Genomic DNA, 54997 nt, shown 5'->3' with positions numbered 1-54997 from the left:
CAGTGCTGCTGCGCGGGCACGCGCCGGGAGACGGCGTGGCGCACGCCGGTGCCGGTGAAGGCGAGGGCCGCTGCCGCGACCAGCGCGAGCAGGGCCAGGCCGATCGCGTACGAGCCGTAGGCGCCGTACAGCGAGCCCATCACCAGCGGCGGGACGAAGCCGCCCAGACCGCCCGCGGCGCCGACGATGCCGGTGACCGAGCCGACCTTGCTCGCCGGGGCCAGCAGCGCAACCAGGGCGAACACCGCGCCGCTGCCCGCGCCGAGCGCGCCGGCCATGGCGAGGCAGGCGAGCGTGCCCAGCGGCACCAGGGACGGGGTGAACGACTGCACGACGGCCCCGGCCATCACCACGGCCAGTGACCAGCCCAGCACCCGCACCGGGCCCATACGGTCCGACAGCCAGCCGCCCACCGGCCGCATGGCCACCGTGAGCAGCACGAACCCGGCCATCCGGTTCGCCGCGTCCGCCTGTGCGAGGCCGTAGCCGGTCCTCAGGTAGGTCGGCAGGTACACGGAGAAGGCCACGTAGCCGCCGAAGGCGACGGCGTACAGGGCGGACGCCTGCCAGGTGATGCCGAGCCGCAGGGTGGCAGTCAGGCGGCGGGCCAGCGGCTCGGCCGGCACGGTACGGCCGGGGGCGTCCCGCAGCATCAGCGCGGCCACCACCGGCACCGCGACCAGCAGCGACTGCTCGAAGGAGGTCAGGTCGAGGCTGTCCTTGAAGCGGGGTCCGAGCGGGCTGAGCAGCGCCCATGCCCAGAAGTTCACGGCGAAGCCCACCGTGGCCAGGGCCAGCATCAACCAGGCTCTGCCGGGCGGCGACGAGCCCGGCCCTGACGTGTCCCTGTTGTTCCTCGCCGACTCGAGCATGCCGTCCGTCCCTTCCTCAGGCGGTAGCACGGCACCGGACAGCAGTGACCAGCCGTCCCACCCGACGCACCCGTGTCCAAGTTGCCCGTGCGTCTCAGTCGAAACAGCAGCTACGGACCGGGTGGCCTCGCCCGGGAAACGCGGTGGAAGGGCAGACTCAGGACCGCGGCGACAACGTCTTCGCCTGCGCTTCGTATCCGGCGAGGCAGAGCCTGAGACTGCACTGGTCCTCGGCTTCGACGAACACCTGCTGTCCCCAGTAGGTGGTGAGGCGGTGCACGACGTCGACCAGCCGACGGCGGTCTTCCGGCGTATACGCCGGGAAACGCGCCCAGCCCTGGTCGGCGACCTTGTTGCCGAGTTCGCTGAACAACACAGCCCGGAAGCGCTGCTCTTCCTCGTCGGTCAGCGGTGTGGTGGCGCCCTCCGCGGGCAGCACCCGGACGTTGTAAAGGTCTCGTATCACTGCGCGGCTCGCCATCCACTCAAGGTCTGGGCGGCAGAGCCTACCGGCCGGTTCTCTCAGCCCTCCGCGTGGGCCGGCCACAGGTCGGGGCCGAAGACCTCGTACCGGATCCTGCGCGCGGGGACACCTGCCTGCAGCAACTGGGCGCGCACGGCACGCATGAAGGGCAGCGCGCCGCACAGGTAGACGTCGGCGTCCGCGGGCAGGTCCTGGTCGCCCAGGTCCATCAGTCCGGTACGGGCGCCCGGTTCGTCGGCTGCGTCCTGCTCGTACCAGAACTGGGCCTGGGCATCCGGCCGTTCACCGATGATCCGGCGGGTGTCCGCACGCAGGGCGTGGTCGGCCGGGGAGCGGTCGGCGTGCAGCACGCGGACCGGGCGCTCCGACCCGGTCGCCGCGAGGTGCTCCAGCATGCCGACCATCGGGGTGCAGCCGATGCCCGCCGAGACCAGCAGCAGCGGGGTGTCGGCGTTGTCGAGCACCACGTCGCCGAACGGTGCGGACAGGGTCAGCTCGGCACCGGTGCGGACGGTGCGGTGCAAGTGGTTGGACACCTCGCCCTCCGGCGCGGCGGCCACGCTCGCGACGCGCTTGACGGTGATGCGACGCAGCTGTTCGCCGGGCGCGTTCGACAGGCTGTACTGGCGGACCTGGTGCACGCCGTCGGGCATCCGCACCCGGACGCTGACGTACTGCCCGGCACGGGCGGGCGGCACCGGGCCGCCGTCGGCCGGACGCAGCAGGAAGGACACGGCGTCGGGGGTCTCCTCGCGGCGCTCCACCACGGTCCACTGCCGCCAGGGATGACGCGGGTCGACGTGCGCCTCCTGGTAGAGCCGGGCCTCCTGGGCGATCAGGGCGCCGGCCATCAGCCAGTACACCTCGTCCCAGGCAGCGGCGACCTCAGGGGTGACCGCGTCACCGAGCACGTCGCCGATGGCGCGGAACAGGTACTTGTGGACGACCGTGTACTGGTCCTCGGTCACGCCCAGCGCGGCGTGCTTGTGCGCGATCCGGGACAGCAGCGCGTCCGGCCGGGTCTCGGGATCGGCGAGCAGCGCCGCGGCGAACACCGCTATGGACCCGGCCAACGCCCTGCGCTGTTCGCCGCTGGCCTGGTTGCCGCGGTTGAACAGGCCGTCCAGCAGCTCGGGGTGCTCACTGAACATCTGGTCGTAGAAGCGTGCCGTGATGTCGTCCAGGGCCCCGCCGACGGCGGGCAGGGTGGCACGGATGACAGCGGCCGACTCGGGCGTAAGCATGGGTCTCCTACCGGAGTACGGGTGTTCGGGGAAGGGCCGCTCGCAATCGCAGCCATGTCACGTCTATCAGGTCGGATCTGCCTCATTGGCCGTGATTGCGGCCCCAGCGGTCGATCGGGGCCTAACGTCCCTGGACGTCGGTCCGTTCGGCCCCACAGGCCGGGCATGGCTCGGGTCCGGACGGCCCTACCGATCCGCCCGCCCCCGGCATCGTTGCCGTCCAGCCGACGTGGGCCGGAGGTGTAGTCGACCCCTGGTTTCAGCGCCACTGCGGGACGACGGCCACCGGGCAGTCGGCGGCGTGGAGGAGCGCGTGGTTCACCTGGCCGAACTGCAGGCCGATGTGTCCACGTCGCCAAGCGCCGATCACCAGCAGATCGGCGTGGGCGGCCCGTTGCAGAAGGGCCTCCTTGGCCGGGCCCTCGACCAGGATGCGCCGTACCTCGACGTCTGCGTACTCGCGTTCGGGTTCGCGCATCGCCTCGTCGAGCAGCCGGGCGGCCTGGTCCTCATGATGCCGGGCGAGCGTGCCGGCCAGCAGCGGGGGATCAGTGTCCTCGTGGGCCGGGCACCGCCACGTACGGACGGCATCGAGAACGCTCCGGCGGCTCTGCGCCTCGCGGAAGGCGAACCGGATGGGGGTCGTCCCGTGCTCGATGTTGCCGATACCGAGCACTACCCGGCCGCACTTGCCGGCGAGGCTTGCGTCACTGCCGCGCACGACGACCACCGGGCAGTACGCCTGGGCTGCCACCGCGAGGCTGACCGAGCCGAGCAGTAGCTCGGTGACCGTTCCACGCCCGCGGTGCCCCATGACGAGGACCGCGGCGTTGTGGGCCTCCCGCAGCAGCGCCCTTTCGGGGTCCTCGGGCAGGACATCGGTGGAGACCCCTACGCTCGGGTCGCGGGCGTGGGCCCGCTCCGCGGCAGCCTTCACGATGTGCTCCGACATCCCGATGATCAGCGCCCCTCTCACGGACACTGAGGGCTTTTCTCACCCCACGGTGACACCGCGCCTCGGTCGGTGAGCAGGGCCCGTCCGGCCCGACCCGGGCCGTTCGGCCCAGGGATCCCGAAATCTTCCCAAAGCCGCGCTTCGGCTCCGCAGCAGGCGACTGCGGAGCCCGCTGCACCACAACCGCCCCCAGCAGGCGTGCGGACAAGGTCATCGAGGAGGCCACACACGCGGTTCCGCGCCCGGCACAGGAGGCCCGGTGCGCGGCGATCGCGTCCCAGCGGTCGGACCCTTCGACCCACTCGCTCGGACGAACAAGGACCTTCGGCCCAAGCGGATGCCACTTGCCCAGGCCACGCTGAACCTGCGGAGCTTCCTGGCACCGCATCCACGCCCGTCCGGTGCCCCGCCCCCTCCGGCGAACCCCGAGGGAGTACGGAGCCACAGGACACCGAGGAGGAAGCGCCCTCAAGGGGTACCCCGGTCCTGGACAATCCGCCCGGTCGGACGTCCCGGACTCCGGCATCAAGGACGCCGGCGACGCGCTCGTCCACGTACGCCACGGTCGACGGCACACTGCACGAGGTCGTCGCCGACCGGGCGGCTGACGAGAGGACGTGAAGGACATGACCAAGCAGACATCGCCGAACCTGGTGAGCCCCGCTGAGGGACTCCGGCCGGGCGACCTCGGACGACGCCTCGCCCGGCGACGCGCCGAAGCCGGCCTGACGCTGTACGAAACGGCCGCGCGGGCGGGCGTACCGCCGAGCTACCTGCAGTATCTGGAGGAGTGCCCCACCGCACTGCCGGGTACGGGCGTCCTCCGCAAGCTGGCGGGCAGCTTGGGAACCTCTCTGAACGAGCTCACCGGTGGCCGCGCCGACCTGCCGGCCGGCCTCGGGCAGGCCGCCCGCGCCCCCGTGTTCGTGGAGCTGAGCGCCCAGGAGTGCCGGGCGCTGCTGTCGACTCACGGCGTGGGGAGGGTCGCGGTGCCGGACATCTCGGGGCCGGCTGTCGTCCCCGTCAACTACAGCGTCGTCGACGGTGCGATCGTCTTCAGGACCGCCCCCGGCACGACGCCCTGGCGGGCTGTGGACACCCAGGTCGCCTTCGAGGTCGACCACGTCGACGACGCACTCAGCCAGGGCTGGAGTGTGCTGGTACGCGGCCACGCCCGGGCCGTGACGGATCCTGACGCGGTGAGCCGACTGGAGAGCCAGACGTACAGCGCCCCCTGGGTCGGCGGCCGGCGGGATGTGTGGGTGAGCATCGAGCCCCTGAGCATGACCGGGCGTCGGATCATGTCCAGCCTGTAGCTCCGCAGCGGCCGGTCATACGTCTTCTTCCCTTCGCCCCCGCTCCATGCGGCAGACTCGGCACCATGCAGACCGCCGACTTCGTCCGCACACTCGACCGGGAGGGCCGCGCCCTGGCCCTGGCTGCCACGGAGGCCGGCACCGAGGCCAAGGTGCCGACCTGCCCGGACTGGCAGGTGAAGGACCTGCTGCGGCACACGGGCATGGTGCACCGCTGGGCGACGGCGTACGTCGCCGATGCCCGCACCTCGTACCACCACCCCGGCGAGGAGCTCCCTGACCTCGACGGCGCCGACCTGGTGACCTGGTTCCGCGATGGGCACCGTCGACTCGTCGACACCCTCACCGCCGCGCAACCCGACGTCGCTTGCTGGCACTTCCTGCCCGCCCCCTCGCCGCTCGCGTTCTGGGCCAGGCGGCAGGCGCACGAGACGACCGTGCACCGGGTCGACGCGGAGGCGGCGCGCGGCGGTCCGGGCGAGGAGATCGCCGTCGACTTTGCGGTGGACGGCATCGACGAGCTGCTGCGCGGATTCCACGCCCGCGCCAAGAGCAGGGTCCGCACCGATGTGCCCCGGGTGCTGCGGGTGCGGGCGACGGACGCGGACGACGCGGTGTGGACCGTACAACTGTCGCCCGAACCACCCGTGACGGAGCGGAGCGACGCGGGTGCCGCCGACTGTGAACTGTCCGGACCGGCCGCGCGGCTCTACCTGGCGCTGTGGAACCGGTTGCCGTTCCCCGGCGTCACCGGTGACGCCTTGCTGGCCGACCTGTGGCGGGAGAAGTCGGCCATCGTCTTGAGGTGATCGCCCGCTCCGGAGCGTCAGCCGGCCGAGCCGCCCGCCAGCATCCGGGTCAGCACCGCCCGCTGCACCGGCAGCACCTCACCGTGCAGGGCGCGGCCCTTGCCGGTGAGCGTCACTCGGACGCCGCGACGGTCCTCCGGGCACATGGTGCGTTCGACGAGCCCGTCCTTCTCCAGCCGCGCGATCAGCCGCGACAGCGCGCTCTGGGTGAGATGGACGCGCTCGGAGATCTCCTGGACGCGGTACGCGCAGACGCCGTCCGCCGCGGCGCCGCCGGCCAGGACGTCGAGCACCTCGAAATCACTGGCGCACAGGCCGTGTTGGTGCAGGGCACGGTCGATCTCGCACTGCGTGCGCGCATGCAGCGCGAGGATGCCCCGCCACTGCTCCACAAGCGCCGGCTCGGCGCTTTTCGTCGCCATGTCCGCACGGTAGCAGAGAAGTAAATTCATTGCGCAGACATTAAATGCGCTTGCAATCAATGTATGTGCATGTAGTGTGCCGAAGCATGACCTCTCCGCTCACCACTTCCGCGTCCGAGGGACGCTGGACCCCCCGGCTGTGGGGCACCCTGCTGGTGCTCTGCGCCGCGATGTTCCTCGACGCCCTGGACGTGTCGATGGTCGGCGTCGCCCTGCCGTCCATCGGCTCCGACCTCGGCCTGTCCACCTCGGCACTGCAATGGATCGTCAGCGGCTACATCCTGGGCTACGGCGGTCTGCTCCTGCTCGGCGGCCGCACCGCCGACCTGCTCGGCCGGCGCCAGGTGTTCCTGGTGGCCCTGGGCGTCTTCGCGCTCGCCTCGCTGCTCGGCGGACTCGTCGACTCCGGCCCGCTGCTGATCGCCAGCCGCTTCATCAAGGGCCTGAGCGCGGCCTTCACGGCACCCGCCGGCCTGTCGATCATCACGACGACGTTCCCGCAGGGCCCGCTGCGCAACCGGGCCCTGTCCATCTACACCACCTGCGCGGCCACCGGATTCTCGATGGGCCTGGTGCTGTCCGGCCTGCTCACCGAGGCCAGCTGGCGCCTGACCATGCTGCTGCCCGCGCCCATCGCCCTGATCGCCCTGATCGCGGGCCTGAAGCTGCTGCCGCGCAGCTCCCGCGAGCGCGACCACAACGGCTACGACATCCCGGGCGCCGTTCTCGGCACCGCCTCGATGCTGCTGCTGGTCTTCACCGTCGTACAGGCCCCTGAGGTCGGCTGGGCCTCCGCCCGCACGCTGCTGTCCTTCCTCGCCGTCGCCGTCCTCCTCACGGTGTTCGTCGTGGTGGAGCGGCGCTCCCCAGGACCGCTGATCCGGCTCGGCGTGCTGCGTTCCGGTACCCAGATCCGTGCCCAGCTCGGCGCCATGACCTTCTTCGGGTCGTATGTGAGCTTCCAGTTCATCGTCACGCTGTACATGCAGTCACTGCTCGGCTGGTCCGCCCTGCACACGGCCCTCGCCTTCCTGCCGGCCGGCGTGCTGGTGGCGATCTCCTCGACGACAGTGGGTTCGATCGTCGGCCGGTTCGGCACCCAGCGGCTCCTCGCGGTGGGCTTCGCGCTGATGGTCGTCGGATACGCGCTGTTCCTCGGCGTCGACCTCGACCCGGTCTACGCCGCCGCCATCCTGCCCAGCATGCTGCTGATCGGCGCGGCCTGTGCGCTGGTCTTCCCGTCGCTCAACATCCAGGCCACCAACGGCGTCGACGACCACGAACAGGGCATGGTCTCCGGCCTGCTCAACACGTCCGTGCAGGTCGGCGGGGCGATCTTCCTCGCGGTCGTGACGGCGGTGGTCACCGCGGGCGCCCCGGAGAACGCCTCACCGCAGGCCGTCCTCGACAGCTACCGCCCCGGACTGATCGTGGTCACGGTCATCGCCGTCGCCGGCCTGCTGATCGCACTGTCGGGTCTGCGCACCCCACGCGCCCGGCAGTCGGTGGTGGTCGCCCAGTCCCAGTCCCTGGTGAAGGAGACGGACGCGGAGCGCGTGCCGGTCCGCGACTAGGGGGCCGTCTCCGACGCGTGGGCCCGGCGGGCTGTTGCTCCGCCGGGCCCACGCCTGCTTGACTTGCCGGATGACCAGGCACGGGGGACGGCGCACGCAGGCCGAGCGGGATGCGATCACCGTCGAGATCGGGTACGCGCTGTGCAGTGCGGCGTTCGCGGCGGCGGTGGTCCTCGGGGCGGTCGCCGGTCCGGCGTTGCTCTTCGAACTGCCCGATGTGGTGGAGACGTTGCTGGTCCGCACGGGCCTCGTTCTCGCGCCGGTCCTGTTCATCGCCCGGGTGGTCGCCGTCCTCGCCCGGTTCCGGCACGCGGTTCAGCCCAGCCAGCCGGGCCGTACCAGCCCCGACTCGTAGGCCAGCACGACCAGTTGGGCCCGGTCCCGGGCGCCCAGCTTCACCATCGTGCGGCTGACGTGGGTCTTGGCGGTGAGCGGGCTGACGACCAGGCGGCGGGCGATCTCCTCGTTGGACAGACCGATGCCCACCAGGGCCATCACCTCCCGTTCCCGCTCGGTGAGTTCGGCGAGGGCGTCCGCGGCCGCGGGCTCCTTGGAGCGGGCCGCGAACTCGGCGATCAGCCGGCGCGTCACGCCCGGTGAGAGCAGTGCGTCACCCGCGACCACCGCCCGTACCGCGCGCAGGAGTTCCTCCGGTTCCGTGTCCTTGACCAGGAACCCGGAGGCGCCCGAGCGGATCGCCTCGAAGACGTACTCGTCCAGCTCGAACGTCGTCAGCATGACCACCTTGACGTCCTCGAGGCCCGCGTCCTCGGTGATGTGGCGGGTCGCGGCGAGGCCGTCGAGCGCGGGCATCCGGATGTCCATCAGCACGACGTCGGGCCGCAGTTCGCGAACCTTGCGCAGCGCCTCCGCACCGTCGGAGGCCTCCCCGACCACCTCGATACCGGGCTGGGCGTCCAGCAGGGCACGGAAACCGGCCCGGACCAGTGACTGGTCGTCGGCGAGCAGTACGCGGATCACCGGTTCTCCTTCTGCGCGGTGAGCGGCAGCACGGCGAGCACCCGGAAGCCGCCGTCAGGCCGCGGGCCCGCCTCGATCGTGCCACCCAGAGCGGCGGCCCGCTCCCGCATTCCGGCCAGTCCGTTGCCGCTGCCGCCCGCGTCGGCGCCGGTCGCCGGCCCGTCGTCGTCGATACGCAGCCGCAGTGCACCGGCGGTGTGATCGAGGTGCACGCGCGCGTACCGGGAGCCGGAGTGCCGTACGACGTTGGTGAGGGCCTCCTGGACGATGCGGAACGCGGCGAGGTCCGTGCCCGGCGGGAGGCGGGGCGGCTCGCCCTCGACCGCCACGGTCAGACCCGCGCTCGCCGCCTGCTCCACCAGCTCGGGCAGCCGGTCGAGGCCGGGCGCCGGCGCGCGCGGCGCGTCCCCCGACGTGCGCAGGGTGTCGAGCACCTGGCGTACCTCTCCGAGCGCCTCCTTGCTGGCGGCCTTGATGGTGGTGAGCGCGGTGCGCGCCTGCTCGGGGTCGGTGTCGAGCAGCGCCAGTCCGACGCCCGCCTGCACGTTGATGACGGAGATGCTGTGCGCGAGGACGTCGTGCAGCTCGCGGGCGATCCGCAGCCGCTCCTCGTCCGCGCGGCGACGCGCCGCCTGCGCACGCTCGGCCCGCTCCCGCGCCCACTGCTCCCGGCGGATCCGGGCCAGCTCCGACAGCGCCACGATCGCCACCACCCAGGTGGCGATCACGATTTCCTGCCCCCAGGAGGCGGGCCCGTCCCCCGACGGCGGCAGCCATCGGTAGAGCCAGTGGGCGACCAGCACATGCGCCGCCCAGAGCATCCCGAGAGCGGCCCAGGCAGCCCTGCGCCGGCCCGCGACGACCGCGCTGAAACAGGCGACCGCTACGGCCAGCAGGACCGGCCCGTAGGGGTATCCGGCACCCAGGTACACCGCGACGGTCGCCGCGGTGCCGAACACGACGGGCACCGGGTACCGCAGCCGCCACAGCAACTGTCCTGCGGCCACGAGCAGCAGCACGCGCGCGAAGAGGTCGAGGGCCGCCCGCTCGCCCTCCTGGGCGTGCGCGGCGAAGTTGGAGCCCGTCAGCACGAAGACGGTCAGGAGCACCGTGGAGCGCCAGGGCCACCGGACCGCACGCTCCTCGTCCCAGCGGTTCAGCCACGGCGGCCCGTGACCCCACCGCATGGGCGGTCCGCCCCGCCGTATGCGCTGCTCCTCCATGACCGCCACGCTAGACCGCGCGCGCCACCGACGGCGTCACCCGGGCGAGGTGATCACACGTACTCCCGGCGAAGTACCTCCCCGCTTCGCCGGACTCCCTGATCCGCAGCCGGCGCAGCCCCGTCCTGTGACGGGCCGGCCGTCCGCGGGACGCGCTCGTCCGCGCCCCGGTCTTAGGAAGCCCGCATGTCCACCCACGTCCAGAAGCCCGGCTGGTTCACCGTCAACGTCTTCAAACGCGCGGTGGCCGGGATGACCCGTCGCGGCATCAGCATCTGGGGCTCCCGCGTCCTCGCGGTCCGCAGCCGCAAGAGCGGCGAGTGGCGGACCACCCCTGTGAACCTGCTGACCGTGGACGGACAGCAGTACCTCGTCGCCCCCTGCGGCCACGTCCCGTGGACGCACACACGCGGGCCGCGAGCGGCGGCGAGCTCAGGCTCGTGTGTTTCCTTTGGTGTCCGTGGCGATGTGTCGTCCGTCGGTGTCGTGCCGTGTGGCCAGCACGGTGTCGTATCTGAGTGCGTGGTTCGAATGCGTGACCTTTTCGTGGGTGTGTCGTTGCTCGGATGACGGCACCGCGGGCGGGGAAGGGGGACTGGTGAGCCGGAAGCTGCCGCTCGGTGACGGCGAGACCACCCGGACCGCCTGTGCCCGGGGTCGGCTGCGGGCGGGCGTGGTGGAGCAGACGGGTGAGGTGCTGTCGGCCGCTGCGCTGGCGCAGCGGGTCGGCTGGGCGGCTGATCTGGTGTCCGGCATGGCCGCCGAGCTGCTGGCCGGGCACTGGAACGCCGCCGATGTGGGCGTGCTGGCTGCGGGGGAGGACGCGGGCGGGCGGAAGCTGCCGTCGAACGCGTGGATGGCGCTGCGCCGGCTGGGCTGGACGGCCGTCCCGGCCGCGGGCGTGAGGGTCAATGACCGGATCGTGCGCATGGCCCAGGAACAGGCCGGGCGTGCCCTGCGCTCGGCCGGCTGGCGGGCCGAGCTGACGTCCGCGGTCCTTCAGACGTGGCCGTGCGATCCGGGCCGGCGCACCCCCGGGGAGTGGGACCGGGTACGGGAGGCGGTCCCCGGCGGCCGATCTCTCCCGTCGGGCGTGATCCGCTCGCGCACCCGGCAGATCACCGCCTTCGCCGCGAAGCACGGCCGCCTGCCCGCCGATGTGTTCGAGCTGGAGGCCCCGCCCCGGGCGGCGCGGATGCTGCTGCTGTCGGCGTGTGACGGCCAGCAGGCCACCATCGAACGCGGCGAGGACGACCCGCAGCGGGCGCTGCTGCGCCTGCAGCTGCCCACCCGATCCGACCCGCGCTCCTACCGGGACTGGACGTGGGTGGCCTGCATCATCACGCTGCCGCCCACGGTCCCGCCCGGTGCGGTGCTGCACCTGCCCACCCTGCGCCTCACGGGCGGGAAGGTGCGCGCCGACCTGGCCTACACCCACGCCGTCCCCAAGGCCCACCGTAGCGGCCACACAGTGGCCCTCGGCGTGGACTGGGGCCTGAACACCCTGCTGTCCGCGGGCGCCGCCCGGCTGTACGACGACGGGCACATCACCGCGCTCGGGCACGGCGCCCAGTTCCGGGCCGCCGGGATCCTGGCCAGGCAGCACCGCCTGCGGCGCCTGGCCGAGTCCCTGCACGCCAAGGCCGGCCAGTACCGGCGGCTCATCGGCGACACCGCCAGTCATCCGCTCACCGGCCGACACGATGTGCTGGTTGAGGAGACCCGCCGCGTCTGCGACCGCCGCTCCAACCTCAACGACGCCCTCGCCCGGGCCGCCGCCCGCTGGGCCGTGGACCAGGCCATCGCCGTCCGAGCCACGGTCATCTACCTGGAAGACCTGCGGTCGATGGAAGCGGGCGGCATGGGCCGCACCCACAACACCCGCCTGTCCCAGACCGTGCGCGGCCAGATCGCCGACCGCATCCGGCACTTCGCCGCCGAAGCGGGGATCGCCGTCGTCACCGTCCCGCCCCGCAACACCTCCCGGCACTGCCCCCGGTGTCTGGCCCCGCTGCGGCACCGCAAAGCCCCCGACCGCCCCATCACGGCGGGCTGGAAATGGGCCCTCTGCCCCGACCGGACCGGATGCGGCTGGCAGGGCGGCCGCGACCACGGCTCATGGCAGCGCATCGCCGCACGCGGTCTCACGCACCAGGCCAGGACCGTCACCGACCGGGCCACCGGGCAGATGGTGATCCGCACGGTGGTGGCCACGCTAGAAACGAAAGCGGTCGTCACCCCGACCGCCGAGACCCGCCGGACGGACCGGTCCAAGACCGGCCCCACCCGGCGCCGAAACACGCGCCCCGCGCCCAGGCGACGCAGGGCACCCTCCCCCACCGGCCCCTCGGGTCCGGCGGGCAAGCGTCCGGAGGGACACGCACCAACGGACCGGACGAGGCTGCCCCGCGCAGCCCACCGGCACCAGGGCGTGACGACGATCAGCACACCCACCACCAGCCGACACCGGCCACGAGGAGCAGCACTGGGCGCTGGCTTCCACCTGCACGCCCACGCCACCCCTCCACGATGGGCAGATCCCACACCAGTCACCACGCCTGGCACGGGATCACCAAGCTGATCAGAGACGCTCGGCAAGAACGTGGACCGAGATCGCCGACGACGACAAGCCCGCGCTGCTGCGCGCCTATCTCAGGCGCTGGAAGGCCGAAGTCGGCGTCTTCTTCAAAGGTGTCGGTCCCGACTCCTCGGACGAGGAGCTGCGTCGTATCGCCCCCGACCACCCCGTCTTCCAGATCACCTACACGAACGCCACGGGCGTCAGGAGCTGACCTCGCCACCCGGCGCCGGCCGGCGGTCCAGCGCAGTCAGGGCGCGCTGGGCCAGGGGATGACTGCGGACGATCTCGCCCAGTGACGTGGCGCCGCGCGTGATGTCCATGAACGCCTTCCATGCGGGCCGGAACCCGGTCACGGCCGCATGGAAGAGACCGGGACGCCGCTCGAACACCGTCAGCAGGCGCTTGCCGACGGCCATCTCCACGCCCAGTCCCGCTTTGATCGCGAACGCGTAGTTCAGGGCCTGCCGACGGGTGTCCACCGCGTCGTGCGCCTCGGCGATCCGTACCGCCCACTCCCCCGCGAGTCGCCCCGACCGCAGTGCGAAGGAGATGCCCTCCCGCGTCCACGGCTCCAGCAGCCCCGCCGCGTCCCCGCACACCAGCACCCGCCCGCGCGACAGCGGCGAGTCGTCGGCGCGGCAGCGGGTCAGGTGGCCGGAGGAGATGCTCGGTTCGAAGCCGGCGAGTCCCAGCCGCCCGACGAAGTCCTCCAAGTAGCGCTTGGTCGCGGCGCCTTCACCGCGTGCGGAGATCACTCCGACCGTCAGCGTGTCGCCCTTGGGGAAGACCCAGCCGTAACTCCCGGGAATCGGCCCCCAGTCGATGAGGACGCGCCCCTTCCAGTCCTCGGCGACCGTCTCCGGAACCGGGATCTCCAGCTCCAGGCCGAGGTCCACCTGGTCGAGTTTGACGCCGACGTGGGCTCCTATCCGGCTGGCGCTGCCGTCCGCGCCGACCACCGCACGTGCCAGCACCGTCTCACCGCCCTGCAGGATGACGGCGACCGTACGCCGGTCGGGCACCGCCGGTCCGTGCTGCTCGACCCGCGACACCGTGACGCCCGTGCGGAGTTCGGCGCCCGCCTTCTGAGCCTGCTCGACGAGCTGCTGGTCGAACTCGGGCCGGTTGACCAGCCCGAAGAGCATCTGCCTGGAGCGCCGGGTACGGGCGAACCGTCCGTTGTTGGAGAACGTCACCGCGTGCACCCGGTCCTGCAGAGGCAGTTCGAAGCCGGGCGGCAGCGCGTCGCGCGAAGGGCCGATGATCCCGCCGCCGCACGTCTTGTACCGGGGCAGCTCCGCCTTCTCCAGCAACAGCACGCGCCGTCCCGCGACCGCCGCCGCGTAGGCGGCCGAAGCCCCTGCGGGTCCCGCGCCCACCACGACGACGTCCCACACCTGCCGCACGTCGTCGTCCGCCGAAGAGTTCTCGCTGCTCACGATGGTCTGCTGCTCCTGATCCGCCGCCTGCCGCATCTGTCCCCCGCATCCTACGGTGGGCATCGCCGCAGGCCACTGTGGCAGGATCGGCAGCGTATGCGCCCTGCACACCAGGGCGCGCCTGCATGCGCGCGGTCATCCGTGCGCACCGCAGCGGATGTCCGTGCACCACACCACGGGCCCACCGCGCAGATCCGTATCGAGAAGTACAACGTCGCACCCACGAGGAGCGTGCCCATGTCGTCGAATCCGGTCGCCGAGACTGTCGCCTCGCTGATGCCCAGGGCGAAGGCGGAGCTCGCCGAGCTGGTGGCCTTCAAGTCGGTGGCGGACTTCGACCAGTTCCCGCGGAGCGAGAGCGAGGGCGCCGCGCGCTGGGTGGCGGACGCGCTGCGCGCCGAGGGCTTCGAGGACGTGGCGCTGCTCGACACCCCGGACGGGACCCAGTCGGTGTACGGCTACCTGCCCGGTCCCGAGGGCGCCAAGACGGTCCTGCTCTACGCCCACTACGACGTGCAGCCGCCGCTGGACGAGGCCGCCTGGACGACCCCGCCCTTCGAACTGACCGAGCGCGACGGCCGCTGGTACGGGCGTGGTGCCGCCGACTGCAAGGGCGGCGTGATCATGCATCTGCTGGCGCTGCGCGCGCTCAAGGCGAACGGCGGCGTGCCGGTGCACGTCAAGGTGATCGCCGAGGGGTCCGAGGAGACGGGCACGGGCGGCTTGGAGCGGTACGCCGAGGAGCACCCGGAGCTCCTGGAGGCCGACACGATCGTCATCGGCGACGCGGGTAACTTCCGCGTCGGGCTGCCGACGGTGACCTCGACCCTGCGGGGCATGACCCTGGTCCGTGTGCAGGTCGACACGCTCGAAGGCAACCTGCACTCGGGCCAGTTCGGCGGCGCGGCGCCGGACGCGCTGGCCGCGCTGATCCGCGTACTGGACTCGCTGCGTGCGGAGGACGGTTCGACGACGGTCGAAGGACTCACGTCCGAGGCGCGGTGGGAGGGGCTGCAGTACGAGGACGAGCAGTTCCGCAAGGACGCCAAGGTGCTCGACGGCGTCGGTCTGATCGGCTCCGGTACGGTCGCCGACCGGATCTGGGCGCGTCCGGCGGTCACCGTGCTCGGTATCGACTGCCCGCCGGTCGTCGGCGCCACCCCGTCCGTGCAGGCGAGCGCCCGGGCGCTGATCAGCCTGCGGGTACCGCCGGGCGTGGACGCGGCCGAGGCGACCAAGTTGCTCCAGGCGCACATCGAGGCCCACACGCCGTGGGGTGCGCGGGTGAGCACCGAGCAGATCGGCCAGGGCCAGGCGTTCCGCGCCGACACGACCAGCCCGGCGTACCAGGCGATGGCCGACGCGATGGCGGTGGCATACCCGGACCAGGAGATGCAGTACGCGGGGCAGGGCGGCTCGATCCCGCTGTGCAACACCCTCGCCGCGCTCTACCCGCGCGCGGAGATCCTCCTCATCGGCCTGAGCGAGCCGGAGGCCCAGATCCACGCCGTGGACGAGAGCGTGTCCCCCGAGGAACTGGAGCGGCTGTCGGTGGCGGAGGCCGTGTTCCTGCGCAACTACGCGGCGAGCTGACCGGCCTCCGCCACGCCCCCGGCTGAGCGCGGACAGCTGCGCTCAGCCGACCGGGATCCCGGCCTCCAGGTAGAGCGCCGCGCCACGTTCGCGGGCCCGCAGTGCCCAGCGCAGCCGCTCGTAGCGCACCGGCGGCAGCAGGCCGGCGGCCTCCTCCTCGGTGACGAAGCGCCAGGCGCGCAGCTCGGGTCCGGGCAGCAGCACCTCACGGGCCTCGGCGGAGTCGAGGCTCCCGCCGTCGAAGAGGAGGCGCAGCCCGCCGTAGCCGGGCGGTGCGGGCGCCTCCCAGTCGACGACCAGCAGGCGGGGTACGTCGTCGAGGTGGATCCCGGTCTCCTCGGCGACCTCGCGCATGCCGGCCCGGGCGGGCGCCTCGCCGGGTTCGACGACACCGCCGGGGAACTCCCAGCCCGCCTTGTAGGTGGGGTCGACGAGCAGCACGCGGCCCTTTTCGTCGAAGAGGAGGACACCGGCGGCCAGCGTCTCGGCGGTGGGTTCGGGGGTCTGCACGATGTCACAGACGGGCACGGCCCCGGAGGCGACGGCCTCGGCGATACGGGAGGCGGTCTCGTACGGGGCGAGGGCGCCGTTGTCGACGGGGTGGGCGTCGGCGGTCAGCCAGGAGGCGAGGGCGGCCTTGTACGGCTCGATGCGGTCGTACGACCACTGGCGTGTGCGTATCTCGCCGTCGGGCACGTCGGGCGGGAGCTCACGGTTCGCTATTCGGTCGCGCAGGATCGTTTCGGCCGGGGTGAGAAGCACATGCCGGACGGTGATACGGCGGGCTGCGAGACCGCCGAAGATCTCGTCGCGGTACTCCTGGCGCAGCAGGGTCATGGGCACGACGAGGGTGCCGCCGAGTTCGGCGAGCAGCGCGGCCGCGGTGTCGATGACGAGGCGTCGCCAGATCGGCAGGTCCTGGAAGTCGCCGACCTCGGCGAGGCGTTTGGCCGGCAGCAGATGTGTCAGTTCGCCGCCGATGACCTCGGGGTCGAAGAGCGTGCTGTTCGGGATCAGTTCGATCAGTTCCCGTGCAGTGGTGGTCTTCCCCGCACCGAACGCGCCGTTGATCCAGACGACGGTCACGTTTCCCCCTCTTCTGTTGGACCCCTGTGGCTTGCCCGTTCCACCCTGCCACGGAAACCAGGCCCAGTTGAGGGTGCACAAGCGGAGGCGCCGGCACCCCTTTCCGGGGGCCGGCGCCTCGCGGTGCGGCTGTGGCGGCTGCGTCAGTTCTCCTGCCCGCCGGGCGTGCGATCCTCCAGGGTCAGGCTGTCGCCGACGCCGGTCTTGTCGAGGGTGCTCAGGGTGTCGTCCGCCTTGGGCTTGCCGGTCCCCTCACCGCCGGCCTGAGAGGGGGTGACCGCCGCGACGACGAATCCGGTGGCGAGGGAGGCAATGGCGAGCATGCTGCGCTTCTTCATGCCCGGTTCAACCGACGGACCCGGTCCGGGGTCACGCACCTGTCCCGGGTCTGTCGGCCCGTGGGACCCTGTCCGACCGGGAGTGAACGTTCCTGCCGACGGCGCTCACACCCCCGCCGCCGTGGCGTCCGTCCGGCTCGCCAGGGCGGCCGCGGCGGCCCCCACCAGGCCTGCGTCCGTGCCCATCTGAGCCGGCATCACCTTCAGCCCCTGGACGAACGACAGCGTCGCGTAGTCGCCGAGGGCCTTGCGCAGGGGGGAGAGGAGGACATCGCCCGCCTTGCCCACTCCCCCGCCGATGACCGCGATGTCGATCTCGACGAGGGTCGCGGTGGCCGCGATACCGGCAGCCAGGGCCTGGGCGGCGCGTTCGAAGGAGGCCACGGCGACCGGGTCGCCGGCGCGTGCGGTGGCGGCCACCGCGGCGGCGGAGGTGTCGCCGTCGGGGCCGGGCCGCCAGCCGGCCTCCAGGGCGCGGCGCGCGATGTTGGGGCCGCTGGCGATGCGCTCCACACAGCCGCGCGCACCGCACGGGCAGGGATCGCCGTCGAGATCCACGCTGATGTGACCGATGTGGCCCGCGTTGCCGGTGGGGCCGGGGTGAAGCCGCCCGTTGAGGACCAGGCCACCGCCGACGCCGGTGGAGACCACCATGCACAGCGCGTTGTCGTGGCCTCGCGCGGCGCCCTGCCAGTGCTCGGCGGCGGTGATCGCGACGCCGTCGCCGATCAGCTCGACGGGCAGTCCGCCGGCCGCAGCCCGGACCCGCTCCACGAGTGGATAGTCGCGCCAACCGGGCACGTTCACGGGGCTGACCGTGCCCGCCGAGGCGTCCACCGGACCTGCGCTGCCGATGCCGACGGCGCTCGCGCGGCCCCACAGCGGCGCCGCGATCAGCTCGCCGATCACCTCCTCGACCGCCCGCATCACGGTGTCGCCGTCCTGCTGGGCGGGCGTGGGGCGCTGGGCGCGCACCACGATCCGACCGCCGCCGTCCACCAGCGCGCCTGCGATCTTGGTTCCGCCGATGTCGAGCGCGGCCACGAGGTCGGTGTGCATCAGTGTCGGATCTCCCCGTCAACCTGGGTAAAAGGGCCGGCCGGTCCAGCGGTGGGGCGCGGGCCGGAGATTGCGGTGGACAGTCTCCCCTGCGTCTGACAACGTTGTCCAGGCTCTATGCTCGACGCCACATCCTCATACAAACCATGGACCGACGCATCCCCGGACCACAGGACAGGACACCGCACCGTGCCCGAGACCCACCGCCGAGCAGACCGCCTCTCCGCGAATCTCTCCGCGAACCGCTACGGCAACCGGCCGACCATGAAGGACGTCGCGGCCCGTGCCGGGGTCGGACTGAAGACGGTCTCCCGGGTCGTCAACGGTGAACCGGGGGTCACGCCGGAGACCGAGCGCCGCGTCCAGGAGGCCATCGAGGCGCTCGGCTTCCGGCGCAACGACAGCGCGCGGGTGCTGCGCAAGGGCCGTACGGCCAGCATCGGGCTGGTCCTGGAGGACCTGGCCGACCCGTTCTACGGGCCACTCAGCCGCGCGGTCGAGGAGGTGGCCCGCGCCCACGGCGCCCTGCTGATCAACGGTTCCAGCGCCGAGGACCCCGAGCGCGAGCAGGAGCTGGTGCTGGCGCTGTGCGCGCGGCGGGTGGACGGGCTGGTCGTCATCCCGGCCGGTGACGACCACCGCTATCTGGAACCCGAGCTCAAAGCGGGTGTCGCCACGGTGTTCGTGGACCGTCCGGCCGGGAAGATCGACGCCGATGTCGTCCTGTCGGACAGCTACGGCGGCGCCCGGGACGGCGTCGCGCACCTGATCGCGCACGGTCACCGGCGGATCGGTTTCATCGGCGACATGCCCCGTATCCACACCGCGGCGGAGCGGCTGCGCGGCTACCGGGCCGCGATGGAGGACGCCGGCATACCGGTCGAGGAGTCCTGGGTGTCCCTGGGCATCACCGATCCGCGCCGGGTGCGCCGGGCGGCCGAGGAGATGCTCTCCGGCCCCGCCCCGGTCACCGCGGTCTTCGCGGGCAACAACCGCGTGACGGTCACCGTGATCCGTGTCCTGGCCGAGCAGTCCCGGCAGGTCGCCCTGGTCGGCTTCGACGACATCGAACTCGCCGACCTGCTTCAGCCGGGGGTGACCGTGGTCGCCCAGGACGCGGCCGCCCTCGGCCGCACCGCCGCGGAACGGCTGTTCCGCCAGCTGGACGGCTCGCTCGTCGTCCCGGAGCGCATCGAACTGCCGACCCGGCTGATCACCCGCGGCTCCGGCGAGCTGCCGCCGGCAGACTGAGCGGTCCATGGAGGAACACGCGAAGCAGCCGCGGCATGACGGGCCGGACCGCACCCTGGAGGCGCTGGGGCTGGCGGAGGCGCCCCGCGAACGTCCGCTGAGCTATCCGGGTGCCTGGCCGCAGATGTCGGGGCTGCTCGACGGGGACCGGCTGCTGCCGCTCATCCGCCTGGTGCACGAGGACCGCACCCCGGTCCTGGCCGTCGGCTCCAACGCCTGCCCCGGCCAACTGCGCCACAAGATGGCCCAGTTCGGAATCACCTCACCCGTCCCGATGGTCAAGGCCCGGGTCACGGGTATCGACGTGGGTGTCTCCGCCCACGTGAGCCGCCTCGGCTACGTGAGCGCTTCCCCGTTCGACGCGCCGGGAGTCGTACGGGAGTTGTTCGTCATCTGGCTCGACGCCGAGCAGCTCGCGGTGGTCGATGCGAGTGAGGGCGTGCCGCTGCCGCACGGCAACTTCGCCCGCGCCTGGCTGCCCGCGCCCGAGGTGCGGATCGAGTTGGAGAACGGCGAGCCGCTGCCCGGCGCGTACGTGTACGTCAACCGCCATGGCGTCCTGCACAACGGCTCCCCCGCGCCCCGCACGCATCCCGGGCAGCGCGCCCTGCTCACCGAACTCCTCGTCACCCTGCCCAGGTTGCGGAAGCTGTTCGGCACCACGCCCGCGGAGTTCTGCGCACGGGCCCGCGCCGACCGCCGGCTGTGCGAGCGGGGCACGCGGCTGTTCGCCGAGGAGCAGTTGGCGACTGCCTCCGGCCTGGAACGGTACGTACGGGCTCAGCAGCCGGGGAGTCCGGGCACACCGGCGAACGGGAAGTGACGTCGGTGACGGCCTCGCTACTTGGCGGAGGCCGTCAGATCACCCCGCCGGGGCGCCGCGAAGCCCTCCAGCTCGGTCCGGGTCAGGCCGGTCAGCCGGGCGACCTCGGCGATGTCGAGGGCCCCGCAGTCCAGGCCGCGCAGGAGGTAGCCGCTGAGGGCCTTGGCGGTGGCGGGCTCGTCCATGACGTCGCCGCCGATGCGGCCCGCGTAGCGGGCGAGGCGGGCGGCGGCCTGTTCGAAGCCCTCGCGGTAGAAGGCGTAGACGGCCGCGTAGCGGGTCGGGAGGTGGCCGGGGTGCATGTCCCAGCCCTGGTAGTAGGCGCGGGCCAGAGCGCGGCGGGTGAGGCCGTAGTGCAGGCGCCAGGCGTCGTGGACCTGCTCGGTCGGGCCGACCGGCAGGACGTTGGTCGAACCGTCCGACAGGCGGACGCCGGTGCCCGCGGCGGCGACCTGCATGATCGCCTTGGCGTGGTCGGCGGCCGGGTGGTCGCTGGCCTGGTAGGCGGCGGAGACGCCGAGGCAGGCGCTGTAGTCGAAGGTGCCGTAGTGCAGTCCGGTGGCGCGGCCCTCGGCGGCCTGGATCATCCGGGCGACGGTGGCGGTGCCGTCGGTGGCGAGGATGGACTGGCTGGTCTCGATCTGTATCTCGAAGCCGAGCCGCCCGGGCTCCAGCGCGTGCGCCTTCTCGAAGGCCTCAAGGAGCCGGACCATGGCGGTGACCTGCTCGGGGTAGGTGACCTTGGGCAGGGTGAGGACCAGCCCGTCGGGCAGGCCGCCGGCCTTCATCAGGCCGGTGAGGAAGATGTCGAGGGTGCGGATGCCCCGGTCCCGGACGGCGGCCTCCATGCACTTCATGCGGATGCCCATGTACGGGGCCGCGGTGCCTTTCTCACACGCCTCGGTGATCAGCCGGGCCGCGCGGGCGGCCGTCTCGTCCTCCTCGGCGTCGGGGCGGGGGCCGTAGCCGTCCTCGAAGTCGACGCGCAGGTCCTCGATCGGCTCACGCTCCAGCTTGGCGCGGACCCGGTCGTGGACGGCCTCGGCGAGGTCGTCGGGGAGGCCGAGGACGGCCGCGAAGGAGGCGGCGTCCGGTGCGTGTTCGTCGAGGGCGACAAGGGCCTGGTCGCCCCAGGAGCGGATGGTGTCGGCGGTGAAGGCGTCGCCGGGGACGTAGACGGTGTGGACGGGCTGGCGGGTGCCGGGGTCTCCGGGGTAGCGGCGCTCCAGTTCGGCGTCGACCGGTGCGAGGGAGGCGCTGATCTCCTCGCTGACCGTGCCCGCCAGGCTCGTCGCCACTCGCTCCTGCTGACCCTGACCCATCCCACACCCTCCAGCTTTCCGCTTTACGGAATCAACAATCCGTAGAACGAAGTTATCGGGGGACCTTCCGCCTGGTCAACACCGCTTACTCATGGGGCCACCGCGAACTTTCGGCATGTTCACGCTCATCTCATGCGGCGGTAGAACACTTCGGTACGCACGACTCCGCCCGGCAGTCCCCAACGAAGGAGCCACCGTGCCGAAACACAGCCGAGTCACGCGCCGTCTGGGCCTGAAGGCCGCGTTAGCCGCAGCGGTCGCCCTGCCCCTGTCCAGTACAGCACTGTCCCCGCTGCCCGCGTCGGCCGAGGTTTCCGCCGGACTGCGCCTGGAGGCCATGTCCTTCAACCTGCGCTTCGCGAGCACCAGCGAACCGAACAGCTGGGCGGTGCGCAGACCGGTGATGCGCGAACTGCTGCGCCGCGAGCGCCCGCACGTCATCGGCACCCAGGAGGGCCTCTACCAGCAGCTGCAGGACATCGAGGCCGACCTCGGGCCGCACTACGACTGGATCGGCACGGGCCGTGCGGGCGGCAGCCGCGACGAGTTCATGGCGATCTTCTACGACACGCGCCGTCTCGCCCCCGTCGAGTACGACCACTTCTGGCTCTCCGACACCCCGGACGTGATCGGGTCGAACACCTGGGGCGGCGGGTCCATCCGCATGGTCACCTGGATCCGCTTCCGCGATCTGCGGGACGCCGGCCGGGAGTTCTACTTCCTCAACACCCACCTCGACAACCGCAGCCAGGACGCACGCGCGCGTGCCGCGGCCCTGACCGTGCAGCGGATCGCCGGGCTCGACCGTTCGCTGCCGCTGCTGGTGACCGGCGACTTCAACGTCGCGGCCCACAACGACCCGGTCTACGACACACTGCTGGGCGCCGGGCTCGTCGACACCTGGGAGCAGGCCGCCGAACGCAGCGCGCTGTACGGGACGTTCCACGGTTACCGGCCGCTGACGCCGGACGGCGACCGCATCGACTGGATCCTGGCGACGCCGGGGGTCACCGTGCACCGGGCGGAGATCAACACCTTCTCCATGAACGGGCAGTTCCCGAGCGACCATCTGCCGGTGCAGGCGTCGCTGACCCTGGGATGAGCCGAGGCCCCCGTGACCGGCGTGGTCACGGGGGCCTCGTACAGCCTGCGGACGATCAGCCCTTGCGGGCCTTGATCTCCTCGGTGAGCTGCGGGACGACGTCGAACAGGTCGCCGACGACGCCGTAGTCGACGAGCTCGAAGATCGGCGCCTCGGGGTCCTTGTTGACGGCCACGATCGTCTTCGAGGTCTGCATACCGGCGCGGTGCTGGATCGCGCCGGAGATGCCGGAGGCGATGTACAGCTGCGGCGAGACGGACTTGCCGGTCTGGCCGACCTGGTTGGTGTGCGGGTACCAGCCCGCGTCCACCGCGGCACGCGAGGCACCGACGGCCGCGCCGAGCTCGTCGGCGAGGGCCTCGATGATCGCGAAGTTCTCCGCACCGTTGACGCCACGGCCGCCGGAGACGACGATCGCGGCCTCGGTGAGCTCCGGACGCCCGGTCGACTCGCGCGGGGTGCGCGCGGTGACCTTGGTGCCGGTGGCCTTGTCGGAGAAGGTCACCGACAGCGCCTCGACCGCGCCGGCGGCCGGGGCGGCCTCCACGGCGGCCGAGTTCGGCTTGACCGTGATGACCGGGGTGCCCTTGGAGACCCGGGACTTGGTGGTGAAGGACGCGGCGAACACCGACTGGGTGGCCACGGGGCCCTCGTCGCCGGCCTCCAGGTCGACGGCGTCGGTGATGATGCCGGAGCCGATGCGCAGCGCCAGACGGGCGGCGATCTCCTTGCCCTCGGCGGAGGAGGGGGCGAGGACGGCGGCCGGGGACACGGCCTCGTAGGCGGCCTGCAGGGCGTCCACCTTCGGTACGACCAGGTAGTCGGCGTACTCGGCGGCGTCGTGCGTGAGCACCTTGACCGCGCCGTGCTCGGCGAGCGTGGACGCGGTGTCGGCGGCACCGTTGCCGAGGGCGACGGCGACGGGCTCGCCGATGCGGCGGGCCAGGGTCAGCAGCTCCAGGGTGGGCTTGCGGACGGCACCGTCCACGTGGTCGACGTAGACGAGAACTTCAGCCATGGGACTTCTTCTCTCCTGCTTGCGAAGTATGCGGGGCGGTCAGCGAATTCGAGCTCAGATGAACTTCTGGCTCGCGAGGAACTCAGCGAGCTGCTTGCCGCCCTCGCCCTCGTCCTTGACGATCGTGCCGGCCGTGCGGGCCGGGCGCTCGACCGCGGCGTCCACGGTGGTGTAGGCGCCCTCGAGACCGACCTCCTCGGCCTCGATCTCCAGGTCCTCCAGGTCCCAGGACTCCACCGGCTTCTTCTTGGCGGCCATGATGCCCTTGAAGGACGGGTAACGCGCCTCGCCCGACTGGTCGGTGACCGACACGACCGCCGGAAGCTGCGCCTGAAGCTGCTCGCTCGCGGCGTCGCCGTCGCGGCGGCCCTTGACCGTGCCGTCCTCGACGGAAACCTCGGACAGCAGGGTCACCTGCGGGACGCCCAGACGCTCGGCCAGCAGGGCCGGGACGACGCCCATGGTGCCGTCGGTGGAGGCCATGCCGGAGATGACCAGGTCGTAGCCGGCCTTCTCGATCGCCTTGGCCAGCACCAGCGAGGTGCCGATGGCGTCGGTGCCGTGCAGGTCGTCGTCCTCGACGTGGATCGCCTTGTCGGCGCCCATCGACAGGGCCTTGCGCAGGGCGTCCTTGGCGTCCTCCGGGCCCACGGTCAGGACGGTGACCTCGGCGTCGTCCGCGTCCTCGGCGATCTGCAGCGCCTGCTCGACCGCATACTCGTCCAGCTCGGAGAGCAGACCGTCCACGTCGTCCCGGTCGACGGTCAGGTCATCGGCGAAGTGCCGGTCGCCAGTGGCGTCGGGCACGTACTTCACAGTGACAACGATCCTCAAGCTCACGCCGGCTCTCCTACTGCATCGTCATTTCTCGGCTGCCTGCTTGCAGGCAGCATAGGCGCCTGAAGCGGCCGATCCCGGTCGGGGCGACCCTCGCTCCGAACGAAATATTACTCGCCAGTACACCCAGTTCGTTCCCGCTAAGCAAGCGCTTTGAACTGTGACCTTCGCAACGCAGCGTAACCGGAACTGGACGGCTTCGCAGGACGGTCGGGCCGCACTCAGTCACGCAGGGCATTGAAGCGCCCCTGGTGGTACAGGAGCGGGCGGCCCGCCCCGGCCGGATCACCGAGAACGACCTCCGCGAGCACGATGTGATGGTCGCCGGCGGGCACGCGCGCGTGGACCCGCCCCACCAGCCAGGCCAGCACGTCGTCGAGCACGGGAACGCCTTCAGGGCCCTCGCGCCAGCCGGTGGGGGCGCCGAACCGGTCGGCGCCGCTTCGGGCGAAGGTGGCGGCCAGCTCCTGCTGGTGCTCGCCGAGTATGTGGACCCCCACGTGCTCAGCCCCGGAGATCGCCGCCCAACTGGAGGAGCCCGTGCCGATCCCGAAGGAGAGCATCGGCGGCTCCACGGAGACCGACGTGAGGGACGTGGCGGTGAAGCCGACCGGGCCGTCGTCGCCCCGCGCGGTGATCACGGCGACTCCGGCCGCGTGCCGACGGAAGACGGCGCGGAGCAGATCGGGTGAGGCGGTACGGGGGGCGGCTAGGTCGGGGGTGGCCGTCATGAAGTTGACCTCTGTCAGGGGCGAGGAGCAGTTCGGGGCGGTTCAACAGCCCGGACAGCACGCACTCGCGGTGCGGACGAGGTCGGCATGGACCCGCCCGAAGAGAAGGAGTTCAGAAGGCATACGGCCAGGCTGACGGTAGGTGGTGTACACAGTCAAGTTCGTTCCGGCATGCGGAAACGGCCTCCTGGGCATCGGCACTCAGACCGCCTCCCCCAGTGCGGCGATCACATCGGCCTTGCGCGGCTGCCCCGTGGCCCGCCGCACAACACGGCCGTCGGCGTCCAGCACCAGCACGGTCGGCGTCTTGAGGATGTCGAGGGCGCGGACGAGGTTCAGGTGGGCCTCGGCATCGATCTCGACGTGGGTGACGCCGGGGACCAGACCGGCCACCTCGTCGAGAATGCGCCGGGTCGCCCGGCAGGGTGCGCAGAAGGCGCTGGAGAACTGAACCAGCGTGGCCCGCTCGCCGAGTTCCGCGCCCAGCTCGGCCGCACCGAGCCGCTTCCCCTCGTCACGCCCGCGCACGCGCACTCTCCCGCTCCGCCACCGGTGCAGCACGCCGTAGACGCTCACCGCCGCGAGCACCGCAAGACACACCACAAGTCCCGTCATCACATGCACAAGCATTCACGAGACCGCAAAGATTCCCACCTCCCGGAAGCGGATCCGCTGCGGAATGCTGGCTTCATGGACATCGACGTGAGAGGGCCGCGGTTCGGGGCGGCCGTGACGACCGTCCTCCTGGCGGTCGCCCTGATCACCACAAGCGCCTGGCTGCTGGCCTGGCAGACCCTGGCGTTCGCGCTCGGCGCGGCCGGCGGCGTGGGCCGTTCGCCGTACGGCTGGGTGTTCCGCAAGTTCGTACGGCCCCGGATCGGGCCGCCCTCGGAGTTCGAGTCACCCGAACCGCCGCGGTTCGCGCAGGCGGTGGGCCTGGTCTTCACCGGCGTCGGCCTGGTCGGCTTCACGCTGGGGCCCGCATGGCTGGGCCTCGCGGCCACCGGCGCCGCGCTCGGCGCCGCCTTCCTCAATGCCGCGTTCGGGTACTGCCTGGGCTGCGAGTTGTACCTGATGGCCCAACGGGTGGCGGTACGCGCAAAGTAAAAGGCCGTTAAAAGCACGAGGTGGATCACCGGCCGACGTGACGAGGATCTCGTGTCGGCCGGGCACCAGGACTGGCTCCCCGGCCGTTCTTGGGGCACGATCTGCGAGATGCCGTAAACCTACGGCTCCGTAGCTTCCCCGCCGGGAATCCCTTCCCAGGCAGAGCAGGAAGGGTCCACCCCGCCCATGGCAGAACTCGTCTACCGCCCCGTCGTCGGTCTCGCCCTCACGATGTTCAAGGCCTGGGACCTCAAGATCGACTGCAAGGGGTCGGAGAACATCCCGCGCTCGGGCGGCGCCGTGCTGGTGAGCAATCACATCAGCTATCTGGACTTCATCTTCAGCGGCCTGGCCGCGCTCCCCCAGAAGCGCCTGGTGCGTTTCATGGCGAAGGAGTCCGTCTTCCGGCACAAGATCTCCGGCCCGCTGATGCGCGGCATGAAGCACATCCCGGTGGACCGCAAGCAGGGCGAGGCGGCCTACGCACACGCCCTGGACTCACTGCGCTCCGGCGAGGTGGTCGGCGTGTTCCCCGAGGCCACGATCTCGCAGTCGTTCACCCTGAAGGGCTTCAAGTCCGGCGCCGCCCGACTGGCCCAGGAGGCGGGCGTCCCGCTCGTCCCGATGGCCGTGTGGGGCACGCAGCGGCTGTGGACCAAGGGCCACCCGCGCAACTTCCGGCGCAGCCACACGCCGATCACGATCCGGGTCGGCGAGGCACTCGAGGCCTCGCGCGACAAGTACGCCGGCGCGATCACCCGGCAGCTGCGCGAGCGGGTCCAGGAACTGCTGGAGGCCGCCCAGCGCGCCTACCCGGTACGCCCCAAGGGTCCGGACGACACGTGGTGGCTGCCGGCCCATCTCGGCGGCACGGCGCCGACTCCGGAGGAGGTACGCGAGGCCGAGGCCCGCTGACCGTTCCCCGACCTCAGAGTGCGACGGGGAGCGTCTTCCACAGGTACGGCCGGTCGGGGGCGGCCCGCAGGACGCCGAGGACAACCGGGTGCGGTTTTGCGTACAGCACCGGATAGTCCGACTCGTTGGACTTCGCATCGGGCGTGAAGGCCAGGCGCTCGCCGTCGAGGGAGAACTGGGCGTCCACGCCCGCCTTGTTGCCGCGCGGGTCCTGCCGGTGCCAGGCGCCGTTGAACCGCACGGCGACAAGCCCGTGCACGACATGCCCGTCTCCGCCGTCGTGCGCCAGCCGCTGATAGCAGAGCGCCGTCGGGATGTCCTCGGCCCGCAGCAGCGCCGCCAGTGCGTGGGCCTTGGCGTAGCAGATGCCCGTTCCCTGTTCCAGCACGTCGGACGCGCGCCAGGTGACGCGGGGATCACCGGAGTCCTGCGAGTGCGGAATGGTGTCGCGCACGGACTCGAACGCCATACGTGCATAGTCATACGAGTCCGATGCTGCTGCCGCGAGCCGGGCCGCCGCATCCCTTACCCGCGGATGGTCATGGCCGATGACCTCGTCGACGGCCAAGTAGGCGGACAGGTGCGGGATTTCCTGGATCAGCTCCATGCCCGCAGAGCATAGAAATGCGACCACCCAAGCGTCAATGACTTTTCGGCTGGTCGCATACCTATGCAGATCTCATGCCCATGCAGGGCGGCTATCGAGCCATCTCCTCCTTGAGCGCCGCCACGAACGCGTCCACGTCCTCCTCCGTCGTGTCGAAGGCGCACATCCAGCGGACGTCGCCGGCCGCCTCGTCCCAGAAGTAGAAGCGGAACCGCTTCTGCAGGCGCTCGCTCACGTCGTGCGGCAGGCGGGCGAAGACCGCGTTGGCCTGCACCGGGTAGAGGATCTCGACGCCGTGCACGGCACGGACGCCCTCGGCGAGGCGCTGGGCCATCTCGTTGGAGTGGCGGGCGTTGCGCAGCCACAGGTCCTTGGCGAGCAGCGCCTCCAACTGCACCGATACGAAGCGCATCTTGGAGGCGAGCTGCATGGACAGCTTGCGCAGGTGCTTCATACGGCTGACGGCGTCCTGGTTGATGACGACGACCGCCTCGCCGAACAGGGCGCCGTTCTTGGTCCCGCCGAGGGAGAGGATGTCGACGCCGACCGCGTTGGTGAACGTGCGCATCGGCACGTTCAGGGAGGCGGCCGCGTTGGCGATCCGGGAGCCGTCGAGGTGGACCTTCATGCCGAGCGCGTGGGCGTGCTCGCAGATGGCACGGATCTCGTCGGGCGTGTACAGGGTGCCGAGTTCGGTGCTCTGGGTGATCGAGACGACCTGCGGCATCGCGCGGTGCTCGTCCTCCCAGCCGTACGCCTGCCGGTCGATCAGCTCGGGGGTGAGCTTGCCGTCGGGTGTGGGGACGGTGAGCAGCTTCAGGCCGCCCATCCGCTCGGGCGCGCCGCCCTCGTCGACGTTGATGTGCGCACTCTCCGCGCAGATCACCGCACCCCAGCGGTCGGTGACCGCCTGGAGTGCGACGACGTTGGCGCCGGTGCCGTTGAAGACCGGGAAGGCCTCCGCCGTGGCCCCGAAGTGGCTGCGGATGATTCGCTGGAGGTTGTCGGTGTACGCGTCCTCGCCGTACGCGACCTGGTGGCCGCCGTTGGCCAGGGCCAGGGCGGCGAGCACCTCGGGGTGGGCCCCGGCGTAGTTGTCACTGGCGAAACCGCGGACCTCCGGGTCGTGGTGGCGACGCGCGTCGGTCTTCGGGGGGTTCACGGCTTCTCGGTCAGCCACAGACGGTTTCCGTTCACTTCTGCGGCGGGCTTGTCCCAGACGCCGACGATGGCCTCGGCCAGGTCCTTGACGTCCGTGAAGCCCGCGAACTTCGCGTTGGGTCGCTCGGCGCGCATCGCGTCGTGCACCAGTGCCTTCACCACCAGGATGGCAGCCGCGGACGTCGGCCCCTCGGGGCCCCCGGCCTTGCGGAAGTAGTCGGCCAGGGCCAGCGTCCACGCCTCGGCGGCGGCCTTGGCGGCGGCGTAGGCGGCGTTGCCGGCGGTGGGCTTGGTGGCGCCCGCGGCGCTGATCAGGATGTACCGGCCGCGGTCGCTGCGCTGCAGCGCCTCGTGGAAGGCGAGGGAGGTGTGCGCCACGGTGCGGACCAGCAGCAGCTCGAGGAAGTCCCAGTCGTCGAGGCTGGTCTTGGTGAACGTCTCGCTGCCGCGCCAGCCGCCGACGAGGTGGACCAGGCCGTCGACACGGCCGAAGTCCTTCTCGACGCGGTTGGCCCAGTCCTGGGCGGCCTGCCGGTCGAGCAGGTCCACCGTGTCACCGACGACGGTGGCGCCGCCGTGCGCGTAGCTGGCCGCGTCCACGGCTTCCGCCAGCCGCTCCGGGTCGTTGTCCGAGCCGACGACGGTCGCCCCCGCCTCGGCCAGCCTGAGCAGCGCCGCCCGCCCGGCGGGTCCCCCCGCACCGGCCACCGCGATCACCGCACCGCTGAGAGCCCCGTTCCCCATGATCCTCGCCTCCTGAGCAGTGTTCTGGACGAGATCGCTCACGCGGCGACCCGCTCGGTGCTGTCCGCCGTGATGCCCCGGGTCGACGCAATCACGTTCTTGAGCTTCTTGGACAGCGCCTCATAGAACATGCTCAGCGGAAACTCGTCCGGAAGCACGTCATCGACGAGCTTGCGCGGCGGCTGGGTCAGGTCCAGGGCGTCGGGGCCCTTGGCCCACCTGGAACCCGGGTGCGGGGCGAGGTAGGTCGAGACCAGCTCGTACCCGGCGAACCAGTGCACGAGCTTCGGGCGGTCGATGCCGTCCCGATACAGCTGCTCGATCTCGGCGCACAGCTGGTTGGTGACCTGCGGGGCGCGCTGCCAGTCGATGGACAGCTTGTTGTCGGTCCAGCGGACGACGTCGTGCTTGTGCAGGTAGGCGAAGAGGAGCTGGCCGCCGAGGCCGTCGTAGTTGCGGACGCGCTCGCCGGTGACCGGGAAGCGGAACATGCGGTCGAAGAGCACCGCGTACTGCACGTCACGAGCCTGCGGGACGCCCTCGGTCTGAAGCTTCACGGCCTCCTTGAAGGCGGTGAGGTCGCAGCGCAGCTCCTCCAGGCCGTACATCCAGAACGGCTGGCGCTGCTTGATCATGAACGGGTCGAAGGGCAGGTCGCCGTGGCTGTGGGTGCGGTCGTGGACCATGTCCCACAGCACGAAGGCCTCTTCGCAGCGCTTCTGGTCGTGCACCATCGCGGCGATGTCCTCGGGCAGTTCCAGGCCGAGGATGTCGACGGCGGCCGCGGTGACGCGGCGAAAGCGGGCGGCCTCGCGGTCGCAGAAGATGCCGCCCCAGGTGAAGCGCTCGGGAGCTTCGCGGACGGCGATCGTCTCCGGGAAGAGGACGGCGGAGTTGGTGTCGTAGCCCGCCGTGAAGTCCTCGAAGGTGATGCCGCAGAACAGCGGGTTGTCGTAGCGAGTGCGCTCCAGTTCGGCCAGCCAGTCCGGCCAGACCATGCGCAGCACGACCGCCTCGAGGTTGCGGTCGGGGTTGCCGTTCTGGGTGTACATCGGGAAGACGACCAGGTGCTGGAGGCCGTCCCGGCGGTTCGCCGCAGGCTGGAAGGCCAGCAGCGAGTCGAGGAAGTCGGGCACCTCGAAGCCGTCGTCGGCCCAGCGGCGCAGGTCCTTCACCAGCGCCGCGTGGTAGGCGACGTCGTGCGGGAGCAGCGGGGACAGTTCCTCGACGGCGTCGACGATCCGGCGCACGGCGAACTCGGCGTCCGCGGAGGCCGGGGCGCCCTCGGCGTCGAAGTCGATCGATCCGTCCTTGGACTGCCATGGCCGGATCTGCTCCACGGCATCCTTGAGCACGGGCCACGCCGGATGCTCCACCACCCTGGCCACGGGAGGAACCTGCTCCTCCGCACCCGCCTGCACAAGAATTTCCGTCATGTCCCATCCTCCACTGGAGAACCTTGCGTAAGGACACCGTATGCATAGGGGGTTTCTCCCAGCAAGGGGAGCAGCGGGAAATTATCCTGCGCACCCCCATCGTCACTGAACTTTTTCCTGTCGGCCACCGCAGGGGCGTCTGTGCGGGGGAACGTCGGCCGCGAGGGCGCCAGGTCCGCCCCGGCGTCGTCCCGATACCCCCGTGTAGGCAGGGGTTCATCGGCGGGACAGGCCACTAGGCTGCGGCCCTGTCGCGCCCAGGGCCGTCCCGGTCCGCGCGATCCCTGCCGCCGCCGTCGACGGAAGCGAGTCGAACCTTGAACTTCCTCACCATCGGTCACCGCGGAGTCATGGGTGTCGCACCCGAGAACACCCTGCGTTCCTTCGTCGCCGCCGAGCAGGCCGGCCTCGACGCCATCGAACTCGATCTGCACCTCAGCAAGGACGGCGCCCTCGTCGTACTGCACGACACCGAAGTGGACCGTACGACCGACGGCACCGGTCCGGTCGCCGAGAAGACCCTCGCGGAGCTACGGGCCCTGGACGCGGGCCAGGGGGAACGGATCCCGGTGTTCGAGGAGGTCCTGGACACGGTCGACGCGCCGCTGCAGGCCGAGATCAAGGACGTCGCCGCCGCGCGGGCGCTGGCGGAGGTCATGCGCGAACGGGGCCTGGTGGAGCGGATCGAGGTGTCCTCGTTCCACGACGAGGCCATCGCCGAGATCGCCCGGCTGCTGCCCGGGGTACGGACCGCTCTGATCGCCAGCCGGTACGGCACCGACATCGTGGAGCGCGCCGTCGAGGCCGGTGCGGCGACCGTCTGCCTCAACATCCGCCGGCTCACCCTGGAGGTCGTGGAGCATGCGCGCGAGGCCGGCCTGCGGATCATCGGCTGGGTGGTGAACACGCAGGAACACCTGCGTCTCGTCCGCGCGCTGGAGCTGGACGGAGCGACGACCGACTACCCGGAGATCAAACGCACCGGCCGGTTCACGGCCTGAGACACCGCGACGTACGGCTCAGGCGAGTTCCTTGACCAGCAGCTCGAACTGCAGGTCGGCGCGCTGCGGGATGCCGAACCGCTCGTCGCCGTACGGGAACGGCGTCATCTTTCCGGTACGGCGGTAGCCGCGCCGCTCGTACCAGGCGATGAGGTCCTCACGTACGGAGATCACGGTCATGTGCATCTGCGTCACGCCCCAGGTCGCGCGGGCCTGCCGCTCCGCCTCGGCGATGATCACCTTGCCGAGGCCGCCGCCCTGGAGCCGCGGGCTGACCGCGAACATCCCGAAGTAGGCGTGGTCACCGCGGTGCTCGAGCTGGCAGCAGGCGACGACCGCGCCGTCCCGTTCCACCGTCAGCAGCCTGCTGTCGGGCGACTTGATGACGGCCCGGACGCCTTCGGGGTCGGTGCGCTGCCCCTGAAGGATGTCCGCCTCGGTGGTCCACCCGGCCCGGCTGGAGTCGCCCCGGTACGCCGACTCGATCAGCGCGACCAGCGCCTCGATGTCGGCGTCGGTGGCGGCACGGAAGGTCAGTCCGGTGGCAGCGGTGGCGGCGGTGTCCATGGGAGCGTCTCTCCGGTTTCTCGGGCGTGGCTCGGGCACGGACGAGAGTAACGCTGCCATTAGGCTCCGGGTGCATGGTGCACGTACTCAGCAGCCGGACCCTGCTCCGCCCCAACGACGCCGAGCGGTCCCGAGTCTTCTACGGCGAACAGCTGGGCCTCGCCGTCTACCGCGAGTTCGGTACGGGGCCGGAGCGCGGCACCGTCTACTTCCTCGGCGGCGGCTTCCTGGAGATCTCGGGCCGGTCCGAGACCCCGCCGTCCCCGGCCGTACGGCTCTGGCTCCAGGTCGACGACGTGACCGCGGCCGAGGAGGAGCTGCGGGCCAAGGGGGTCGACATCGTGCGGCCGCCGCTGCGCGAGCCGTGGGGGCTGATCGAGATGTGGATCGCGGATCCGGACGGCTGCGAAATTGTTATCGTCGAGGTACCTGAAGATCATCCCATCCGCTACCGCCCGAGCATCTGACCTGCGGAAACGCAAAAAGCCCCGCCCACCGCCACGGGGGAGGCAGTGAGCGGGGCTCTGTCCGCCCGAACCCCGTTAGGGGTGTCGGCACCGGGCGGACCCTCGCCGCCGGCCGAAGGAATCAGACGGCCTCCGGGGCGAGGAGTTCAGGACGCGAGCAGGAGCCGGGAGAGGCCGACCTCACCGGCTCGCCGACCCCTGCCGCGCCCTCCACGCGCCGGCGCACGGGCGCCGACACGCGGGTCTATATGGGCTTCAGGCTCCAGCGACGTTCGGAGGTGTAGCGGAAGCGCTCGTGAGCGCGGTTGGCGAAGGAGCGGTTGGCGACCATGTGCGTGACCGCCCATCGCTGCGCCTCGTCCGTGTCGTCGACGTCCTCGAAGTCCAAGCATTGAGCGCACTCGATGCGCAGCTTCTCCGGCAGCTTGTCAATCGCTTGATCCGGCGTCAGCAGCGGGTAGGGGGCTACCCGAGAGGGTGGTGTCATCAGAGTCGCCCACTCTCGCGCGATCGGGCATTCCTTGCGGCGTTCCGCGCGCTGAGCTTCTCCGCGTCGGTCGCCTCACGAACGACCTCCGGGGATGCCGTCCATTCGCGCCCTCCTCCGACGGGGCGCAAGTAGAACTCCCCCCACTCCTCGCCCTGGAACGCGCCGACGCGATCTCGCGCGGTATCCATCATCAGCGTTCCGACGGCCGGCAGTTCTCTCGATTCAGGGCGCGACACGACGCCTCCTAATCCCTGCATGTGATCACCCACTGTGCGCGGAATGGCTAAGCACGAAGTTAGGCGTGATGCAGGACGAGGTTCCACGGAATTCTATGGAGTTCTACGTGACTTCAGTCGAGCGAGTCAATCGCGGCTGAGATGAGTGACCGAGCCCTCGCGCCGTGGACGGCTAGAGCGGCCATCTCCTCGAAGGCGTGGGCGTACTGCGCGACTTCACCGGGCGTCGTCACGGTGATCGCGGCCGTGAGGAGCTCCACGTGAACTCGCTCGTCGTCGAAGATTGTGAACGTCTCCAGCGTCCACATGTCCCGCGGATGGCCGGCGGGGACGATGCCGACAGACACAGCGGGCAGCGCCATGACGGAGAGCAGATAGCCCAATTGACCCGCCATGATTGCCGCGTCCCCGACGACGTGACGGAGGACGGACTCCTCCAGAAGGATCCCGAAGCGGTGGTCTCCCTCACGGATGATGTGAGAGCGCTCGACGCGCGCGGCTGCTGCGTCAGCAACGTCGTCCGGCGTCCCATGGACGCGCGCGATGCTCCCCAGGAGCGCGGCGGCGTACTCGTAGGTCTGGAGGAAGCCAGGGATGACCGTGGAACTGTAGACGCGGAACTGTCGCGTCTGCTCGTACAGCGGAATACGGGACTCTTGCAGCCGTCGCAGCCCTGTGCGCTGGACACGGCGCCACTCCAGGTACATCGAGTCGGCAGTACGGTTGGCTGCGAGGAGATCCGGTATCTTCTCCTCCGCTCCACACGCGCGGCACCACTCGCGGATGTCGTCGTCTGACGGGGGCGTCGTAGCGCTCTGGAGGCGGGAGACCTTCGACGGCTGCCAACCTGCGCGCGCTGCAACCTCCCTACCCGTCAGACCTGCGTCACGCCGGATCTCGCGGAGTTGCTCTGCGATGGCGCGACGTGCGGCGTCAAGGGCCGTCGAGGGGTAGGGAGATTGCATCGGTGTGCGTCGCTCAGATCCTGTAGTCCTCGTGCGGGATGGCGCGCTCCCAGACGGCTTCGAACGCCTCCGCGTGGCGCTTCACGACGTCGGCAGCATCCTCCATGACGTCCTCGACGAACCGGCCGTCGCCTGCGAACAGGCTGAAGCGGATCAGGCGGCCATCGAAGATCCACAGGTCGTTACCCGGGAGCAGCAGATCCGACGCCAGGCGGCGAGGGAGCCACCGAACGTCTTCGCCGGCCGTGATGTTCTGCGGCGTGCATGAGTGCTCGTAGCGGATGTAACCGCTCACGGGCTCCGAAACGACGCGTGCGCGCCGCATGACAACGCCACGGGCCACGGCGTCGGCAACTGACTGATGAAAGCCGTTCCACCACGACGAACGGTCGCTGAGGTCGTACTCCCACCCGTCACGCCATGCGGCGAAATCTGCGTCTTCCTCGTCGACGCCGTAGACGTCGCGAGTCTCCAGATGGACCGCGGAACGTTGGCAGTCGGCGAGCAGCTCAGCGAACGGCGGAACCTTCTGCGGCATCGCACGCCTCCCTGATCTGCTGCACCATGCGGACGGGCAGCCTGACGACTGCCTCCGTGTCGGGGATGGGTCCCGTGGACAGGCATTCTGCCTGGAGAGCCTCGTCAGCCTTCCAGCCCTGAAACACGAACTCCCCCTTTTCCTCGTCGAGCCACACCGTCGGGCAGTGGTCGCCGTTGGTCTCGGGGTCCTTGCCGAACGATCGTAGAGCCATGGTGTCCTCCGTCGTCACGCGGATTGCGCAATGTTCTACGACCATCACGCCGACGGGTGCGGCCGTCAAGACCGCCTACAGCCAACCCGCGTGGCGCATGCGACGACGCCAACTCCGGCCGTGCTCGGGGTTGCAATACTGCCGCACGCGTCCAGCGCCGGGCGTCTGCTCGACTTCGGCCCCGCAGTGCGGGCAGGTGACGGACTGGCTCTTGGCTGGCTTACCGATCATGGCTCCTCCTGAAGTCATAGGGACGCCCGCGGACCATGTCGGCCCGCGGGCATGGGAAGGGCCGGTCCCATGGCGGAACCGGCCCGGAGTGTGCGTGGTGGTGTGTCAGATGTAGACGCGCCCGTTGTGCAGATCACGGGCTATCTCGCCGTCGTACAGGTTGATTTGCTCGACTACAACGCCCTTCAGCTCTTGGCCGTCGAGGAGCGTCTTCGATTCAACGTTGATCGTGAGCGGACGCCCTGAGCCCTTGGAGGCCCCGATGGCTGCCCACTGCTCCGACGTCAGAACGGGCTCCGGCTTCCCCGTCCCGTTGGCGACGAGGTTCATTCCAGGCTGGAGGTAACCGCCGTCGTCGTACAGGAACGGCATGGGATCGATGGTCCGCCCGTTACGCCGCGCCTCGAAGTGGAGGTGAGGACCGGTGACGTTGCCTGTCGCACCCACGGCACCGATCGTCTGCCCACGCGTCACGGCGTCGCCGACAGAGGTCACTATCTTCGACAGGTGCGCGTACAGCGACGCCAGTCCCCCGCCATGGTTGACGAGGATGTGGTTCCCGTACGGGCCTCCCCCGCCGGCCGTCGCAACGGTGCCGTTGGCGGCTGCATAGACCGGGGTTCCCGTCGCAGCAGGGAAGTCCAAACCCGTGTGATAGCCGGAGGACCACATTGGGCCAGCCACGCCGAACCGAGTGCCGAACGGGGCGTTGACGGGGCGCGCCCACACGCCGTTCCCGCCTCCGCCTCCATCTCCGCCACCGGAGAAGAAGCCACTGACAGCGTCGACGATCTTGTCCTTCAGGCCGGATGCCATCTTGGGCGGGTACGCAGCAAGCGTCTTGCCGATCTGAGCGCCACCGAGATTGGCCGTGACGTCGCGCAGGATCGGCGCCATGAGCTGAGCCCACACCTTGCCGGGGTTGACCATGAGGTCCGCGCCGGCCTTAGCCCAGTCAACGGCCCCGTCGACGACGCCTGAGACCGTGTCCTTCGTCCAGTCCCACGCCCCGGAGAGTGCTCCGACGATGCCGCCGTCGGCAAACTTCTGTACGCCGGGGATTTCGCCTGTGCGGTTCATCTGCTCAAGGACGCCGAACCCAATTTTCCGGGCGCTATCCCGACGAATTACGTACTCGTCTTCCATCAGGAGGGCGGGGATGGAGTCCTTACCTGGAATCCCTCCGCGCGTCCGCCCACCGTCGGCGAACTTGGGTGTCTCGTCGAGCAGCTTGGGAGCAGCAGGAAGCTTGTCCAGGCCGACGAATCCCGCGACCTTGTCCCATACGGCTTTGATTCCGTGCGTGTAGACGACATCGATCACAAAGTTGGCCGGCTTTGCGACGATCCCAGCGACGGCGTCCCACGCTGATTTGATGGCCTTCTTAGCTTCGCCGAACGCGTCGCCGACGAGTTTGACCGCCGACTTCATCTTGTCGAACGCCGGCTTCAGCGCCTTGTCGTACAGCCAACTCGTCTTGTCGGAAACCCAGTCCCACGCGGGTTTTACGGAGTGGTCATAGAGCCACTTGAACTTGTCACCAAGCCACTTCAGGCCATCCCAGATCCAGCGGAAGGCGGGCTTAAGGGCGTGTTCCCACAGCCATTTTGCCTTGCTGGAAATCCAGTCCATCGCAGGCTTGACGGCGTGGTTGTAGAGCCAGACGAATTTGTCGCCGATCCACTTGATTCCGTCCCACACCAATTTGAAGAACGGCGAGAGGACGTTGTCCCAAACCCATGTAGCGAGCCCTGCGATAAGGTCCCACGTCGGTTTGAAGCAGTCTTCCCAGAGCCATCCGAGGATCGCGCCGACGGCCTGGATTGCAAGCCAGATCGGCGTGAACACCACGGTCAGGAGGATCGCGGCGGCGTACTTGGCCACTGTCGAGATGATGTTCCACGCCGGGACGAAGACGTTCTTCCAGAGCCACGTCAGCGCGTCACCGACCCACTGGATTGCGCCCCAGATTCCCTCGAAGACAGGCTTCAGAACCTTCGTCCACGCCCACTGTGCCGCGATCTGGATTGCGGACCACGTCGCCTGAACTGCCTCGCGGAACCAATCCCACTTCTGGTAGGCCAGAACAACAGCCGCGATCACGACGCCAATCAGTATGGCGATCCGCACGAAGATGTTCTGCTTGGCGACGAAGTTGAAGGCGATCATCGCGAGCGTCCACGCCTTCGTGGCGACGACTGCCAGCCATATCCCCTGGACGAGCCACGGCGCGTTTTCCGCGATTGTGGCTATCCCCTCCGCCATCGCCCCCAGCACCTTGAATAGAGGGCCTGAGAGAGGCGAGAGAGCGCGCCCTATTTCGAGGAACGCGCCTCCGATGTCGCCAAGTGATTCGGCCACTATCGGGCCCATCTCGCTTGCGTAATCGAGGAAGCGCTCAAACTTGGGTGAGCCGCGGAGGTTCGTTCCCCAGTTGGCGAAGCGCCCGGTGATCCTCTGCATGCGCTCCGAAATGGAGTCCATGTGCGGGAAGAATGCGTCAACGATTCCCGCAATGCCCTTGAACGTATTTCCAAACGCGATGCCCAGTCCGATGATCGCGGGCTTCGCGCTCTCCGTGATCCCCTGCTTGAAGCGCTGCCAAAACGGGCGCTTCATGTCCGCGCTCGCGCGGTCCATCAGTTCGCCGATCGCGTCCGCGGAGGTCTGGACGAGCGGGGTCAAGCCGGGGAGGGAGTTCTTCGCACCGTCGACAGCCCGCGTGAAGAGCGGGAGGACGTGAGGCTGGAGTTCCTTCGACCACGCCTTGTACGCGGCCGTCAGACCCTTCGGGCCGGCGATGGAGTCGTAAAGAGCGCGCTGCTCGGGGGTCAGCTTCGCGAGTGCCTTGCGATACTCGTCCGCCTTCGTCGTGGCTGTAGCCGTCGTGTCGATGGACGACAGTCGCGCAGCCTCGACGCCACGCTCCGCGGACGCTATGGACTCCGCTGCCTGGACCTGCGTGTCGGCCGCGTTCTTGACGGCGTCGGCAAGGTTGCGCTGAGCATCGGTGACGGTCTGAGCGGCCTCCACCTGCGCCTGCGCTGCGTCGCGGTGTGCCTGTGCGACGGCCTCCGTCTGGCTCTGGACGTTCTGCTGAGCGTTGGCCAGTTGGTCGACCGCACGCTTTACGTCTTCGTTGCCGTCGACGCCCGCCTTCTTCGCAGCTTCCGCGTCCTTCTGGAGCTGCGCGTAGTCCTTCTTCTGCTGGTCCGCGGCCTGGACCGATTGGTCGTAGGCGAGCTGCGCGCGCTGGAGCTGGAGGTCCGTAGCCTTGCCGGCGTCGTACTCAGCCTGTACGCGGTTGAGTTCCTCCTGCGCCTCCTGGACGCGGAGGGTCGCGTCACGCTCGTCGAGCTTGCCGCGCTCTAGCTGCGCGTTCAGGTCTTCGAGCTGACGGGCAGCGTCTTCGCGTGCCCGCGTGAGGTCTTCCTCCGCCTGGCGTGCCTGACGCTTGGCGTCGACGAGGGAACGCTCCGCTTGCTCGACCCGCTCCGCTGCCTGCTCGCGCTGCTCCATGGCGCGCACAGCAGCCTGCCCGAGAGCGCGCTCAGCGTCCTCCACCTGCCGGTTGGCCTGTTCGATGGAGCGGGCGGCGTTGCGGTGCGCAGAGGCTAGCGACTGCTGCGCATTCTGCATCTGAAGCGCGCTCTGAGCCGCGCGGACGCTCGCAGCCGCGGAGTTGTCCGTCGCGGACGTGGCTTCCTTCTCCGCGGCCGTCTTCGCCTGGATAGCGGAGGTGACGCCCTTGACCGCAGGGATAGCCGCCAGGGCCAGGGCTCCGACGCCCGCAGTGGCGACGACGGCTGCCGACGCGATGGCGCCGATACCTGCGGCTGCTATGGGGATGAGCGGGATAGCCGCTACGGCGCCCAGTGCGACGGCGAGTTGCATGAGGGCTGCGTTCGCCTGTGCTGTGTTCGCCGTGACGCGAATGCGGACGTCGTCGCGGTCGAGATCGTCCACTAGGCGCTGCATCTGTGCGAGTTCAGCCCGCGCGGTGGCGATGTCTGAGCGGACCTGGATATTCGGCGAGCGCGAGCCGAGTTCCGCTAGCTTCGCGTCGATTGCCTCCAGTTCAGCGAAGGCCGTTTCGGCGTCGATATCAACGCCGATACGCTTCCCGCTAAGGGCCTCCATCCTCGCCCGGACGCGCGCCAAATCGGCATCTAGGCCCGTTGTCCCTAGCCGAACATCAGGCTTAGGAAGCGACTGGAAAGCCACCTGCAAACGGGACTTAAACGCTCTTCCAAACGCGCCCGCATTATCGTTTCCCGCTCGTGTTGAGGCGTTGCGGGCAGCGTTGCCACCGTTGTTGATAGCACTCGGGATAGCGACCGTGATATGCCTTGACATGGCGTCGCCGAAACGTCGCCCTGCCTCCTCGCCCACCCGCTGAGCTGCGGGAAGGGCGATGGCCTTCATCTTGTTGTGGAAGTTCGGAGCAACCGGAATAACGTCGACGGCTGCGGAACCGACGATGTCCAAATCGCCAGCCATCAAACACCCCCGTTTGCGACGTCGTATTCCGCGGGGTGTTCACGGAGGTTCAGCAAGCGCGCCATAACGCACAGGCGTTCCGCCTGACGTTCGACCGTTGGGGAGTGTTTAGCCTGCGCAACAGTCAACGCCGCTTCTGTCCAGGCTTTACACGCCGGAGAGCAGTACGCGAATACCTCCAGCTCTCCCGATGCCATCATCGCCGGCAAGGGTGCGAATTGGCAATCGGGGCGGAGGCACCGCGTTGAATCATGAGTCATGGGAATTCCAGACATGACAGAGCCCCGGTGCGTCCACCGGGGCTGAATGGCTTATGGGGTGCTACTCGTCGGCGTCACTCCGCCTTCGCCCTGTCGCGTGTGAACACGTCAGGGACGCGATCACCCCTGCTCCTGCGGGCGCCCAGGACATCGAACAAACGTAGGAGTTCGGCAGCCTCCGCCCCGTCGTCGTCGCGAAGGGCACGCTTTGCCCGCAGCATGTAAGCGGCGCACTCCGCGGAACAGTGTTTAGGGAGATCCTCGGTACCGTCTCGACGTCGACGGGGCGCCCTCTTGAAGTGGCAGCCTGGCCGACGGCACTCGGGCATGGCGCGGTACGGCATGCTGTCTCCTCGGGTAATGGAAGAGCCCCGGAGTCACTCCTCCGGGGCTCTGCGGGTGTTACGCTTTTAGGTCTTTGACCTGCGGGTTGTAACGCTTAGATGTGGATCTTTCCCGTACGGCTTGATCGCTCCGCAGACACGATCCGCCTCGTCTGCGACGCGGGAGGGCCTCCAGGGAGCCGCCAGAGGGCGTCTCGGGGGCGTCTCGGGGGCGTTTTGGGGGGTCCTGGATCGACCTCTAACCGGTTGTCAGACCGCGCTGCCTAGCAGCTTAACGATCCGGAAGGGTGCGAGGGGGGATTACCCGGGTGGTCTATTTCCGCAGATCAGGCGGGGTACGTGCGCTCACCGAGCGTCGGCCGACCCGCAGGGTCGCAAGCGGCTGACTCACTCAGTCCAACCCTCGCGGCGTACTCGCGACGTGCTTCCTGCCAACGTCGCCACGCTCGAATGACAAGCGGTGAGTTCATGCCGTTGCGCTCGACGTCGGTCGCCTCGTCGGCGCTCAGCCAGTCCCACACGACGCACGGTGTGCGTAGCTCGGGCGGGCACGTGGCGTTGCCTGTGTGCTGCCCCTGCGCTGCTGCCCTGCGGGCAAGCATGGCGTCAGTACGTGCACTCACGCAGCACCACCGGGCAGAGCATGCAGCTCACCCGTGCCCGTGTCCACGGGCTCCATCTGCCACCCCAGCGTGCGCATGCCCGCGGGGCTCAGGCCCAAGTGGTCTGCCAAGTGTCGCGCTTCCTGCGCCAGTCCAGCCGTCGCAGCGCCACCGAGTGACTGGCACACGATCTGTACGTACATCGCGACGAGCGGCACGTAGGCGTCGATCCACTGTGTGGCCTGCGGGCTTGCCCACAGCTCTTCCCACATCGTCCGCTCTGCCTCGCTCCATGCTCGCCCTGACGGCATGTCGGGTACGGGGAGGTCGCACCCCAAGAGCGGGAGTATGACGAGGCCGGCGCGAGGCTGCTTCCCGCCCTCCCTGTGCGTGCGGCTGTACGGCCGCGTGGGGTCTCTTCGTGGCCCCGGGGCAACCATGGTCCCTCCTGTCGTTGTCAGGTCGTCAGGCTCAGCTCTGGCCCAGCGAGCTCACGTGGTCCAGCCGGACCTTGTGCACCTTCGTCGACACGGTGACCGTGAGGACGGACGGCCACAGCGTCGAGCCCTGCGGCCCCGTGGTCGACGTATAGGTCAGCGTCCCGGTGAGCGTCTGCCCACCGACGAGGTTGACGCTCACGGCCTGGCCGTTCAGCGTCATCGCGTGGTCGCGGACGGCCGACGCGTACTCGTCGAAGAGGAATGTTGAGATCATCGGTTCTCCATGGTGTAGGTCCGCGCCTGGAACGGATTGGTTCGGCGCTGCTGCTCATCCGGTCGCGGCTCGCGCTGCGGGTGCTTCTGGCGGTAGCGCTGAGCGCCTCCGCTGACGGTTCCGGCGCCGTTGCCGACGTCGGGGCCACGGTTCCCGCCGGAACGTGGCGCAGGGGGCGCAGGAGGGGCCGCTACGCCGAACTCCGCGGCGAGCGTCTGGGCGTCCGCCTCCAGCTCCTCCGGCGTGGTGCCGACGAGGCGCGCGGACTGTTCCGGCGTCAGGCCGGCGGCGAGACCCGCACGCAGGCGGGCGAGTTCAGCAAGCGCGCTGTCGCGCTCTTCCTCTGGGGTCATGGTGTCTGTCCTTGTCAGTCGACGAACGGCCGCGGGTCGCGACCGGTACCGAGGGGCTTGTAGGTGCGCTCAGGCGTAACGCGCGGGGAGTAGTCGACGACGCGTTCCGTGCTGTCGTCGTAGGCGATGGGCTCCGTTGCTGCCGTGACGTCCGCCTCCAGGTCTCCGTACGACGTCGGTACGTAGGCGGTACCAACGTTGGCAAGCCACAGGAGGTACGCCTCAGTCGTGGCAACGTCGACGCGGGAATTCCGAACTTCGCCGTATCCCTGTCGCCTCCACTCGCGGAGTTGACGACGCTCGTCGGTGTCGTCGTCGCCGACGATGGAACGAGGACGCGGCCCGGGGTCGAGCAACGCCCACTGCGCCGCACGGATGTTGGCCAGGTCGTCGACGAGCCCCTGAAGGCGTCCCCACGCCTCTACGACGGCGCCTCCGGCCTTGATAGCGGCGTCAGCGCTCCGTACGTCGCCGAGGGTCTCCGCGGCCTTCCGGGCGTCGCTCAGTACCTCGTCCAGCCTCGTCCCGAGGTGCTCCAGTGCGTCAGCGGAGTACGCCTGTCGGGTGTCGTAGGCGAGCAGTTCCGTCGATTCGACGGCCCGCTTCCGGGCGATGCGCTCCGCCTCCCACTCCAGGGCGGCCGTGTACGCCTTCGCGGCACGCTTGCCGAGATCCGACGGCCACGAGCCGTCAGCCTGAAAGGCGCCCACAGCAGCGTTGATGACCTCATCACGTGCGGCGTCGGGAGTGGTGCCGTGTGGGTGCTCGCGAAGGCGCTTCTTCGCCTCGTCGAGGAGCCGCTCCGTGCGCTCGATGTCCGGCACGGTTCCGACTGCTGCGGCAAGTTCGGGGTTGATCATGATCAGTCCTTCGTGTCAGGAAATGCCGAAGGGCCCTGCCCACGTGGGGTCAGGGCCTTTCGGAAGTGCTCTGCGCGTGCGGCGTATCGCTCTCGCATTCGCCGGCGCTGCGGGTCGGGGTTGGCTGCGTACGCCTCACGGCGCTTCCGGTTCCAACAAGGGATGCAGTGAGGGCGTGTCCCTCCGCGCCCCATGGCGTCGAAGGGGAAGTAGTCGAGCGTGTGAGGGAACACCTCGTAGCACGTCATGCACGGCCGTGTCCCACGGCTTGGGACGTCGCTCATGGTTGCCGTCCGTTCTTCGGTCTAGCGTTCCAGCGGTCGAATTGAGGGCACAGGAAAGCCCCCGCTCGCGGAGTAACGGCGCGGCGCACACGGCCCACGAAGGGGAAGACCGGTGCTTCGACGCGCTCCCTGCGGACGCGAGCGGGGGCTCAGCGCAACGCCGGAGGAGAGAGAAGCGTTGCGCGGCGCAAGAGTCTTCAACGGCCATTCCGGGGCCGGAGACTCTCCGTCATGCGACGAGGAGAGGGGCGACTGAGCAACACCCCTCTCCAGATCCTTATGTAACCCGAACGAGCGTCAGGCGGCGTCGCTCCTTCGCACCCGCCTCATCCGCTCCCGGGACCGGGTCCGGTCCCACAGCGTCCGGCACTCCGCAGAGCACAACTTCTGCCATCGCCGGCGCTGACTCCGCGGACGACGCTGCTCGAAGTCCTCGCAGCACTGCGCGCACTTCCCGCGCCAGACCTTGAAGTCACCTTCGACCGTGACGTGTCCGTCGTTGTCGACGCTCCAGGACGCGCCAGGCGTCGCGCCGGACTGACGCGCCGCAAAGGATGCCGCTATCTCCGGGTCGACGCGCACCGTGACCTCACCCACGACGGGCGGGACGATGTCGACCTCCCGGCCCGATGGCCGGTGACGCTGCGGACGCTCGTCCTCGTCGAGGGCGCCGTCCTCCCAATCCTCGAAGTGCCGGAGTCCGTACTCCTCGTCGCTGAGCTCCGCCAGTGGGTCGTATCCCGACAGACCACGCCAGTAGCCCCGCCCTGACGAGATGTACGCCCCGCACGACTGCATGTCGTCTTCGAGGGCCTCCATCTCCAGCGCCTCGTACGACCGGCGCGTCCGCCGGAGTCTCAGCCCGTCCTCATGCCGCACAGTGTTCCCCTTGTCGTCGGTAAGCCGCGTGTTCGGCTTACATAGGGGTTATGTCGTAATGAGTAGGCGATGTGACGTCGGGGCGGCGTCCTCGTCTGCCTCTCGTCGGCGCGCGTCCAAACTTGGCGCCAAAGTGCCAAACCAAAGGGTATTTTCAAGTCTCTCTAAGACGCGTTAGAGAGAACCTGAAAAGTACCTCTATTCTGTCCAGTCTGACCAAGGAAAGTAGTAGTAACCCCGGTTGACCTGCGGTTTCGAGGCGGACACGCTGCTCGACGGTTTGGCCGGAGTCTGGCCAGGTTTGCCACTCCGACCCCGCGGAGGACGTCGACGAGGCGCCGGAACGCGACGAAGCCCGCTCCCAGGTCACCCCAGGTCGGGCTTTCGTCACGGACTGTTACTTACTGGTGTGCCTCGACTCCTCCTCCGCCATCTTGCGGCGGAGGTAGCCGACGTTCCATCCGATGTCCGACGGATCATCGTCGAGTGCGCCGCGGACGGTAGTTCGCACCCAGAGCGCCCGGTCGACGAGCCGACGATCAGAGATGTCGTCACCCGGGACCGTCAGCGCCTCGACGACGGCGCTCAGGAGTTCGCGGAGGTCGCGCACCTCGTCACTCATGCCGCCACCGCCACGGAGTGCGTAGCAACAGGGAGGACGCCGGGGAGCGCCAGGCGACGAGCGGCGTCGACGCATGAGGGACATACCGACGTCGTCCATGCCCCGTCGACGAGCACCGGAGCCGCATCGGGGTCGTCCCCGTAGCAGTGCGAGCAGACGGTGCTCACCGGGTGCTCGTACACCTCGTGCGCCCACAGGGTGCACACGTCGGCCAAGAGCGCCTCACAGCCCAACGCCGCGGAGGTGAACGACGTCTCCCACCCGTCGGCGAGGATGACGGCCTCGTAGCGCTCCGGGCGGTAGTCGCGGCCAACGGCAACGACGGCGGGGAAGCGGAGGCGGTCGGCGACGTCGCAGGCGAAGGCCGTCAGGTCGGCCAGACTGTCGGGAGTGGTCGTGTTGCCGACGACGAGGACGCGCTGTGCGAGCATGGGGACCTCCAGTAATGGAGACAGAGGGCCCGTGCATCCGCCAAGATCTCGCGGGCCCTTTGTCTTGCTTGCGTCGGGGTGTGGCTACACCTTAAACATGGGTGTGGCCACACCGCAACCCCTTCGGTGTAGCCACACCTCTGCTACTGTCCCCCCATGCCCAACCAACCGAAGACACCAGTCAGCCGCTTCCGTATCGACGCGGAGCTATGGCAAGCGTTCGGGGACGCCGTACCGGACGACACAGACCGCTCAGACGTCCTCCGGCGCTTTGTCGCTTGGTACTGCCACAGGCCAGGCGCGAAGCTACCCGAGCAGCCTCCAGCCGGCCCGTGGAGCAACCCGCCCCAGACCTGACGGAGCCCCCGTCGGCGTGATGGGGGCTCCGTCGTACGTCTGTCGCACTTCCCCCGCGGGGCGCTCGTTAGTCGCCCGTCTCCTGCGCGAGGATATCGGCGAGGTGCTCCGCCCCAGGGTCGTCGTGCTCGCCAATCGCAAAACGGAAGCGGGATTCGTCGACGGCGTATTTACCGCCCCTCCTCCCTTGGCTCACCTTCAGCACCGCGCCCGCGTCCAGAAGCATCCGGCGCTTACCGGCGTCGTCCTTGGCGTCCCATACGTCGCGGTACGTGCGTCCCGTATGCACGACCTCAGTCATGGGAGGCCGCCGAGGAGTAGCCTCCAGTTCAGCGAGTCGGCTTTCCAGCGCGGTCGCCTTCTCTTCCCAAAGTCGACGTCCCGCTTCAGAGCGGAATCTCCCGGACTGCTTCATGTGCTCTTCCAACTCGGCTGACACTTCATTGATCTCGGGCCCAGGGTCATAACCTGCGATTTTGCGTGTTTCGATCACTTCCCACGAGCCGACGAGCCCGAGGAACTTTCGCGCGACATACTCCTCCGCCCATTCAGCCTTGATGGTCGATGGCTTCTCGCACCTGCGCCCCTGAGTCGCTGCTCGGCAGGCGTAGATGTTCGTTTTCCTCTTCCCGGACGCCTTCGTGTAGTACATGCGCCCGCCGCACCCGGCGCATTGAATGACACGTAGGAGGAGAGCGTTTGTGTCGCTTCGCGTCGGCGGGACTGTGTCGCGCTTCCTCGCGTCCAGCAGCGCGCCTACGTTGTCGAACTCCTCCCTCGTCAAGATGGGCGTTTCAGAGGCCAGGACGGGCCGCCCTGTGCTGTCACGAACGGGTGCGCCGGCGTGGACCTTCTGCCCCATGAGCGTCGGCGAGCGAAGAAGAGCGTTGATGGTTGATGCGCTCCACTTAAAGCGTGGCACCGTCGAGCCACGCTCGTACGCTTTGCCGCCCGTCTTTCCTCCTGGCTTACGTCCCTGTTTGGTTGCCCAGTGGTCGCGGGGACTAGGAACCGGCGGATCTTCGCTGTTCAACTCGATAGCGATGGACGTAGGGCTAGCGTTTGCATCCTCCACAAGCGATCGGATGATTCGCTCGACCACCTTTACGGCCTCCGGGTCCGGCACAAGTGTCTTCCCCGCCCCATCGGGCATTGGCGCCGGCATGTACGGGTACGGCGGTCGAGCTCCACGCCACCGCAAGGCCATCCCTCGAATTGCTTCCGAAGCCCCCTGAACACGCTCCCGGATAGCCTGAGCTTCCATCTGCGCCGCGAAGGCCAGAAGCGTAACCATGATTTCCGCGATGGGATCAAGCGGGTTGCGGAAATCAAGCGTCAGCATCCCGCCAGGCCCCTCGGCAAAGGCGAGCATCTTTCGGTACGTACGGGCCCACTTGGCCAATTCATGCATATCAGCCATTGAGCGGACAGCGCGGTCGAGCCGCCACCACAGGATGACGTCGAACCGCGATGGCTCGGCCAACCACTTGCCCAGCTCCGGGCGCTCGAAAGGCGTTGTCCGTGACGCTGAGACGTCCAGGTCCTCAGCTTCACCGACGATTCGCGCACTGATGGCCCGTGCAGATCTTTCATTCGCCTCACGCTGGCGCGTTGGCGACGTGGTTTCATCGGTTCGGACGCTGAGCCTGATCACCGACAGTGCTTCGAGCTGCTCGCTCCCCAACAGAACAGTCATGCCGGTCAGTGTGCACTAATAACTGAGTCACTGTGGTCTGGAGATCCGGACGGCACGCCGATCGTGCTGGTGGAGGTGCCCGCGGACCATCCGATCCGGTATCGGCCCGGGATCTGATCCCCGGTGAGCGTGCGGCGGGCGACGCGCCCGGCGCGAGAGAGTCCCGGATGGCCGCTGTCAGTGGGCGGCGCTAGCGTGCTGGTGTGGGTTCGCGCTGCGGAAGGGACGTCGGATGAAGCTCGACAAGCCGGTGGTCGGCGGGCCCTGCTGGGCCGAGTTGGGGACCACCGAGCTGGAGGCCGCCAAGCGGTTCTACGGCGAGTTGTTCGGCTGGCGGGCCGAGACGGATCCACGTCAGGAGGCCGGCGGCTACACGGTCGCGCATCTGGGCGACGCACCGGTTGCCGCGCTGTCGCCGCTGTACCAGGAGGAACAGCCGGTCGCGTGGACCGTGTCGTTCTCGGTCCGGGACGCGGACGAGAGCGCACGGGAGATCACGGCAGCCGGTGGGACGGTGCTGATGGGGCCGATGGACGTGTTCGACATGGGCCGTTTCGCGGTGGCCGCCGACCCGTCCGGCGCCGCCTTCACCCTGTGGCAGCCCCGGGCCTTCGAGGGCGCCGGGCTGTTCAACGCGCCGGGCTCGCTCGGCTGGGTGGAGCTGATGACCCGGGAACCCGCGCGGGCGCGGGACTTCTACACCACCGTCTTCGGCTGGACCGTCAACGCCTCGGAGCACTACACCCAGTGGGGCATCGCCGGGGTGGACTTCGGCGGCATGATGACCATGGACGACAAGTTCCCGCACGAGGTGCCGCCGCACTGGCTGCCGTACTTCGCCGTGGCCGACGTGGACGACACCACCGCCACGGCGACCGGGGCGGGCGGCACGGCCCTCATGGAGCCCACCTCCGTGCCGGACGGACCGCGCATCGCGGTGCTGCGCGATCCACAGGGTGCCGTCTTCGGCGTGTATCTCGCAGGCCACGAGGGCTGAACCGGGGCGTTTGCACTGGAGTGCGCTCGAGCTCCTAGCGTCGTAAGCACGATCCGCCCGAGGGACCCGAAGGGGAGAGCACCGTGCGTTACCCACTGTTCGGCAGAACCGGCCTGCGCGTGAGCGAGCTGAGTCTCGGCGCGATGACGATCGGCGAGGACTGGGGCTGGGGCGCGGACAAGGAGACCAGCGCCAGGATTCTGGACGCCTACGCGGACGCCGGCGGCAACTTCGTCGACACCGCCAACAACTACACCGGCGGCAGCTCGGAGCGGATTCTCGGCGCCCTGCTGGAAGGGCGGCGCGACCAATTCGTGCTGGCCAGCAAGTACACCTGCGGCATCCGCGACGGTGACGTCAATGCCGCGGGCAACCACCGCAAGAACCTCGTGCAGTCGGTCGAGGCCAGTCTGGAGCGGCTGCGCACCGACCGGCTCGACGTGCTGTGGGTGCACGCCCGGGACAACTTCACCCCGGTCGAGGAGGTGATGCGGGCCCTGGACGACCTCGTACGGACCGGGAAGGTGCTGTACGTCGGTGTCTCGGACTGGCCCGCCTGGGAGATCGCGCATGCCAACACGCTGGCCGAGCTGCGGGGTTGGACCGCGTTCGCCGGATCGCAGCTGCGCTACAGCCTGCTGGAGCGCACTCCCGAGCGTGAACTGCTCCCGCAGGCGCGGGCGTTCGACCTCGCCGTGCTGGCATGGGGGCCGCTCGCGGCCGGGAAGCTCACCGGGAAGTACCGGCGGGGCGAGTCGGGGCGGCTGGACGTCACCGGGGGGACGGTCGACCCGCGCGAGGAGGCGGTCGTGACCGCCGTCCTGGAGATCGCCGAGCAGGGCGGCTGGAGCCCGGCACAGGTGGCACTGGCCTGGCTCCTCGGCCGGCCCGGCAACATCGTCCCGATCATCGCCGCCACCAAGGAGAGCCAGCTCGCCGACAATCTCGGGGCGGTGGACATCCGGCTCGACGCGGACGCCGTCGCCCGCCTCGACGAGGTCAGCGCGGTGCCGCTCGGCTTCCCGCACGACTTCGTCCGGGAGGAGCCCATCACCCGTAACATCTACGGCGACCGCTGGCCCGACATCGACGACCGGCGCTCCACGCACCAGCGCACGGTGCACGACGTGCTCTGAGGGCACCGTCGGGAACGCCCGGCGGCCGCTCAGACCCGCAGTGCCCCGAGCCGACCCTCCAGCTGCTCGAGCAACTGACCCAGCAGCGCGGCGAGTTCGCTCTGCGCCGATGCGCCCATGCCGGACAGGACAGCGCTCTCGTAGACGAGCTGCTCGGGCAGGATCGCGTCGACCAGGGCGCGTCCGGCGTCCGTGAGGCGAAGGTGGGCGACGCGGCGGTCACGGGCGTCACCGCGTCGCTCCACGAGGCCGCGTTCGGTGAGCTGCTTGAGGCGTTTGGTGACGGCGGCACCGGAGGAGAAGGTCTCCCGGGCCAGTTCGCCCGGCGTCAGCTCGTGACCGGTGCGGCGCAGCGCGCCGAGCAGGTCGAACTCCGGCCGGCTGAGCCCGGCCCGGCGCAACGGTGCGTCCTCGGCCTGCTGGAGCAGGGCGGCACAGCGGTTGACCCGGCCGATGATCTCCATGGGGCCGGTGTCGAGGTCGGGGCGCACGGACTGCCACTGCCGGACGACCGCGGCAACTGTGTCGCCCCGCGCAGCACCGGCGTCGCGCCCCGTCGCACCGGTCGTCTCGTGCCCGGTCGTCCGCCGCCGGTTCGTCCCCGTCATGGCCGTGCGTCCTCCGTCGTCATGCTCGTGTCCCGGTCCAGGTCCTGGCGCCGTACCGTCGCCGCGAGCGTACGGTGTCCCGACTGCTCGACGAGCACGACCCGCTCCTGGGGCAGGGCCCGCTGCCACCACTCACCGGACGCGGCATCCGCGGTGGCGCGCAGGTCGGCCAGGGCGGCGGCGAGGCTTCGGCGGGCGGCCTGAAGGGCGCCGGCGTCCGGGCGCGGCTCGGCCAGCAGACGGGCGGTGCGCTCACGGGCGCGCTCGGCGACGGCCAGGGCGCGTTCGAGGCGGCCGCCCGCACGCCGGTTGGTGACGGCGACGGCGGCCACGAGGCCGACCAGCGCGCCGACGAGAGTGTCGACAATCCGCTCGACGATCAGCCCCCCGGCGTCCTGGAACCCGGTGAACTCGGTGATGAGCAGCGCCAACGGGGTCACACAGACACTGCCCAGCCAGTAGTTGCGGCCGATCAACGCCTCCGCCCCGAAGTTGAAGGCGAGACAGCACAGCACGAGGGCCGTGGGGCCGAGGTGGGCGAGCGGAGCGACGGCGGCGAAGAGGAGGACCCCGGCGAGGTTGCCGACGACGCGCTGCACGCCCCGGCTCCAGGTCAGGGTGAGGTTGGCCTGGTAGAGGGCGGCGGCCGTGACCAGGGCCCACTAGGGGCGGCCGATACCGACAGCGAGGGACGCGTATCCGGCGAGGGCGCAGCCGAGGGCGGTACGCAGGGCGATCGGGGTGAGCGGCGCGGGGGCGCGCCGCAGCGGCCGCTTCGGGGCGGCGAGGTCGACGTCCACGCCGAGCAGTTCGTCGGCGTCCGCGCCACCCCGGTACGGCACGGGCCGGGTGCCGCGCAGTTCACGGGCCCAGGCACGCAGGCGTGCCGGATCCGTGTCGGCGGGTGCTGCCAGGGCTACCTCGGCGCGGACGACGAGACGCTGCAGGGCACGCCGGGTCGTGAAGCGGGCGCGGACGGACAGCAGCGACTGCCAGGCGGCCTGCACCGCGGCGGCCGCGACGGCCCGGGCGTGAGCGTCTCCGGTGCTGTGGGTGTCGGCGTACGCGGCGGCGGCGTTCAGAGCGTGTGCGGTGGCGCGGCGCTCCGGGCCGTACGGGCGGACCAGGGCCGGCGCCATGCAGGTCTTTGGAGGAGATACGCCCGAAGGGCGCCCCCGCGGGGGCGCCCTTCGGGCGTATCTCCTCCAAAGACCAGGAGCCTGTGGTTGGGGCACATCCCTCGGCTAGTGAATACGCAGAGTGATGAACGAGAAGAGGACGCTTCCCTTGCCCGTTGCCACCTGCGGGTTGCAGACCGACCGCAAACAAGCCGCTGGAGTTAGGTCGGTTTGAGTGATTCGTTCGGTTGGTGTGCTGGTCAAGGCGCGGTAGACCTCGCGGGCGACGAATCGCTTGAGGCAGCGCATGATGTCCTTCTTGTTCGGCCCTTCCTTGGTGCGGCGTTCGACGTAGATGCGGGTGCGTTCGTCGAAGCGCATGCGGGTGAGAACGATGGTGTGAAGGGCGTTGTTCGCGGCCCGGTCGCCGCCGCGGTTGAGGCGATGGCGGTGGGTGCGGCCGGAGGAGGCTGGGATCGGGGCGACCCCGGCCAGGTGCGCGAACGCGCCCTCGGACCGCATCCGTTCGGGGTTGTCCCCGGCCGAGGCCAGCAGCTGGCCGGCGGTCTCTGGCCCGACACCGAACAGCTCCAGCAGCTGTGGGGCGGCCTGGTTGACCAGCGGCCCGATCTCGCAGTCCAGCTCGGCGATCTCCGCGTCGAGCGCCTGGTGGGGACGGGCCAGGCGCCGCAGCGAGGCCCGGGTCGCCGCCAGCGGGCGCGACAGGTCGTCGCCGGGCCTCAGCCGGGCGAGCGTGCGTATCAGCGCGGCCCGATCCAGACCCGCGAGCTGCTCACGCAGCATCGCCGGAGCCGAGACCAGCAGGCCACGGATCTGGTTCATTGCCTGGGTGCGGGCCTTGACCGCGCTGCGGCGGGCGATCCGCAGCACTCGCACCGCCTCGACCACGCCGTCCCGGCTCTTGGGGATGCCCGTGGCGCGTCCGGACAGCACGGCCGTCGCAGCGGCGTAGGCGTCGACCGGGTCGGACTTGCCCTTCATCCGCCGCGTCTTGCGGTCCGGGCGGTCCACGTCGACGACCGAGACCCCCGCGGCGGTCAGCACCCGGGCGAGCTCGGCACCGTAGGCACCGGTGCCCTCCACCCCGACCGCGACGAGTTCGCCGTGTGAGCGCATCCAGTCCAGCAGGTCCCGGTAACCCCGGATGGTGGCGGAGAACTCCTGGTCGGCCAGGTGCCGGCCGACCGTGTCGATCACGGCCGCGTGGTGGGTCAGGCCATGGGTGTCGACACCGCCGGTGATCTGCGGGCCGTCGTGCGTCATGCTGGTCATGTCCGTTCCGAGGGCGGCACGCGCCGGTCGGGCGGGTGGACAAGACAGTGACGGGGCTTCTGGACCAAGCCTCTATAAGGTCACAAACGCCCGTCCGGCCACGTGCGTGGCGGCCCTGCCGATGAGCCGACAGATCCCAAACAGGACAGTCGATGACGTCAGTCAGCAGGCGAGTCAGGCTCACCAGCAGAACCACCCGTCACATCCTCACTGTCAGTAGAAAGTAGGCCACCGGGGTGACCCGCTGATTCCGGTCTACCGCATCAAGTTCTTGCTCGACGCATCGAGCAGCACGCGCCGCAGGTGGAAGTCGTGCGCGCCGGCACCCGAGTACCCCTGCCCCGCAGGGTTGATGACCGAATGACGAGTGCGCCGTACCCCCGGTCGATGTTCCGCGTCGAGATCGCCACCCCCATCAACCACCTGGGCGAGCTCTACCCCGACGTGAGGGAGGCGTACGCGGCCTTGCAGTCAGCGGGCGTCCGCATCTACGGCCAGACCATGTTGCTGCGGGGCGTGAACGACGACGTGCAGACGCTGATCTCGCTCCATGACGTACTCCGTCACCTCGACATCGAGGCGCACTACCTCTTTCGCTGTGGTCCCATCCGCGGTACGGACCATCATCGGACCTCGGTCGCGCGCGGCTGAACCTCTTCCGGAGGCTCGTGGCCTCGGGCATGACCTCACGCGGGCAAACCGTAGTACACGCTGATGACCGATGTGGGGAAGGTGTCCCTGTACGAAGGATCTGTCATCGACCGCGACGACAACCGGGCGCTCATCCAGACCGGCTAAATCGGCCATCATTGACGCAAACCCATCCTGACACTCCATCTCATCTCAGATTACGGTTTGCGAGCTCAGTTTGTACTGAATCCTTCTAAGAGATGAAGAGAAGGTGACAATCATCCAGGTTCATTCGAGGAATGAGTCAGGCAGGGCCCTCTCCCGTCGTGCTTCACAGGTGTCTGGCTCCAAGACCTCCGGAACACGCAATCGGGCCAAGGCGCTGCGCGCTCGTGGCCTGGACATCGTGAACTTCGCTGCCGGAGAGCTGGATCTCGCCCCGCCTGAGGACTTACGCGCAGCCCTGCGTCACAGCGCAGACATGGATGTTCACCGGTATACCGACACCGGCGGCTTGCCCGAGCTTCGTGACGCACTGGCCCAGCGCATCAGCACCTTGTCCGGCGTGCCGTACTCGGACAAGGAAGTGCTCGTCACCACAGGGGCGAAGCACGCGCTCTACCTGGCCAGTCTGGTGCTGCTCGACCCCGATGACGAGGTGCTCATCCCCAATCCCGGCTGGGGGACCTTTGCGGCACAGGTCCGCCTCGCGGGCGGCGTACCCGTAGCTGTCCAGACGGACGACATCGGGTTCGTACCGAGTGTGGAGCGCCTGGAAGCACTGCGCACGCCGCGCACACGCATGATCATCCTGAATACACCCAACAACCCGACCGGCGTGGTGTATTCGCCACAACTGCTGGCGGTCATCACCGAGTGGGCGGGCCGCAACGGGCTGTGGATCGTATTCGACGAGTGCTACGGCGAACTGGTGCTGCCCGGCGCGGTGCACGTTCACCCCGCTGCTCTCGTGGAGGGTGCCCGTGAGTACGTCGTCGGTGTGGGGTCGTTCTCCAAGAGCTTCGCCGTGACGGGCTGGAGAGCTGGCCATGTCCACGGCCCGGCCACCGTGATCGCGGCGATGAAGAATCTGCAAAGTCACACCACCTCCAATGTGACCAGCGTGGTCCAGCACGCACTGCTTCCCGCGGCCCGTGGCGAACTCGACTCCTTCGTGGCCAAGGCCCGCGATGTACTGCTGCGCCGTCACGGCCTGGTTAAGTAGGCGCTGGACGACACGGCGCACCTGTCCGCCCCCACACCGCAGGGAGCCTTCTACTTCTTCGTCGACTGCCGCGAGGTGATTGGGTGCAAGCTGCGCGGCATCGAGGTTGCAAGCACCGGAGCCTTCGCCGAACTGCTCCTTGAGCACGCGCAGATAGCCCTAACCCCCGGCTCCGCCTTTGGCATGGAGGGCTTCCTGCGACTGTCGTACGCGATCGCCGAGGACCGCATCAGCCAGGGTCTGGCCAGCCTGAAGGAGGTCATGAACGATGCCGAATAGCGGAAGGCCGTTCATTCTGTACTTCGGCGCGGTCCAGCGTCCGGAGTTCTATGCCGGGCTACTCGATCAG

52 protein-coding genes and 6 pseudogenes (2 of these 58 only partly in view) are annotated in these 54997 nt (G+C 69.6%); 21 read left to right on the top strand and 37 right to left on the bottom strand.

Features of this window, described 5'->3' with window-relative positions:
* From ACKTSN_RS41960 to ACKTSN_RS41945, 4 genes are all read right to left on the bottom strand, one after another.
* Window positions 1-872, bottom strand: partial view of an MFS transporter gene (locus tag ACKTSN_RS41960; protein WP_409473859.1) — the 5' portion only. The gene continues 1 nt to the left of window position 1, outside the view; 872 of the gene's 873 nt are visible here — the first part of the coding sequence; the start codon lies at window positions 870-872; its stop codon straddles the left edge of the window (only 2 of its three bases are visible, at window positions 1-2).
* 157 nt (window positions 873-1029) lie between these two features.
* Window positions 1030-1353 (bottom strand): hypothetical protein, encoded by a 324-nt coding sequence (locus tag ACKTSN_RS41955; RefSeq protein ID WP_409473858.1) that lies wholly within the window; start codon window positions 1351-1353, stop codon window positions 1030-1032.
* 41 nt (window positions 1354-1394) lie between these two features.
* Window positions 1395-2600, bottom strand: a complete 1206-nt coding sequence (locus ACKTSN_RS41950) for a globin domain-containing protein (protein WP_409473857.1) — start codon at window positions 2598-2600, stop codon at window positions 1395-1397.
* A 259-nt stretch (window positions 2601-2859) separates the two neighbouring features.
* Window positions 2860-3552, bottom strand: a complete 693-nt coding sequence (locus tag ACKTSN_RS41945) for a universal stress protein (protein WP_409473856.1) — start codon at window positions 3550-3552, stop codon at window positions 2860-2862.
* Between the two features lie 629 nt (window positions 3553-4181).
* Here ACKTSN_RS41945 and ACKTSN_RS41940 point away from each other — a divergent pair.
* Both ACKTSN_RS41940 and ACKTSN_RS41935 read left to right on the top strand, forming a co-directional pair.
* The gene (locus ACKTSN_RS41940) at window positions 4182-4871 is read left to right on the top strand and encodes a helix-turn-helix domain-containing protein (RefSeq protein WP_409473855.1); all 690 of its coding nucleotides are present in this window, start codon (window positions 4182-4184) and stop codon (window positions 4869-4871) included.
* 65 nt (window positions 4872-4936) lie between these two features.
* The gene (locus ACKTSN_RS41935; protein ID WP_409473854.1) at window positions 4937-5680 is read left to right on the top strand and encodes a maleylpyruvate isomerase family mycothiol-dependent enzyme; all 744 of its coding nucleotides are present in this window, start codon (window positions 4937-4939) and stop codon (window positions 5678-5680) included.
* Window positions 5681-5697: 17 nt separating this feature from the next.
* On the opposite strand, the gene ACKTSN_RS41930 is transcribed toward ACKTSN_RS41935, so the two are convergent.
* The gene (locus ACKTSN_RS41930; RefSeq protein ID WP_409473853.1) at window positions 5698-6102 is read right to left on the bottom strand and encodes a MarR family winged helix-turn-helix transcriptional regulator; all 405 of its coding nucleotides are present in this window, start codon (window positions 6100-6102) and stop codon (window positions 5698-5700) included.
* An 86-nt stretch (window positions 6103-6188) separates the two neighbouring features.
* On the opposite strand from ACKTSN_RS41930, the gene ACKTSN_RS41925 reads away from it, so the two are divergent.
* Together ACKTSN_RS41925 and ACKTSN_RS41920 are read left to right on the top strand one after the other, a co-directional pair.
* Window positions 6189-7676, top strand: a complete 1488-nt coding sequence (locus tag ACKTSN_RS41925) for an MFS transporter (RefSeq protein WP_409473852.1) — start codon at window positions 6189-6191, stop codon at window positions 7674-7676.
* A 70-nt stretch (window positions 7677-7746) separates the two neighbouring features.
* Window positions 7747-8031, top strand: coding sequence for a DUF6332 family protein (locus ACKTSN_RS41920; protein ID WP_409473851.1), 285 nt, complete (start codon window positions 7747-7749; stop codon window positions 8029-8031).
* Here the strand turns inward: ACKTSN_RS41920 and ACKTSN_RS41915 are convergent.
* A complete protein-coding gene (locus tag ACKTSN_RS41915; protein WP_409473850.1) occupies window positions 7992-8657 on the bottom strand; it encodes a response regulator in 666 nt (221 codons plus the stop codon). The genes ACKTSN_RS41920 and ACKTSN_RS41915 overlap by 40 nt on opposite strands.
* Window positions 8654-9880, bottom strand: a complete 1227-nt coding sequence (locus ACKTSN_RS41910) for a sensor histidine kinase (RefSeq protein ID WP_409473849.1) — start codon at window positions 9878-9880, stop codon at window positions 8654-8656. The genes ACKTSN_RS41915 and ACKTSN_RS41910 overlap by 4 nt, the downstream gene beginning before the upstream one ends.
* Window positions 9881-10066: 186 nt before the next feature.
* Between ACKTSN_RS41910 and ACKTSN_RS41905 the strand changes: the two are divergent.
* From ACKTSN_RS41905 to ACKTSN_RS41895, 3 genes and pseudogenes are all read left to right on the top strand, one after another.
* Window positions 10067-10320, top strand: a pseudogene (locus tag ACKTSN_RS41905) (deazaflavin-dependent nitroreductase); the annotation flags it as partial.
* 158 nt (window positions 10321-10478) lie between these two features.
* The gene (locus ACKTSN_RS41900) at window positions 10479-12461 is read left to right on the top strand and encodes a zinc ribbon domain-containing protein (protein ID WP_409473848.1); all 1983 of its coding nucleotides are present in this window, start codon (window positions 10479-10481) and stop codon (window positions 12459-12461) included.
* A gap of 19 nt (window positions 12462-12480) precedes the next feature.
* Window positions 12481-12672, top strand: a pseudogene (locus tag ACKTSN_RS41895) (deazaflavin-dependent nitroreductase); the annotation flags it as partial.
* Here the strand turns inward: ACKTSN_RS41895 and ACKTSN_RS41890 are convergent.
* Window positions 12662-13900 carry a geranylgeranyl reductase family protein gene (locus tag ACKTSN_RS41890; RefSeq protein WP_409475052.1) on the bottom strand — a complete coding sequence of 413 codons (1239 nt, stop codon included), beginning with the start codon at window positions 13898-13900 and terminating at the stop codon, window positions 12662-12664. The pseudogene ACKTSN_RS41895 and the gene ACKTSN_RS41890 sit on opposite strands and share 11 nt — an antisense overlap.
* A 237-nt stretch (window positions 13901-14137) precedes the next feature.
* On the opposite strand from ACKTSN_RS41890, the gene ACKTSN_RS41885 reads away from it, so the two are divergent.
* A complete protein-coding gene (locus ACKTSN_RS41885; RefSeq protein ID WP_409473847.1) occupies window positions 14138-15493 on the top strand; it encodes a dipeptidase in 1356 nt (451 codons plus the stop codon).
* 42 nt (window positions 15494-15535) lie between these two features.
* On the opposite strand, the gene ACKTSN_RS41880 is transcribed toward ACKTSN_RS41885, so the two are convergent.
* From ACKTSN_RS41880 to ACKTSN_RS41870, 3 genes are all read right to left on the bottom strand, one after another.
* Window positions 15536-16579, bottom strand: a complete 1044-nt coding sequence (locus tag ACKTSN_RS41880; protein WP_409473846.1) for an NUDIX hydrolase — start codon at window positions 16577-16579, stop codon at window positions 15536-15538.
* 143 nt (window positions 16580-16722) lie between these two features.
* Window positions 16723-16917 carry a hypothetical protein gene (locus ACKTSN_RS41875; RefSeq protein WP_409473845.1) on the bottom strand — a complete coding sequence of 65 codons (195 nt, stop codon included), beginning with the start codon at window positions 16915-16917 and terminating at the stop codon, window positions 16723-16725.
* Between the two features lie 105 nt (window positions 16918-17022).
* The gene (locus ACKTSN_RS41870) at window positions 17023-17976 is read right to left on the bottom strand and encodes an ROK family protein (RefSeq protein WP_409473844.1); all 954 of its coding nucleotides are present in this window, start codon (window positions 17974-17976) and stop codon (window positions 17023-17025) included.
* Between the two features lie 189 nt (window positions 17977-18165).
* Between ACKTSN_RS41870 and ACKTSN_RS41865 the strand changes: the two genes are divergently transcribed.
* On the top strand, window positions 18166-19227 hold the full coding sequence (locus ACKTSN_RS41865; RefSeq protein ID WP_409473843.1) for a LacI family DNA-binding transcriptional regulator: 1062 nt from the start codon (window positions 18166-18168) through the stop codon (window positions 19225-19227).
* Between the two features lie 7 nt (window positions 19228-19234).
* Window positions 19235-20050, top strand: coding sequence for a hypothetical protein (locus tag ACKTSN_RS41860; protein WP_409473842.1), 816 nt, complete (start codon window positions 19235-19237; stop codon window positions 20048-20050).
* Between the two features lie 17 nt (window positions 20051-20067).
* Here the strand turns inward: ACKTSN_RS41860 and ACKTSN_RS41855 are convergent, their stop codons facing one another.
* Window positions 20068-21372, bottom strand: a complete 1305-nt coding sequence (locus ACKTSN_RS41855; RefSeq protein WP_409473841.1) for a DUF6986 family protein — start codon at window positions 21370-21372, stop codon at window positions 20068-20070.
* A gap of 196 nt (window positions 21373-21568) precedes the next feature.
* Between ACKTSN_RS41855 and ACKTSN_RS41850 the strand changes: the two genes are divergently transcribed.
* Window positions 21569-22474 (top strand): endonuclease/exonuclease/phosphatase family protein, encoded by a 906-nt coding sequence (locus ACKTSN_RS41850; RefSeq protein ID WP_409473840.1) that lies wholly within the window; start codon window positions 21569-21571, stop codon window positions 22472-22474.
* Between the two features lie 55 nt (window positions 22475-22529).
* Here the strand turns inward: ACKTSN_RS41850 and ACKTSN_RS41845 are convergent, their stop codons facing one another.
* The 4 genes from ACKTSN_RS41845 to ACKTSN_RS41830 form a co-directional block, all read right to left on the bottom strand.
* Window positions 22530-23492, bottom strand: coding sequence for an electron transfer flavoprotein subunit alpha/FixB family protein (locus ACKTSN_RS41845; RefSeq protein ID WP_409473839.1), 963 nt, complete (start codon window positions 23490-23492; stop codon window positions 22530-22532).
* Window positions 23493-23546: 54 nt separating this feature from the next.
* Complete coding sequence (locus ACKTSN_RS41840) at window positions 23547-24332, bottom strand: electron transfer flavoprotein subunit beta/FixA family protein (protein WP_409473838.1); 786 nt, start codon at window positions 24330-24332, stop codon at window positions 23547-23549.
* A gap of 218 nt (window positions 24333-24550) precedes the next feature.
* The gene (locus ACKTSN_RS41835) at window positions 24551-25060 is read right to left on the bottom strand and encodes a flavin reductase family protein (RefSeq protein ID WP_409473837.1); all 510 of its coding nucleotides are present in this window, start codon (window positions 25058-25060) and stop codon (window positions 24551-24553) included.
* A 201-nt stretch (window positions 25061-25261) separates the two neighbouring features.
* Window positions 25262-25675 carry a thioredoxin family protein gene (locus ACKTSN_RS41830; RefSeq protein ID WP_409475051.1) on the bottom strand — a complete coding sequence of 138 codons (414 nt, stop codon included), beginning with the start codon at window positions 25673-25675 and terminating at the stop codon, window positions 25262-25264.
* A 75-nt stretch (window positions 25676-25750) separates the two neighbouring features.
* Here ACKTSN_RS41830 and ACKTSN_RS41825 point away from each other — a divergent pair, with 75 nt between their 5' ends.
* The gene (locus tag ACKTSN_RS41825; RefSeq protein WP_409473836.1) at window positions 25751-26167 is read left to right on the top strand and encodes a DUF4395 domain-containing protein; all 417 of its coding nucleotides are present in this window, start codon (window positions 25751-25753) and stop codon (window positions 26165-26167) included.
* Between the two features lie 186 nt (window positions 26168-26353).
* The gene (locus ACKTSN_RS41820; protein WP_409473835.1) at window positions 26354-27082 is read left to right on the top strand and encodes a lysophospholipid acyltransferase family protein; all 729 of its coding nucleotides are present in this window, start codon (window positions 26354-26356) and stop codon (window positions 27080-27082) included.
* A 13-nt stretch (window positions 27083-27095) separates the two neighbouring features.
* Here ACKTSN_RS41820 and ACKTSN_RS41815 read toward each other — a convergent pair whose 3' ends face one another.
* The 4 genes from ACKTSN_RS41815 to ACKTSN_RS41800 form a co-directional block, all read right to left on the bottom strand.
* On the bottom strand, window positions 27096-27689 hold the full coding sequence (locus ACKTSN_RS41815) for a transglutaminase domain-containing protein (RefSeq protein WP_409473834.1): 594 nt from the start codon (window positions 27687-27689) through the stop codon (window positions 27096-27098).
* Between the two features lie 91 nt (window positions 27690-27780).
* The gene (locus ACKTSN_RS41810; protein ID WP_409473833.1) at window positions 27781-28851 is read right to left on the bottom strand and encodes a threonine aldolase family protein; all 1071 of its coding nucleotides are present in this window, start codon (window positions 28849-28851) and stop codon (window positions 27781-27783) included.
* Complete coding sequence (locus ACKTSN_RS41805; protein ID WP_409473832.1) at window positions 28848-29594, bottom strand: SDR family NAD(P)-dependent oxidoreductase; 747 nt, start codon at window positions 29592-29594, stop codon at window positions 28848-28850. Before ACKTSN_RS41805 ends, ACKTSN_RS41810 begins: the two co-directional genes overlap by 4 nt.
* A 38-nt stretch (window positions 29595-29632) precedes the next feature.
* Complete coding sequence (locus ACKTSN_RS41800; RefSeq protein ID WP_409473831.1) at window positions 29633-31030, bottom strand: DUF6421 family protein; 1398 nt, start codon at window positions 31028-31030, stop codon at window positions 29633-29635.
* 317 nt (window positions 31031-31347) lie between these two features.
* Between ACKTSN_RS41800 and ACKTSN_RS41795 the strand changes: the two genes are divergently transcribed.
* Entirely contained in the window at window positions 31348-32031 is a 684-nt protein-coding gene (locus ACKTSN_RS41795; RefSeq protein ID WP_409473830.1) for a glycerophosphodiester phosphodiesterase, read from the top strand.
* An 18-nt stretch (window positions 32032-32049) separates the two neighbouring features.
* Here ACKTSN_RS41795 and ACKTSN_RS41790 read toward each other — a convergent pair whose 3' ends face one another.
* A complete protein-coding gene (locus ACKTSN_RS41790; protein ID WP_409473829.1) occupies window positions 32050-32598 on the bottom strand; it encodes a GNAT family N-acetyltransferase in 549 nt (182 codons plus the stop codon).
* 74 nt (window positions 32599-32672) lie between these two features.
* Between ACKTSN_RS41790 and ACKTSN_RS41785 the strand changes: the two genes are divergently transcribed.
* On the top strand, window positions 32673-33065 hold the full coding sequence (locus ACKTSN_RS41785) for a VOC family protein (RefSeq protein WP_409473828.1): 393 nt from the start codon (window positions 32673-32675) through the stop codon (window positions 33063-33065).
* Window positions 33066-33309: 244 nt separating this feature from the next.
* Here ACKTSN_RS41785 and ACKTSN_RS41780 read toward each other — a convergent pair whose 3' ends face one another.
* From ACKTSN_RS41780 to ACKTSN_RS41720, 13 genes are all read right to left on the bottom strand, one after another.
* Window positions 33310-33453 carry a hypothetical protein gene (locus ACKTSN_RS41780; RefSeq protein ID WP_409473827.1) on the bottom strand — a complete coding sequence of 48 codons (144 nt, stop codon included), beginning with the start codon at window positions 33451-33453 and terminating at the stop codon, window positions 33310-33312.
* A 451-nt stretch (window positions 33454-33904) separates the two neighbouring features.
* Window positions 33905-34756, bottom strand: coding sequence for a helix-turn-helix domain-containing protein (locus ACKTSN_RS41775; RefSeq protein ID WP_409473826.1), 852 nt, complete (start codon window positions 34754-34756; stop codon window positions 33905-33907).
* A 13-nt stretch (window positions 34757-34769) separates the two neighbouring features.
* On the bottom strand, window positions 34770-35294 hold the full coding sequence (locus tag ACKTSN_RS41770; RefSeq protein ID WP_409473825.1) for a DUF6879 family protein: 525 nt from the start codon (window positions 35292-35294) through the stop codon (window positions 34770-34772).
* Entirely contained in the window at window positions 35266-35508 is a 243-nt protein-coding gene (locus tag ACKTSN_RS41765; RefSeq protein WP_409473824.1) for a hypothetical protein, read from the bottom strand. The genes ACKTSN_RS41770 and ACKTSN_RS41765 overlap by 29 nt, the downstream gene beginning before the upstream one ends.
* 336 nt (window positions 35509-35844) lie before the next feature.
* The gene (locus ACKTSN_RS41760; protein ID WP_409473823.1) at window positions 35845-40239 is read right to left on the bottom strand and encodes a peptidoglycan DD-metalloendopeptidase family protein; all 4395 of its coding nucleotides are present in this window, start codon (window positions 40237-40239) and stop codon (window positions 35845-35847) included.
* 1223 nt (window positions 40240-41462) lie between these two features.
* Window positions 41463-41717: a hypothetical protein gene (locus tag ACKTSN_RS41755; RefSeq protein WP_409473822.1), complete on the bottom strand. Its 255-nt coding sequence runs from the start codon at window positions 41715-41717 to the stop codon at window positions 41463-41465.
* A gap of 199 nt (window positions 41718-41916) precedes the next feature.
* Window positions 41917-42159 (bottom strand): hypothetical protein, encoded by a 243-nt coding sequence (locus ACKTSN_RS41750; RefSeq protein ID WP_409473821.1) that lies wholly within the window; start codon window positions 42157-42159, stop codon window positions 41917-41919.
* Entirely contained in the window at window positions 42156-42512 is a 357-nt protein-coding gene (locus tag ACKTSN_RS41745; protein ID WP_409473820.1) for a hypothetical protein, read from the bottom strand. Before ACKTSN_RS41745 ends, ACKTSN_RS41750 begins: the two co-directional genes overlap by 4 nt.
* A gap of 14 nt (window positions 42513-42526) precedes the next feature.
* A complete protein-coding gene (locus ACKTSN_RS41740; RefSeq protein WP_409473819.1) occupies window positions 42527-43372 on the bottom strand; it encodes a hypothetical protein in 846 nt (281 codons plus the stop codon).
* A 581-nt stretch (window positions 43373-43953) separates the two neighbouring features.
* Entirely contained in the window at window positions 43954-44535 is a 582-nt protein-coding gene (locus ACKTSN_RS41735) for a hypothetical protein (protein ID WP_409473818.1), read from the bottom strand.
* 397 nt (window positions 44536-44932) lie between these two features.
* The gene (locus ACKTSN_RS41730; protein WP_409473817.1) at window positions 44933-45157 is read right to left on the bottom strand and encodes a hypothetical protein; all 225 of its coding nucleotides are present in this window, start codon (window positions 45155-45157) and stop codon (window positions 44933-44935) included.
* Entirely contained in the window at window positions 45154-45588 is a 435-nt protein-coding gene (locus ACKTSN_RS41725) for a hypothetical protein (protein ID WP_409473816.1), read from the bottom strand. The genes ACKTSN_RS41730 and ACKTSN_RS41725 overlap by 4 nt, the downstream gene beginning before the upstream one ends.
* Window positions 45589-46012: 424 nt before the next feature.
* Entirely contained in the window at window positions 46013-47641 is a 1629-nt protein-coding gene (locus tag ACKTSN_RS41720; RefSeq protein ID WP_409473815.1) for a recombinase family protein, read from the bottom strand.
* Between the two features lie 30 nt (window positions 47642-47671).
* On the opposite strand from ACKTSN_RS41720, the pseudogene ACKTSN_RS41715 reads away from it, so the two are divergent.
* The 3 genes and pseudogenes from ACKTSN_RS41715 to ACKTSN_RS41705 all read left to right on the top strand — a co-directional run.
* Window positions 47672-47758, top strand: a pseudogene (locus ACKTSN_RS41715) (VOC family protein); the annotation flags it as partial.
* 115 nt (window positions 47759-47873) lie between these two features.
* Window positions 47874-48638 carry a VOC family protein gene (locus ACKTSN_RS41710; protein ID WP_409473814.1) on the top strand — a complete coding sequence of 255 codons (765 nt, stop codon included), beginning with the start codon at window positions 47874-47876 and terminating at the stop codon, window positions 48636-48638.
* An 83-nt stretch (window positions 48639-48721) separates the two neighbouring features.
* Complete coding sequence (locus ACKTSN_RS41705) at window positions 48722-49774, top strand: aldo/keto reductase (protein WP_409473813.1); 1053 nt, start codon at window positions 48722-48724, stop codon at window positions 49772-49774.
* 29 nt (window positions 49775-49803) lie between these two features.
* Here ACKTSN_RS41705 and ACKTSN_RS41700 read toward each other — a convergent pair whose 3' ends face one another.
* The 3 genes and pseudogenes from ACKTSN_RS41700 to ACKTSN_RS41690 form a co-directional block, all read right to left on the bottom strand.
* Window positions 49804-50382 carry a MarR family winged helix-turn-helix transcriptional regulator gene (locus tag ACKTSN_RS41700; RefSeq protein WP_409473812.1) on the bottom strand — a complete coding sequence of 193 codons (579 nt, stop codon included), beginning with the start codon at window positions 50380-50382 and terminating at the stop codon, window positions 49804-49806.
* Window positions 50379-51521 (bottom strand): annotated as a pseudogene (locus ACKTSN_RS41695) (FUSC family protein); the annotation flags it as partial. The gene ACKTSN_RS41700 and the pseudogene ACKTSN_RS41695, both read right to left, overlap by 4 nt.
* A gap of 237 nt (window positions 51522-51758) precedes the next feature.
* A pseudogene (locus ACKTSN_RS41690) lies at window positions 51759-52784 on the bottom strand (IS110 family transposase); the annotation flags it as partial.
* A gap of 396 nt (window positions 52785-53180) precedes the next feature.
* On the opposite strand from ACKTSN_RS41690, the gene ACKTSN_RS41685 reads away from it, so the two are divergent.
* The 3 genes and pseudogenes from ACKTSN_RS41685 to ACKTSN_RS41675 all read left to right on the top strand — a co-directional run.
* Window positions 53181-53444, top strand: a complete 264-nt coding sequence (locus ACKTSN_RS41685; RefSeq protein WP_409473811.1) for a hypothetical protein — start codon at window positions 53181-53183, stop codon at window positions 53442-53444.
* Between the two features lie 250 nt (window positions 53445-53694).
* A pseudogene (locus tag ACKTSN_RS41680) lies at window positions 53695-54927 on the top strand (pyridoxal phosphate-dependent aminotransferase).
* On the top strand, window positions 54917-54997 hold the 5' end (the start) of the coding sequence (locus ACKTSN_RS41675; RefSeq protein WP_409473810.1) for an ATP-grasp domain-containing protein. The gene runs 1212 nt beyond the window's last position; the window shows 81 of its 1293 coding nt (coding positions 1-81); the start codon lies at window positions 54917-54919; the stop codon falls past the right edge of the window. Before ACKTSN_RS41680 ends, ACKTSN_RS41675 begins: the two are co-directional and overlap by 11 nt.

Source organism: Streptomyces flavusporus (genome assembly GCF_046267975.1).
GTDB lineage: Bacteria > Actinomycetota > Actinomycetes > Streptomycetales > Streptomycetaceae > Streptomyces > Streptomyces flavusporus.
The sequence above is the reverse complement of the archived record's forward strand: the minus strand, read 5'-3'. Positions and strand labels throughout refer to the sequence as shown.

Excerpts from the sequence above, each read along its gene's own strand:
- ACKTSN_RS41725 (WP_409473816.1), bottom strand. The coding sequence starts at position 45,588 with ATGCTCGCACAGCGCGTCCTCGTCGTCGGCAACACGACCACTCCCGAC.
- ACKTSN_RS41935 (WP_409473854.1), top strand. The coding sequence starts at position 4,937 with ATGCAGACCGCCGACTTCGTCCGCACACTCGACCGGGAGGGCCGCGCC.
- ACKTSN_RS41790 (WP_409473829.1), bottom strand. The coding sequence starts at position 32,598 with ATGGACACCGCCGCCACCGCTGCCACCGGACTGACCTTCCGTGCCGCC.
- ACKTSN_RS41910 (WP_409473849.1), bottom strand. The coding sequence starts at position 9,880 with ATGGAGGAGCAGCGCATACGGCGGGGCGGACCGCCCATGCGGTGGGGT.
- ACKTSN_RS41870 (WP_409473844.1), bottom strand. The coding sequence starts at position 17,976 with ATGCACACCGACCTCGTGGCCGCGCTCGACATCGGCGGAACCAAGATC.
- ACKTSN_RS41770 (WP_409473825.1), bottom strand. The coding sequence starts at position 35,294 with ATGCCGCAGAAGGTTCCGCCGTTCGCTGAGCTGCTCGCCGACTGCCAA.
- ACKTSN_RS41945 (WP_409473856.1), bottom strand. The coding sequence starts at position 3,552 with ATGTCGGAGCACATCGTGAAGGCTGCCGCGGAGCGGGCCCACGCCCGC.
- ACKTSN_RS41785 (WP_409473828.1), top strand. The coding sequence starts at position 32,673 with ATGGTGCACGTACTCAGCAGCCGGACCCTGCTCCGCCCCAACGACGCC.
- ACKTSN_RS41820 (WP_409473835.1), top strand. The coding sequence starts at position 26,354 with ATGGCAGAACTCGTCTACCGCCCCGTCGTCGGTCTCGCCCTCACGATG.
- ACKTSN_RS41845 (WP_409473839.1), bottom strand. The coding sequence starts at position 23,492 with ATGGCTGAAGTTCTCGTCTACGTCGACCACGTGGACGGTGCCGTCCGC.
- ACKTSN_RS41815 (WP_409473834.1), bottom strand. The coding sequence starts at position 27,689 with ATGGAGCTGATCCAGGAAATCCCGCACCTGTCCGCCTACTTGGCCGTC.
- ACKTSN_RS41875 (WP_409473845.1), bottom strand. The coding sequence starts at position 16,917 with ATGAAGAAGCGCAGCATGCTCGCCATTGCCTCCCTCGCCACCGGATTC.
- ACKTSN_RS41710 (WP_409473814.1), top strand. The coding sequence starts at position 47,874 with ATGAAGCTCGACAAGCCGGTGGTCGGCGGGCCCTGCTGGGCCGAGTTG.
- ACKTSN_RS41950 (WP_409473857.1), bottom strand. The coding sequence starts at position 2,600 with ATGCTTACGCCCGAGTCGGCCGCTGTCATCCGTGCCACCCTGCCCGCC.
- ACKTSN_RS41930 (WP_409473853.1), bottom strand. The coding sequence starts at position 6,102 with ATGGCGACGAAAAGCGCCGAGCCGGCGCTTGTGGAGCAGTGGCGGGGC.
- ACKTSN_RS41805 (WP_409473832.1), bottom strand. The coding sequence starts at position 29,594 with ATGGGGAACGGGGCTCTCAGCGGTGCGGTGATCGCGGTGGCCGGTGCG.
- ACKTSN_RS41700 (WP_409473812.1), bottom strand. The coding sequence starts at position 50,382 with ATGACGGGGACGAACCGGCGGCGGACGACCGGGCACGAGACGACCGGT.
- ACKTSN_RS41925 (WP_409473852.1), top strand. The coding sequence starts at position 6,189 with ATGACCTCTCCGCTCACCACTTCCGCGTCCGAGGGACGCTGGACCCCC.
- ACKTSN_RS41720 (WP_409473815.1), bottom strand. The coding sequence starts at position 47,641 with ATGACTGTTCTGTTGGGGAGCGAGCAGCTCGAAGCACTGTCGGTGATC.
- ACKTSN_RS41955 (WP_409473858.1), bottom strand. The coding sequence starts at position 1,353 with ATGGCGAGCCGCGCAGTGATACGAGACCTTTACAACGTCCGGGTGCTG.
- ACKTSN_RS41740 (WP_409473819.1), bottom strand. The coding sequence starts at position 43,372 with ATGATCAACCCCGAACTTGCCGCAGCAGTCGGAACCGTGCCGGACATC.
- ACKTSN_RS41855 (WP_409473841.1), bottom strand. The coding sequence starts at position 21,372 with ATGGGTCAGGGTCAGCAGGAGCGAGTGGCGACGAGCCTGGCGGGCACG.
- ACKTSN_RS41745 (WP_409473820.1), bottom strand. The coding sequence starts at position 42,512 with ATGACCCCAGAGGAAGAGCGCGACAGCGCGCTTGCTGAACTCGCCCGC.
- ACKTSN_RS41800 (WP_409473831.1), bottom strand. The coding sequence starts at position 31,030 with ATGACGGAAATTCTTGTGCAGGCGGGTGCGGAGGAGCAGGTTCCTCCC.
- ACKTSN_RS41730 (WP_409473817.1), bottom strand. The coding sequence starts at position 45,157 with ATGAGTGACGAGGTGCGCGACCTCCGCGAACTCCTGAGCGCCGTCGTC.
- ACKTSN_RS41775 (WP_409473826.1), bottom strand. The coding sequence starts at position 34,756 with ATGCAATCTCCCTACCCCTCGACGGCCCTTGACGCCGCACGTCGCGCC.
- ACKTSN_RS41885 (WP_409473847.1), top strand. The coding sequence starts at position 14,138 with ATGTCGTCGAATCCGGTCGCCGAGACTGTCGCCTCGCTGATGCCCAGG.
- ACKTSN_RS41825 (WP_409473836.1), top strand. The coding sequence starts at position 25,751 with ATGGACATCGACGTGAGAGGGCCGCGGTTCGGGGCGGCCGTGACGACC.
- ACKTSN_RS41760 (WP_409473823.1), bottom strand. The coding sequence starts at position 40,239 with ATGGCTGGCGATTTGGACATCGTCGGTTCCGCAGCCGTCGACGTTATT.
- ACKTSN_RS41920 (WP_409473851.1), top strand. The coding sequence starts at position 7,747 with ATGACCAGGCACGGGGGACGGCGCACGCAGGCCGAGCGGGATGCGATC.
- ACKTSN_RS41750 (WP_409473821.1), bottom strand. The coding sequence starts at position 42,159 with ATGATCTCAACATTCCTCTTCGACGAGTACGCGTCGGCCGTCCGCGAC.
- ACKTSN_RS41835 (WP_409473837.1), bottom strand. The coding sequence starts at position 25,060 with ATGACGGCCACCCCCGACCTAGCCGCCCCCCGTACCGCCTCACCCGAT.
- ACKTSN_RS41755 (WP_409473822.1), bottom strand. The coding sequence starts at position 41,717 with ATGTGGGAAGAGCTGTGGGCAAGCCCGCAGGCCACACAGTGGATCGAC.
- ACKTSN_RS41765 (WP_409473824.1), bottom strand. The coding sequence starts at position 35,508 with ATGGCTCTACGATCGTTCGGCAAGGACCCCGAGACCAACGGCGACCAC.
- ACKTSN_RS41860 (WP_409473842.1), top strand. The coding sequence starts at position 19,235 with ATGGAGGAACACGCGAAGCAGCCGCGGCATGACGGGCCGGACCGCACC.
- ACKTSN_RS41830 (WP_409475051.1), bottom strand. The coding sequence starts at position 25,675 with ATGACGGGACTTGTGGTGTGTCTTGCGGTGCTCGCGGCGGTGAGCGTC.
- ACKTSN_RS41685 (WP_409473811.1), top strand. The coding sequence starts at position 53,181 with ATGTTCCGCGTCGAGATCGCCACCCCCATCAACCACCTGGGCGAGCTC.
- ACKTSN_RS41940 (WP_409473855.1), top strand. The coding sequence starts at position 4,182 with ATGACCAAGCAGACATCGCCGAACCTGGTGAGCCCCGCTGAGGGACTC.